The sequence below is a fragment of the Glycomyces tarimensis genome, assembly GCF_054776215.1.
Genome location: NZ_BAAHCB010000005.1, coordinates 523,857 through 581,527, shown reverse-complemented (window position 1 = coordinate 581,527; position 57,671 = coordinate 523,857). Strand labels below are relative to the sequence as shown.

The 57,671-nt window shown below is 68.4% G+C and carries 50 protein-coding genes (1 of these 50 only partly in view); 13 read left to right on the top strand and 37 right to left on the bottom strand.

Annotated features, from left to right (window positions below; all coding sequences use genetic code 11):
• The 13 genes from ACYVK3_RS08140 to pruA all read right to left on the bottom strand — a co-directional run.
• Positions 1 to 976: the 5' portion of an NAD(P)/FAD-dependent oxidoreductase gene (locus ACYVK3_RS08140; protein WP_460496778.1), read on the bottom strand. The gene continues 401 nt to the left of window position 1, outside the view; the window shows 976 of its 1,377 coding nt (coding positions 1-976); its start codon is at positions 974 to 976; its stop codon lies off the left edge, out of view.
• Between the two features lie 14 nt (positions 977 to 990).
• Positions 991 to 1,614 carry a hypothetical protein gene (locus ACYVK3_RS08135; RefSeq protein WP_460496777.1) on the bottom strand — a complete coding sequence of 208 codons (624 nt, stop codon included), beginning with the start codon at positions 1,612 to 1,614 and terminating at the stop codon, positions 991 to 993.
• Positions 1,611 to 2,966, bottom strand: coding sequence for a DUF58 domain-containing protein (locus tag ACYVK3_RS08130; RefSeq protein WP_460496776.1), 1,356 nt, complete (start codon positions 2,964 to 2,966; stop codon positions 1,611 to 1,613). Before ACYVK3_RS08130 ends, ACYVK3_RS08135 begins: the two co-directional genes overlap by 4 nt.
• Positions 2,963 to 3,973 (bottom strand): AAA family ATPase, encoded by a 1,011-nt coding sequence (locus ACYVK3_RS08125; protein WP_460496775.1) that lies wholly within the window; start codon positions 3,971 to 3,973, stop codon positions 2,963 to 2,965. The genes ACYVK3_RS08130 and ACYVK3_RS08125 overlap by 4 nt, the downstream gene beginning before the upstream one ends.
• A complete protein-coding gene (locus ACYVK3_RS08120; protein ID WP_460496774.1) occupies positions 3,973 to 4,482 on the bottom strand; it encodes a hypothetical protein in 510 nt (169 codons plus the stop codon). The genes ACYVK3_RS08125 and ACYVK3_RS08120 overlap by 1 nt, the downstream gene beginning before the upstream one ends.
• Positions 4,479 to 5,174: a DUF4129 domain-containing protein gene (locus tag ACYVK3_RS08115; protein WP_460496773.1), complete on the bottom strand. Its 696-nt coding sequence runs from the start codon at positions 5,172 to 5,174 to the stop codon at positions 4,479 to 4,481. The genes ACYVK3_RS08120 and ACYVK3_RS08115 overlap by 4 nt, the downstream gene beginning before the upstream one ends.
• A gap of 159 nt (positions 5,175 to 5,333) precedes the next feature.
• A complete protein-coding gene (locus ACYVK3_RS08110) occupies positions 5,334 to 6,335 on the bottom strand; it encodes a Fic family protein (protein WP_460496772.1) in 1,002 nt (333 codons plus the stop codon).
• An 87-nt stretch (positions 6,336 to 6,422) separates the two neighbouring features.
• Entirely contained in the window at positions 6,423 to 8,774 is a 2,352-nt protein-coding gene (locus ACYVK3_RS08105; protein WP_460496983.1) for a CHAT domain-containing protein, read from the bottom strand.
• 172 nt (positions 8,775 to 8,946) lie between these two features.
• Positions 8,947 to 9,480 carry a hypothetical protein gene (locus ACYVK3_RS08100; RefSeq protein WP_460496771.1) on the bottom strand — a complete coding sequence of 178 codons (534 nt, stop codon included), beginning with the start codon at positions 9,478 to 9,480 and terminating at the stop codon, positions 8,947 to 8,949.
• On the bottom strand, positions 9,467 to 10,081 hold the full coding sequence (locus ACYVK3_RS08095) for an RNA polymerase sigma factor (RefSeq protein WP_460496770.1): 615 nt from the start codon (positions 10,079 to 10,081) through the stop codon (positions 9,467 to 9,469). Before ACYVK3_RS08095 ends, ACYVK3_RS08100 begins: the two co-directional genes overlap by 14 nt.
• A 9-nt stretch (positions 10,082 to 10,090) precedes the next feature.
• Positions 10,091 to 11,629 (bottom strand): S8 family peptidase, encoded by a 1,539-nt coding sequence (locus tag ACYVK3_RS08090; protein WP_460496769.1) that lies wholly within the window; start codon positions 11,627 to 11,629, stop codon positions 10,091 to 10,093.
• Between the two features lie 399 nt (positions 11,630 to 12,028).
• Complete coding sequence (locus ACYVK3_RS08085) at positions 12,029 to 12,316, bottom strand: DUF397 domain-containing protein (protein WP_460496768.1); 288 nt, start codon at positions 12,314 to 12,316, stop codon at positions 12,029 to 12,031.
• 54 nt (positions 12,317 to 12,370) lie between these two features.
• Positions 12,371 to 13,999 (bottom strand): aldehyde dehydrogenase family protein, encoded by a 1,629-nt coding sequence (gene pruA / locus ACYVK3_RS08080; protein WP_460496767.1) that lies wholly within the window; start codon positions 13,997 to 13,999, stop codon positions 12,371 to 12,373.
• Positions 14,000 to 14,177: 178 nt separating this feature from the next.
• On the opposite strand from pruA, the gene ACYVK3_RS08075 reads away from it, so the two are divergent.
• Complete coding sequence (locus ACYVK3_RS08075; RefSeq protein WP_460496766.1) at positions 14,178 to 15,107, top strand: hypothetical protein; 930 nt, start codon at positions 14,178 to 14,180, stop codon at positions 15,105 to 15,107.
• On the opposite strand, the gene ACYVK3_RS08070 is transcribed toward ACYVK3_RS08075, so the two are convergent.
• A complete protein-coding gene (locus ACYVK3_RS08070; protein WP_460496765.1) occupies positions 15,035 to 15,490 on the bottom strand; it encodes a DUF6912 family protein in 456 nt (151 codons plus the stop codon). The genes ACYVK3_RS08075 and ACYVK3_RS08070 overlap by 73 nt on opposite strands.
• Positions 15,491 to 15,494: 4 nt before the next feature.
• A complete protein-coding gene (secA, locus tag ACYVK3_RS08065) occupies positions 15,495 to 18,416 on the bottom strand; it encodes a preprotein translocase subunit SecA (protein ID WP_460496764.1) in 2,922 nt (973 codons plus the stop codon).
• A 117-nt stretch (positions 18,417 to 18,533) separates the two neighbouring features.
• On the opposite strand from secA, the gene ACYVK3_RS08060 reads away from it, so the two are divergent.
• The 3 genes from ACYVK3_RS08060 to ACYVK3_RS08050 all read left to right on the top strand — a co-directional run bounded on the left by ACYVK3_RS08060 (position 18,534) and on the right by ACYVK3_RS08050 (position 21,844).
• A complete protein-coding gene (locus ACYVK3_RS08060; RefSeq protein WP_460496763.1) occupies positions 18,534 to 19,643 on the top strand; it encodes a GNAT family N-acetyltransferase in 1,110 nt (369 codons plus the stop codon).
• Positions 19,636 to 20,616 carry a GNAT family N-acetyltransferase gene (locus tag ACYVK3_RS08055; protein WP_460496762.1) on the top strand — a complete coding sequence of 327 codons (981 nt, stop codon included), beginning with the start codon at positions 19,636 to 19,638 and terminating at the stop codon, positions 20,614 to 20,616. The genes ACYVK3_RS08060 and ACYVK3_RS08055 overlap by 8 nt, the downstream gene beginning before the upstream one ends.
• A gap of 76 nt (positions 20,617 to 20,692) precedes the next feature.
• A complete protein-coding gene (locus ACYVK3_RS08050; RefSeq protein ID WP_460496761.1) occupies positions 20,693 to 21,844 on the top strand; it encodes a L,D-transpeptidase in 1,152 nt (383 codons plus the stop codon).
• Between the two features lie 127 nt (positions 21,845 to 21,971).
• On the opposite strand, the gene hpf is transcribed toward ACYVK3_RS08050, so the two are convergent.
• The 5 genes from hpf to ACYVK3_RS08025 form a co-directional block, all read right to left on the bottom strand.
• Positions 21,972 to 22,703, bottom strand: a complete 732-nt coding sequence (gene hpf / locus ACYVK3_RS08045) for a ribosome hibernation-promoting factor, HPF/YfiA family (protein ID WP_460496760.1) — start codon at positions 22,701 to 22,703, stop codon at positions 21,972 to 21,974.
• 417 nt (positions 22,704 to 23,120) lie between these two features.
• Positions 23,121 to 23,762: a ComF family protein gene (locus ACYVK3_RS08040; protein ID WP_460496759.1), complete on the bottom strand. Its 642-nt coding sequence runs from the start codon at positions 23,760 to 23,762 to the stop codon at positions 23,121 to 23,123.
• A gap of 17 nt (positions 23,763 to 23,779) precedes the next feature.
• Entirely contained in the window at positions 23,780 to 25,060 is a 1,281-nt protein-coding gene (locus ACYVK3_RS08035) for an ABC transporter permease (RefSeq protein WP_460496758.1), read from the bottom strand.
• On the bottom strand, positions 25,060 to 26,319 hold the full coding sequence (locus ACYVK3_RS08030; RefSeq protein WP_460496757.1) for an efflux RND transporter periplasmic adaptor subunit: 1,260 nt from the start codon (positions 26,317 to 26,319) through the stop codon (positions 25,060 to 25,062). Before ACYVK3_RS08030 ends, ACYVK3_RS08035 begins: the two co-directional genes overlap by 1 nt.
• Positions 26,320 to 26,401: 82 nt before the next feature.
• A complete protein-coding gene (locus ACYVK3_RS08025; RefSeq protein ID WP_460496756.1) occupies positions 26,402 to 27,094 on the bottom strand; it encodes a ferritin family protein in 693 nt (230 codons plus the stop codon).
• A gap of 389 nt (positions 27,095 to 27,483) precedes the next feature.
• Here ACYVK3_RS08025 and ACYVK3_RS08020 point away from each other — a divergent pair, with 389 nt between their 5' ends.
• Together ACYVK3_RS08020 and ACYVK3_RS08015 are read left to right on the top strand one after the other, a co-directional pair.
• On the top strand, positions 27,484 to 29,049 hold the full coding sequence (locus ACYVK3_RS08020; RefSeq protein ID WP_460496755.1) for a DEAD/DEAH box helicase: 1,566 nt from the start codon (positions 27,484 to 27,486) through the stop codon (positions 29,047 to 29,049).
• 9 nt (positions 29,050 to 29,058) lie between these two features.
• On the top strand, positions 29,059 to 29,289 hold the full coding sequence (locus tag ACYVK3_RS08015; protein WP_460496754.1) for a hypothetical protein: 231 nt from the start codon (positions 29,059 to 29,061) through the stop codon (positions 29,287 to 29,289).
• Between the two features lie 46 nt (positions 29,290 to 29,335).
• On the opposite strand, the gene ACYVK3_RS08010 is transcribed toward ACYVK3_RS08015, so the two are convergent.
• From ACYVK3_RS08010 to ACYVK3_RS07960, 11 genes are all read right to left on the bottom strand, one after another.
• Entirely contained in the window at positions 29,336 to 29,890 is a 555-nt protein-coding gene (locus tag ACYVK3_RS08010) for a hypothetical protein (protein ID WP_460496753.1), read from the bottom strand.
• Positions 29,891 to 29,934: 44 nt separating this feature from the next.
• Entirely contained in the window at positions 29,935 to 30,549 is a 615-nt protein-coding gene (locus ACYVK3_RS08005; protein ID WP_460496752.1) for a MarC family protein, read from the bottom strand.
• Between the two features lie 53 nt (positions 30,550 to 30,602).
• Entirely contained in the window at positions 30,603 to 31,769 is a 1,167-nt protein-coding gene (locus ACYVK3_RS08000) for a hypothetical protein (protein WP_460496751.1), read from the bottom strand.
• Positions 31,766 to 32,311 (bottom strand): SigE family RNA polymerase sigma factor, encoded by a 546-nt coding sequence (locus tag ACYVK3_RS07995; protein WP_460496750.1) that lies wholly within the window; start codon positions 32,309 to 32,311, stop codon positions 31,766 to 31,768. Before ACYVK3_RS07995 ends, ACYVK3_RS08000 begins: the two co-directional genes overlap by 4 nt.
• A gap of 156 nt (positions 32,312 to 32,467) precedes the next feature.
• Positions 32,468 to 33,313, bottom strand: a complete 846-nt coding sequence (locus ACYVK3_RS07990; protein ID WP_460496749.1) for a YdbT family protein — start codon at positions 33,311 to 33,313, stop codon at positions 32,468 to 32,470.
• A gap of 13 nt (positions 33,314 to 33,326) precedes the next feature.
• A complete protein-coding gene (locus tag ACYVK3_RS07985) occupies positions 33,327 to 33,485 on the bottom strand; it encodes a hypothetical protein (protein WP_460496748.1) in 159 nt (52 codons plus the stop codon).
• Between the two features lie 342 nt (positions 33,486 to 33,827).
• Positions 33,828 to 34,481 carry a TrmH family RNA methyltransferase gene (locus ACYVK3_RS07980; RefSeq protein ID WP_460496982.1) on the bottom strand — a complete coding sequence of 218 codons (654 nt, stop codon included), beginning with the start codon at positions 34,479 to 34,481 and terminating at the stop codon, positions 33,828 to 33,830.
• Between the two features lie 190 nt (positions 34,482 to 34,671).
• Positions 34,672 to 36,873, bottom strand: coding sequence for a heavy metal translocating P-type ATPase (locus ACYVK3_RS07975; protein ID WP_460496747.1), 2,202 nt, complete (start codon positions 36,871 to 36,873; stop codon positions 34,672 to 34,674).
• A 75-nt stretch (positions 36,874 to 36,948) separates the two neighbouring features.
• The gene (locus ACYVK3_RS07970; RefSeq protein WP_460496746.1) at positions 36,949 to 37,407 is read right to left on the bottom strand and encodes a GNAT family N-acetyltransferase; all 459 of its coding nucleotides are present in this window, start codon (positions 37,405 to 37,407) and stop codon (positions 36,949 to 36,951) included.
• 59 nt (positions 37,408 to 37,466) lie between these two features.
• Complete coding sequence (locus ACYVK3_RS07965; RefSeq protein WP_460496745.1) at positions 37,467 to 39,386, bottom strand: acetoacetate--CoA ligase; 1,920 nt, start codon at positions 39,384 to 39,386, stop codon at positions 37,467 to 37,469.
• Between the two features lie 69 nt (positions 39,387 to 39,455).
• A complete protein-coding gene (locus ACYVK3_RS07960; RefSeq protein ID WP_460496744.1) occupies positions 39,456 to 40,688 on the bottom strand; it encodes an MFS transporter in 1,233 nt (410 codons plus the stop codon).
• Between the two features lie 210 nt (positions 40,689 to 40,898).
• Between ACYVK3_RS07960 and ACYVK3_RS07955 the strand changes: the two genes are divergently transcribed.
• From ACYVK3_RS07955 to ACYVK3_RS07945, 3 genes are all read left to right on the top strand, one after another.
• Entirely contained in the window at positions 40,899 to 41,567 is a 669-nt protein-coding gene (locus ACYVK3_RS07955) for a FadR/GntR family transcriptional regulator (protein WP_460496743.1), read from the top strand.
• A gap of 62 nt (positions 41,568 to 41,629) precedes the next feature.
• Positions 41,630 to 42,091, top strand: coding sequence for an RrF2 family transcriptional regulator (locus ACYVK3_RS07950; RefSeq protein ID WP_460496742.1), 462 nt, complete (start codon positions 41,630 to 41,632; stop codon positions 42,089 to 42,091).
• 36 nt (positions 42,092 to 42,127) lie between these two features.
• On the top strand, positions 42,128 to 43,048 hold the full coding sequence (locus ACYVK3_RS07945) for a YihY/virulence factor BrkB family protein (protein WP_460496741.1): 921 nt from the start codon (positions 42,128 to 42,130) through the stop codon (positions 43,046 to 43,048).
• A gap of 58 nt (positions 43,049 to 43,106) precedes the next feature.
• On the opposite strand, the gene ACYVK3_RS07940 is transcribed toward ACYVK3_RS07945, so the two are convergent.
• Positions 43,107 to 43,883, bottom strand: coding sequence for a VOC family protein (locus tag ACYVK3_RS07940; RefSeq protein WP_460496740.1), 777 nt, complete (start codon positions 43,881 to 43,883; stop codon positions 43,107 to 43,109).
• Positions 43,884 to 44,353: 470 nt separating this feature from the next.
• Between ACYVK3_RS07940 and ACYVK3_RS07935 the strand changes: the two genes are divergently transcribed.
• Positions 44,354 to 46,321, top strand: coding sequence for an HNH endonuclease signature motif containing protein (locus ACYVK3_RS07935; protein ID WP_460496739.1), 1,968 nt, complete (start codon positions 44,354 to 44,356; stop codon positions 46,319 to 46,321).
• 67 nt (positions 46,322 to 46,388) lie between these two features.
• Here ACYVK3_RS07935 and ACYVK3_RS07930 read toward each other — a convergent pair whose 3' ends face one another.
• The 5 genes from ACYVK3_RS07930 to ACYVK3_RS07910 form a co-directional block, all read right to left on the bottom strand.
• On the bottom strand, positions 46,389 to 47,297 hold the full coding sequence (locus ACYVK3_RS07930; protein ID WP_460496738.1) for an NAD(P)-dependent alcohol dehydrogenase: 909 nt from the start codon (positions 47,295 to 47,297) through the stop codon (positions 46,389 to 46,391).
• On the bottom strand, positions 47,294 to 47,623 hold the full coding sequence (locus ACYVK3_RS07925; RefSeq protein WP_460496737.1) for a hypothetical protein: 330 nt from the start codon (positions 47,621 to 47,623) through the stop codon (positions 47,294 to 47,296). Before ACYVK3_RS07925 ends, ACYVK3_RS07930 begins: the two co-directional genes overlap by 4 nt.
• A 123-nt stretch (positions 47,624 to 47,746) precedes the next feature.
• Positions 47,747 to 51,463, bottom strand: coding sequence for a rhamnogalacturonan lyase family protein (locus ACYVK3_RS07920; protein WP_460496736.1), 3,717 nt, complete (start codon positions 51,461 to 51,463; stop codon positions 47,747 to 47,749).
• Positions 51,464 to 51,659: 196 nt separating this feature from the next.
• On the bottom strand, positions 51,660 to 52,730 hold the full coding sequence (locus tag ACYVK3_RS07915; RefSeq protein ID WP_460496735.1) for a PLP-dependent cysteine synthase family protein: 1,071 nt from the start codon (positions 52,728 to 52,730) through the stop codon (positions 51,660 to 51,662).
• Positions 52,717 to 53,190, bottom strand: coding sequence for an Lrp/AsnC family transcriptional regulator (locus ACYVK3_RS07910; protein ID WP_460496734.1), 474 nt, complete (start codon positions 53,188 to 53,190; stop codon positions 52,717 to 52,719). The genes ACYVK3_RS07915 and ACYVK3_RS07910 overlap by 14 nt, the downstream gene beginning before the upstream one ends.
• A gap of 227 nt (positions 53,191 to 53,417) precedes the next feature.
• Between ACYVK3_RS07910 and ACYVK3_RS07905 the strand changes: the two genes are divergently transcribed.
• From ACYVK3_RS07905 to ACYVK3_RS07895, 3 genes are all read left to right on the top strand, one after another.
• Entirely contained in the window at positions 53,418 to 53,633 is a 216-nt protein-coding gene (locus ACYVK3_RS07905) for a BldC family transcriptional regulator (RefSeq protein WP_460496733.1), read from the top strand.
• A 448-nt stretch (positions 53,634 to 54,081) separates the two neighbouring features.
• Positions 54,082 to 55,506 carry a glycoside hydrolase family 6 protein gene (locus ACYVK3_RS07900; protein ID WP_460496732.1) on the top strand — a complete coding sequence of 475 codons (1,425 nt, stop codon included), beginning with the start codon at positions 54,082 to 54,084 and terminating at the stop codon, positions 55,504 to 55,506.
• A 383-nt stretch (positions 55,507 to 55,889) separates the two neighbouring features.
• The gene (locus ACYVK3_RS07895) at positions 55,890 to 57,659 is read left to right on the top strand and encodes a glycoside hydrolase family 6 protein (RefSeq protein WP_460496731.1); all 1,770 of its coding nucleotides are present in this window, start codon (positions 55,890 to 55,892) and stop codon (positions 57,657 to 57,659) included.
• Positions 57,660 to 57,671 lie beyond the last annotated feature (12 nt).

Genomic DNA, 57,671 nt, shown 5'->3' with positions numbered 1-57,671 from the left:
AGGTGTCGGGGACCTGGGCGGAGTCGCCCGCGCCCCAGGCGCAGTCGACGACCTCGCCGACCTGGGCGGTGCCGGCCTCGACGCCGGTGGCGACCTGGAGGCGGGTGTTGCACTCCAGGTGGCCCTTCGGGCCGATCGGCAGGTCGGTCTGCTTGAGCAGCGGGTTGGGCATGACGCCGGCGGTCCAGATGACGGTGTCGGAGTCGAACTCCTCGCCGTCGGTGAGGACGACGTGGCCGCCCTCGCAGGACTTCAGGGTGGTGCCCAGGCGGACGTCGACGCCGCGCTTGGTGAGCTGGCGGGCGGCGTAGGCGCCCATCTGCGGGCCGACCTCGGGGAGGATCTTGTCGGCGTACTCGACGAGGTACCACTTGATCTCGTCGGGGTCGATCTCCGGGTAGTTCTCGACGACCGTGGCCGTGAGGTCCTCGAGCTCGCCGAGGGTCTCGGCGCCGGCGAAGCCGCCGCCGACGGTGACGAACGTGAGCGCTTTGCGGCGGATGTCCGGGTCGGTGGTGCTGGCGGCCACGTCGAAGCGCTGGAGGACGTGGTTGCGCAGCCAGATGGCCTCGCCCATCGACTTGATGCCGATGGCGACGTCGGCCAGGCCGGGGATCGGCAGCGGCCGCGAGACCGAACCGGGGGCGACGACGATCTCGTCGTACTCGATCTCGCGGGTCGGACCCGCGATCGGCTGCACGGTGAGCTTGCGACCGGCGTGGTCGATCTCCGTGACGCCGCCGGTGACGATGGTGCAGCGCTTGAGCGCCTGGCGCAGCGGCACCACGCCGTGGCGTGGAGAGATGTTGCCTGCGGCCGCCTCGGGCAGGAACGGCTGGTAGGTCATGTGCTGGTTGGGGTCGATGACCATCAGTTCAACATGACCGCGCTTGATGTCGCTCTTCAGCTTCTTGCTCAAGCGTTCGGCAACGTAAAAACCGACGTGACCGGCACCTATCACGACTATACGTTTCACGTGTTCAATTCTGACTACCGCGAGCTCGGGTTGTGTAGGGAACGCGCGAGGACGTAGATCACGGTGACTGCCGCCACCATTCCGATACCCACCGCGACCGCCGGGGCGATCGCGGCGAAATAGGCGGTGAACAGGGCCAGAACTCCAGCGAAGCCGAGCGTCGATGCCGAGACGATCCCCAGGTGGCGGGCCCAGGTGAGGATGATCTCACCGTCCACGGCAGTGGTCGTTCGGAATCGCTGGGCGATGGCCGCGGCCGAATGCCCCGCGTACAGCAGCACGGCGGCGGGCGCGGCGATCCACAGGCTCGGCTCGTGCTCCGCGTACAGGCTCGTGGTCAGCAGCCAGGAGCCGATCACGACGCCGGAGGCGGCGAGCGGGGCGGCGCCTGCCGGCGCGAGGGCCGCGGCGAGCGACACCGCGGCGGCGAGGACGGCGAAGACCGCCGACGACGACCAGTGCGGCGGCACGACGAGCTCGGCGGCGATGAAATAGGACAGTCCTACGGTGACGCGCAGCAGCACCGCGGCGGGGGCGAGGCGCCGCAGCCACGAGCCGACGCGCCTGCGTCCGGCCCGCGCCCGCAGTCGCATGCCGTCGCGGAGCGCCTCGAGAAGGCCGCGCTGGACGTCGCTCACCGGTACCGCCTCCTGACCAGTTCGGCGAGCACCGTGTCGAGCGAGGCCGCGCCCTTCCACGGCTCCACCGCGACGCCGAGGTCCCGCAGCTCCATGATGGTGTTCGATCGACTCAGGCGCCACAGCCGCTCCGCATACGGCGTCCAATGTGTGCGCCCGGGAGGGGAGACGTAGTCGGGCAGGGTGTCGACGCACAGCACCGGGCGCCCGGCGCGCGCGAGCGAGGCCACCAGTGCGATGGAGCGCTCGCCGAGGAGCGGCGTGAAGACCACGTGCAGCGAGCGGTGGTTGTCGAGTTGGCGGCGGAGCATCTCGACCGACGGCGGGAGCGGGTCCGGCGGGATATCGACCGAGGCGAGCCAGCGCAGGAGCGCCACGTTGTGGCGCCTGCCGGCCCCGGCGCGCATGCGCCGGCCGCGGGAGCCGAACTCGATGCAGCCGACGCGGTCGCCCTGGATCGCGTAGTGGGCGGCGACGGCCCCGGCGGCGCGGACGGTCAGGTCCGCGACGGAGGCGGTGCCGTCGATGCCGCCGGACTCGCCGGCCTCGAGCTGGAGGTCGAGGATGAGGGTGACGTCGGTGTCGCGTTCGGACAAGGTCGCGTTGACGTACAGCTCCTGTGAGCGCGCGGAGGTGCGCCAGTCGATACGGCGGAGCCGGTCGCCGGGCTGGTAGAGCCGGACCTCGGCGAGCTCGCCGGAGTCGCCGAGGCGGCGGGAGCGGTGGACGCCGGCGACGCCGTCGGCGAACGGCAGGGACTCGTCGGATTCGAACCAGTCGGGGACCGGGAGCACCCACACCTTCGCGCCGGGCAGGCTCTGGACGGTGGTCTCCAGCAGGCCGCCGCAGGAGAAGGACTGGAGGTGGACCGGGCCGAGGTGGTGGCCGCCCCAGCGCCTGGCGCGGCCGGCGACGACCATCTCGCGGGCGGTGGAGGCGGGTATGCGCTCGGCGAAGTCGCCGCGCCCGATCTGGAGGTCGATCCAGGAGTCGGCGGTCGCCGTGACCAGCGTCGTGACGGGGGCGGGCTCGGGATTGACGACGGTGAGCACGGCCGAGGCGGTGCCGCCTTCGGCGCAGGTCTGGTCGCCGGCGTCGAGCGAGGCCTGCGGCGCTTCCGTGGGCCGCTCGCGCAGGAGCAGGGCGGTGCCGACGACGAAGGGGGCGGCGATGAGCGCGAGGTCCACGCGTCCGAACGCGACCGATCCGAGCAGGCAGACCGCGGCGAGCGTGACCGCGCGCGTGAGGGAGGCGGTGCGCCGCCACTCGACCGGTCGCTCGTGTTCGCGCCGCTGGGGCGCCCGCGCGTTGTCGGTGCGCAGGCGCAGCGCGGGGTCGGCTGCCAGGCTCATCGTTCGGCTGTGGTCTGGCTGTAGCTGGGGCTCTGGGCGGTCTGGGGTGCTTCGACGCCGCCGCAGATGTCGGTGATGACGCTTGCGGGGTCGATGCGGCGCATCCACAGTTCGGGGCGCAGGGTGATGCGGTGGGAGAGCGCGGAGGCGGCGACGCCCTTGACATCGTCGGGGGTGACGAAGTCGCGCCCGGCCAGGACGGCCAGGGCCCGGGCGGCGAGCAGAAGCGCGAGGGAGCCGCGCGGGGAGGCGCCGACCTGGAGCTGGGAGTGGTTGCGGGTGGCGGCGACGATGGCGACCATGTAGCGGCCGACGGAGTCCTCCACGGTGACGTGCTCGAGCGCCTCCTGCATCTTGACGAGGGTCGGGGCGTCGATGACGGGCGAGAGCTCGACGTCCTCCTGGCGGCGGCTCAGGCGCCGCTGGAGGACTTCCCACTCCTCGTGCTCGTTCGGGTAGCCGAAGGAGACGCGCAGGAGGAACCGGTCGAGCTGCGCCTCGGGCAGCTGGTAGGTGCCTTCGAACTCGACCGGGTTCGACGTGGCGAGCACGGTGAACGGCCGCGGGAGCCGGTAGGTCTCGCCCTCGACCGAGACCTGGCGTTCCTGCATGGCCTCGAGGAGGGCCGACTGGGTCTTCGGCGGGGTCCGGTTGATCTCGTCGGCCAGCAGCAGGTTGGTGTGGACCGGGCCCTTGCGGTAGACGAACTCGCCGGTCTTCTGGTTGTAGAGGAAGGAACCGGTGACGTCCGCGGGCAGCAGGTCCGGCGTGAACTGGAGGCGCCGGAAGTCCAATCCGAGGCTCTGCGCGAAGCATCGGGCGGTGAGCGTTTTCCCGAGCCCCGGCAGATCCTCCAGGAGGATGTGGCCGCCGGCGAGGATCCCGGCGAGCACGAGCTTGAGCGAGGACTCCTTGCCGACGATGACCGACTGGACGGACTTGAGGACCGCCTGGGAGTGCCGGGCCACCTCGTCCAGGCTGATCGGCGGGGCGTCGTTGTGCTGCATCAGATCTCCTCGATCTTCGTGAGGTACTCGTGGAGCTGCCATTCGGTGGGGCAGTCGCTGACGGGGCTGGTGAGGAACGCGTGGGTGCGCTCGCCGAGGAGCTCGCGGCACCGCTCGGGGTCGGAGCCCAGCGACAGGCCGTGCCGCAGGCGCAGGCGTTCGTCGACGAGCTCGACCAGGCGCTGCTTGGCCTTGCTCTCCTCGAAGCGGCCGGGCTTGGTCTCGGCGAAGATGAGCTGGTCTTCCCAGCGGTTGACCTCGATGAAGGGGCGCCATGTGGGGGCGTTGACGATGCGGGTGGTGAGCTCGGGGCCGGGCTCGGTGTCGGGACGCATCGAGGAGACGATGGTGCTCGCGACCAGTGCGGCGAGGGCCAGCAGGACCAGTTGCCACAGGGAGACGTCGAGGCCGGAGAGCCGGGCGAGGCCCCAGAAGGCGCCGGCGGCGGTGACGACGCCGACGGCGGGCCAGAAGCGGAGCCGCCCGAACGGTGCGAGGAAGTCCTTCATCGCGTCTCCCGGACGCCGAGTTGGCGTTGGAGGTCGACGAGTGCGGCGCGGGCCCGGTCGCGGTCGCTCTCGCCGACGTCGTGGGGCGAGTACCGCGCCACCAGGTACGCCTCCGACAGCTTCCGCAGCGACTCGCCGTCCAGCTCATGGTGCTGCAGCAGCTTGCGAACCAGGTCCGACGGGGTGTCCGAGGCCTCACGGGGGATGCCGACGCGCTCGCTGGCGTTCTCGAAGTGGACCCAGCAGGCGATGATGGCGCTGCGCGGGTCGGTGCCGAGGTCGATCTCGGCGAGTCCGGCGGCGACGGCCTGCTCGACGAGGGCCACGTCGTGGTGCAGGTACTCGGGCTCGGGTTCGGGACGGTGGTCGCCCGCTTGGGTGTCGATGATCCACCACATGATGCGCCGCGCGATGACGATCAGCAGCAACGCCACCGGGATGCCGACCAGGATCGACAGGAGCAGCCACGAGACCCAGGGCGGCAGGGAGGAGCCCTCGTCCTCCGCCATGGTGAAGGTCTCGGTGGGAAGCGGGATCTCGGTGGTCTCCTCCGGTCCGGGAGGCGCGTGGGTGCCCTCGGCCTGGAACGGGATGTCGCCTTCGCGCCACTGGACGCCGGTGCCCTGGGCGGCGAGACCGACCACGACGAGCGCGGCGACGGCGACGGCGACGGGGAGCCAGCGGCGGCGCATCAGGATGCGCCCCGCCGCTGCGCGGCCCGGCCCGGGCCGGCTTCCGGCACGTGGTGGGCGACGGCATGAGTCATGAGGGACCTCAAGGGGATGACTTCAACTGGTGTTGCGGTGACGCCCACCATATCGTCACAAGCGCTCACCGCCCAACGACCCTGCTCACCTCCGGTACCGATTGGCGAGGTACTCCTCGACCGCCGCTCGGCTGCTCAACCATCGACCGGACTCGTTCTTGGCCGCGCGAAGTCTCCCGCGGATCGCGGCGGCCCGCAGCGAGGGCTCATTCACTTCATCGGTCACGAGACTCGCCAATGGCACCAACTGCTCACGAGTCGCGAGCGCCGGCAAGGCGAACCGCTCGATACTGTCCAGCACCTGGCGAACCAGCAACTCGGCGAGACTCGCGAGGTTTCCCGAATCAGCCGCTTGAAGGCAGTCGAGGTAGCGATCTCGCTGCCGCTTTTCGATGACCACCGGCGTGAATCCCCGCCGGACCAGCAGCAGATTGAGAAGCAGACGGCCGGTACGGCCGTTGCCGTCGATGAAGGGATGGATCTGCTCGAACCGATGGTGAAGGTAGGCGAGCCGTTCCATCACATGCCCACCGGGAAGTGAGTCCATTTCACAGGCCTGATCCACCCAGGTTCGCATCTGGGAATCAACCTCTGTCCAGGACGGCGGCTTCATGCCGCCGGGGAACCTCGCGATCTGGTGGCGCCGGAAATCACCGGGGCCTTCTTGCTCGGAGGCATGTGGATGCGGTTCGACCTCCCAAAGCAGCCGCATGGTCTGGTAGTGGACGTTGCGGACTTCCTGCAAGGTCAACAGAGGCTGACCCGCCTGCCTGGTGCTTCCCCGCCTCGCCTGTCCGTACACCCACCTGGCCGCGTCCGCGTAGCCTCTGACCTCTAGGTACTCGACCATCGGCTTCGCATGGGTTGTCCGGCCCCGTTCAAGGAGCTGCTCGACGTCTTCTAGAGCGAGTGTGTTGCCCTCGATGGCCGTGCTGTGGTGTGTGTCGCGATGCCACAGGTCCGACCAGATGTCAGCGGCCTGCTCCTCGCTCGGGAGACCGCCGTAGTCCTCATTGAGCTGGGCGATTGCAGCATCGAGGCGCTCGTACAGCGAGCGCCGTGAGGGTCTTCCACGGGGAGCCATCATTCTCACAAAAGAGTTCGGAAACTAAAAATTAATTGTACCGAACACTTTTGCGTTCACGAGAGAGGAACCGCCGAGGACTTGAACCTTTCAGGCGCCGAAGCAGACGAAGGGGTGCCAAGGGCGGTTCTCCCCCACCGCGGCGAGGGCCTCGGCAGGGGTCGCTCCGGCGGCGCAGCGGCGGTGGTAGTCGATCATCATCTCGGCGGCGAGGTCGTCGGGGACGCGGCCAAGGCTGGAGACGACGGTCGAGGTGCCGGCGTGGAGGAGCGCGGCGGTGAAGCCGAGCGTCTCATTGCCGACGGCGACGGTGGACCGGCCGAGGTCGCACGATGAAAGCACGACGTGGCCGGGCGGCTGGTCGAGGCCCAAGAGTTCGTAGGCGTTGAGCGGGCCTTGCCGGAAATCGAGCCGCGAGAACAGGACATTGTCCGGCTCATGGTGTCCGTGTGCAGCGAGATGGGCAACGGAGGCACCATCGAGAGCTTTGAGGACGAGCTCTGGGTCGGATTCGTCAGCCCTCATGAGGTACGCCGAGGGGTAGAGATCCGCGATCGCCTCGATCTCATTCCCTGCAGTATTCAGCGCGGGGCCGGCAGCGACGAGCGCTGGACCACTAGGGACCCGACGACTGGCGGCTCGCCACCAGGCTTCGGAAGAAGGAGCGACAGTAACGGCACGCCCGCGTAGCGGAGGAAGCAGTGACCAAGGTACCCAAGCGATCTGGCTATGGGGAACGATGACGACTTGGTGGTCGCCGACAAACTCGCTGATGGGCTTCCAAATGCCTTCGGCCAACGTCTCAGCGTTACGCCGAAGCGATCCCTCGACACTGACCCGCAGTCGATCTGGAAGTTTGAAGGCGGATCCGAGCGCATCAAGGTCCGCGCCAAGACGCCGCCCAACCTCCGCGGCGGCCCCCAGTTCCATGAGCTGAACGTGCCGAAGCACGTCACCGCCGGCAAGCACCGCGCGCAGATACCCGCCGACTTCGAACAGGTTGACCACTACGGTCTTCCGCTCTTGAGCGAGCTCATGGATGGCTCGAGGTGAAATGGGGTCAGCCTGCTGCCCAGGGCCTCGTTGACCACGGTCGTAGGCGCGAATTTCCTCCTCAAGCTCGTGAACGCGCTGTAGTGCTTCTGCATCGGCTCGTTCAGCCAACTGCGCGTCCCAAAGTCGCTGCCGGGCTTGCCTGAGACGACCCAGGGCTTCACGAGCATCTGGGTCGGCACTGGTCTTGACGGGAGGAATACGCAGCCCTTGGGCTCGCGAACGCTCGACCCATTCCAGCATCGTCATAGGACTTTCGCTCTTGGCAGCGAGAATCAGGCCCTTACTAGCCAACTGGATCCCCAACGCTGAAACGCCGGCCTGAAACTCAACCGATCCGAACTCGGAGCGATATTCGTTGAGCATGTCCAGCCCTGCAATGAGGTGTGGGAATGGATCGAGACCATCAGCTTCAGCAAGCTCCGCAAGCGCAAGATACCTCGCCAAGCTGGCAGGTAGCACATCATAACCATTGCTCGCAACAGGACTGATAAGCCGACTCGATGCGGCAGCGAAATCCCCCATTCTGATATATGAGCGAGCCGCGAGTATCCTGGCTTGCTCAAGTCTGAACTCCCAACCACGGCTCTCCAATGCCGAGCAGAGCATATCGACCCTTGTCGCGAAATCGGGACCATCTTGGCCTGCATCGAATTGCGCCTGCAACACTAGCAATCGTGCCAGGAACGACCAGGTTTCTATGCCTTGGTCGTACAGAGAGTTCATTGCCTGCCTAGCCCATGCCCCTGCCGCATCTAGATCCCCTGCTTCGTATGCGACGACCGCGCGCCGAAACTCGGCGATAGCAGCGGCGCGCATGTTGCCATGTTGCCGCCAGCTGGCAATCGCTTCAGCCCAATGATCGCCGGACTGTCGGTACATTCCGACCTTCATCATAGCTTCCGCATAGGAGTCGTTCACGAATGCTTGAAGTTCAGGGGCGTGTCGCCGGTACAGCTTCCTGACCTCTTCAAACGCAGTGATTGCACGGGTGACGTCCCCGAGGTCCAACCACATCAGGGCTTCCGCATGAAGGGCCTTAGCCGAATGTACGTGGTGTCCCGCAACCGCGAACAGTTCACGAGCTCGCTGTTCGCTGTGCAGCGCTTTCTGCAGCTCACCGAGCTCCCGCCACACTGCTGCCCGATTATGGAACAACGCTCCGTAGAGCCAATCAGGGCCGTGAGTCTGCAGCAACGGTTCAGCCTCGTCAAACCACCTGAGCGCCTGCGCGAGGCGGCCGTTCTGCCAGAGAATAAAGGCGCGTTGGTGCAGCAGCATCCCGCGGTCGGAGAGGGTGGCGCATGCTTCGGCTTGATCGAGCATTGCCAATCCGGCCGGCGCGTCACCAGAGAAGGCCAGACCCGGTGCTCGAATTGCCAGGATCATCACCGTAAGACGCGCAGTGGCTGTTCCTGGCGGCGGGGGATTCTCCGGGTCCCACCCCAGTAGCGTAAGCGCTTGCTCAAGCGACTCCGTGGCTTCGGCAATCCGACCGCGTCGCTGCAGACGCTGACCGCGAGACAGGAGACGCCAGGCGCGAGGAAGCATTCTTCACATGCTACAGCCGCACAGCGGGTGTCACTACCACCGCTGGCAGCCCTCCTCTCTGCAGTTCCGCGTCCGGGCGAATGACCATTTGGAACATTTCTCCGTGAGGCAGCCCTTCGAGAACGAATCGACCGCTGTCTTCGGTCGAAACCCTTCGGACGCCCTGAGGGCTCCGCAATTCGATCTCGTAGGTGCCTTCTGGACCGATCCATCCGTCGAGTCTCACCTCCCCTGCTGAGCAGGGCCGAGGCGTAACCATGACCGTGACAGTCTCACAGTCGAAGGTGATGGAGGCCGGATCCCCCTGCCCCACCACCAGCTCGGTGTCGCCCCGGACAAGCGTCAATTCGGCTGATCTGGAGATCCCGGCAACTCGAGCGTCAAGCTCGGCCTCAAGCTCGAGCGCGAAAAGCACCCTCTCATTGAGGTCCCGCGGGACTGGATCATCCCTGTCATGAAGCTCGTTTATCACCGTCAGAATTCGCTGATCGCAGGAGTCCAACGGCTCGTTCTCACCCTGCCCGTCGTATTCACGCCGCGTCATCGTCCCGCTCCTCACCTCTGCTCCAGGCCGGATCGGCCAGCAGCGTCTTCCTCAGTTTGTTCAAGCAACGACCCCGTGTAGGGCCGATGCTTCCCCGCTTCATCCCCAGTGCTTCGGCGATGTCGTCATAGTCGGGCCGATCTACCGCCGCCACGTAGGAAAGCAGTCGGCGGCACCTTTCGGGCTGGGCAAGGAATGCACGTCGTACGGCCTCGTGGTCGGAACTTCGGACGAGGCCATCCTCAATACCCGCGATGACCGGTTCCTGGATGTCGATTGGATCGGCAGCAATCTCGCGGCGGGAGCCGCCGATCAATCTCCAGGCTTCGCGTCTGACGGTAGTGAGCAACCACTTCGTCAACGCACGCGGCTGTTCTAGCTTGCTTCCGTTGCACCACAGGCGAAGCCATGCCGTCTGGACCACATCGGAGGCGCTCTCGCGGTCAAGTCCCGCCCGACGCGCCGCTCGCCAAAGCAGCTCGTTCAGATCCTCGACCAGCATCCGTTGTGCTTTCATGTCGCCAGCGCGCGCAGCCAGATAGAGCTCTGCTCGTCGGTCATAGTCGACGGCAGCCGCAGTTTGAGCCGGAATCGCGTTCATTACTTCAGGCTAGCGGTTTCGCAACCGCTCCAGTGCCCCACGGGCGCGAGCCACAGCTTGGTCGGAGTTCTTAACTTCCGAGGGTCCGGCTTCCGACATCGCGTTCAGCCAGAAGGCTGCGGCCAGCGGTGCGGCGAACGACGTCCCGCCCCAGACCGCATAGCCAGCGGAGAAGTCGTCGGGGTCGTGACTTTCGCGGTAGCGGTCGGCGAATGAGGCGCGCGCCCTGCGATCGGGCATGAGCGACCCTTTGGCCTCACATGGAAACGTGCTCACGAGCCCGGCGCCCGTGGCGAAGCAGGCCACCCACGGGCCATCGTTTGAGAACATCGCAACGTTCCGATTCGGGTTCAGAGCACCTACGCTCAGCACTGGGGCCGTATTCTCTGGACGCGGGTGCGCGGCAAATGCGGCCGGGTAGAACGGCCGATCGGAAGACTGGTTCCCTGCTGCGGCGACAACCGCCACGCCGAGTTCGGTCAGCCGTTCGATGGCTTGCCTCATCCAGCCGCCCGGCTGGTCCTCGGGATTTTCATCGACGTAGCCGAAGGCGAGCACCACAACATCGACTCCGATCGCATCGGTGTCTCCGTTGCGCGCTGCCTCAACCTGGTCGGCCACATGGTGAAGTGCACCGACTACCTCATGTTCGTATGCGAGCCCATCATTGTGGACGACGCGCAGTGAGTACACCTGGGCGTCCGGGGCGATTTGGCGGATCAAGCCTGTCATGAAGGTACCGTGTCCGAAGTGAGTCGCCACCTCGCCGAGCAGCGTGTTCTCGTGGACCGGTCCCTCCCACGGCTCGTGGAGAGGAGGAGCGGGACTATCAGAGTCCTTGGCAAAGGCCTCTTGGAATGCCCGGTCGACAAGGACGAAAGCGTCCTCTCCAGACGAGCGATCTGCGACGTCGAATCCGGGGTGTTCCTGCGGTACACCGGTATCAAGGATCGCTACCCGGATACGGCGGTCCAACGATCGGCGCGGTGGCATCGGATTCACCATGTCCACCGGGATACGCCCGAGAGGCTGGAGATTGCCAGAGCCCGGTGGCTCGGCTTCGCTGATTCCTGGAGTGTTGCATGATATGAGGAGGTGTTCCAAGTGGACTTTCTCGGCAAGTTCCGAATTGAGGCGTCCCTCACCTGCGGCGGTGCGCAGCGATTGGAGCAGGCCCCAGGCGTCAACGGCGGCGGGATCACCGTGCCCGGTAAGGGAAACGGGGACCCGCTTCGCGCCATGGCGGGAACCCACATGGCTTGCCGCCTGACATTCGAGCCGCAGGCCTATCGGCCGCACCGCTCCTTCCAAGTGCTGTCGGGCGGATTCGTCATCCAGGATCGATTCGTCGATCAGCAGGCGGTCGTAGCGGTAGATCGTCCCCACTGGCATCGGGGCACCGGGAGCGCGCACGACTTGGCCAGGGCGCAGTACGCGCCCTTGGTGTCGGTCGAGGCTTGTAGCGGGCAGACTCGGCACGCCGCTCATACGGTCGCGTCCTGGGTTCGGCTCCAGGTGGGGTTCTTCGTTGGAGAACACCAAACGCATGGGAGCTCCTCTCGTTTCGGGGGGTGTTATGCGATTGTCGGGCTGAGGAACACTCTCCTCGCGGTTCATTCTCCTCAACTTCTGCCAGGTTGTGGGTCCCGGCGATGTCCGCTTGGTCGGGAGGCGCTCAGGCCCGGAATACGGCTGTCGTCACGGCCTGGACGGTTTTCAACCGCGTTCATCACAAGAAGAGACCGCATTCGTGCGGGAGATACACGGCATCGCGGACTTTTTTCGGACGGTCGGCTCCGAAAAATTGGCACACGACATCACCGCGCCGGTGTTGCCACTGCGGCGCGGAGCCGGGTGTCTACTGATGGATACGGAAAGGCAGCGGCTGGGGTGGTAACGAGCAGCGCGCTCGGCTCGCAGCCGAGGAAAGTCGGGCCTGCTTCCGAGCTAGCCGCGTTTCGGCTCCTCTTCGAGGACTTCGACGACCGGCTCGTCGTCCCAGGTCTCGATGTCGAACTCGCCGTCCTTCACGCCCTCGACGAAGGCCTCCCACTCCGACGGCGTGTAGATGAGGACGTCCCCTTCGGGGTCGTCGGCCATGCGCAGTGCGACGAGCCCGTTGTCGGCGTAGCCGATCTCCAGGGCCGCCGGGGTCCCGTCCTCACGCTTCGTGCGTTCCCACCGGGCCGCCGCCGTGTCGAACTCACCCTTGAGCGGGTGCTCACGCTTCGTCATCGCCCAAGCATAAGGGGCCCGGACCATGCGGCCCGAGCCCCATATCGCTGATCGCTAACCCTGGTGCGGGTAGCGCCAATCGGTCGGCGGGACGAAGTTCTCCTTGATCGAGCGCGGGCTCACCCAGCGGACCAGGTTCTGCCACGAGCCGGCCTTGTCGTTGGTGCCCGAGCCCTTCGAGCCGCCGAACGGCTGCTGGTTCACGACCGCGCCGGTCGGCTTGTCGTTGACGTAGTAGTTCCCGGCCGCGTAGCGCAGTTCCTCACTGGCCCAGGCGATCGCCCGGCGGTCGTTGGCGAACAGCGCGCCGGTCAGCGCGTACGGGGCGATGTCGCTCGCCTCCTTGACGACCGACTCGAAGTCCGCGTCGTCGTAGACGTAGACGGCGTGGATCGGCCCGAAGTACTCCTCGGTGAACAGCTCGTGCGTCGGATCGGTCGCCTCGATGAGCGTCGGCTGGACGAAGTAGCCCTCGGAGTCGTCGGCCGAGCCGCCGGTGAGCACGGTGGCCTTGTCGTCGTCCGCGATCCGGTCGAACAGCGCCGTGTGCTTCGCGAAGGCCCGGTCGTCGATGACGGCCCCGCCGAAGTTCGAGAAGTCGGTGACGTCGCCGTAGGTGATCTCTTCGGTCATTCCCAGGACGATGTCCCTCAGGCCCTTGTTCCACAGCGACGCCGGCATGTAGGTCCGCGAGAGCGCCGAGCACTTCTGGCCCTGGTACTCGTAGGCGCCGCGCACCATCGCCACCGCCAGCTGCTGCGGGTTGGCGCTCGGGTGCGCGATGATGAAGTCCTTGCCGCCGGTCTCGCCGACGATCCGCGGGTAGGCGTGGTAGCCGGTGAGGTTCTCCCCCACCGTCCTCCACAGGTGCTGGAAGGTCTTCGTCGAACCGGTGAAGTGGATGCCCGCCAGGTCCGCATCGGCGAGTGCCACATTCGACGCGGACTGCCCGTAGCCGGTCACCATGTTGATGACGCCCGGCGGCAGCCCGGCCTCGAGGAGGACGCGCATAAGGAAATGCGCGGCGAACTGCTGGGTCGGCGACGGCTTCCACACGACCGTGTTGCCCATGATCGCCGGGGCCGTCGGCAGGTTCCCGGCGATGGCGGTGAAGTTGAACGGCGTGATCGCCAGGACGAAGCCGTCGAGCGGCCGGTGGTCCATGCGGTTCCACACGCCCGGGGAGGACTTCGGCTGCATCCGGTAGATGCCCTCGGCGAAGCTGACGTTGAATCGCAGGAAGTCGATGAGCTCGCAGGCGGAGTCGATTTCGGCCTGCGCGACGGTCTTGGACTGGCCGAGCATCGTCGCGCCGTTGAGGACGTCGCGGTACGGCCCGGCGATGAGGTCGGCGGCGCGCAGGAAGACGGCGGCGCGGTCGGCGAACGGGGTGCGCTGCCAGTCGCGGCGGGCGGCCTTCGCGGCGGCGACGGCGTCGGCGACCTCACTGTCGGTGGCCTCGCGGGCGACGCCGAGGACGTGCGAGTGCTTGTGGGGCTGGACGACCTTGATCTCGGCCCCGGTGCCTTGGCGCCACTCGCCGGAGATGTTCATGTCCAGTTCGAGCTGGGTGCCCGCGAGCTCCGAGAGCTTCTTTTGGAGACTCTCGCGCTCGATGCTGCCCGGAGCGTAGGTTTTGACCGGCTCATTCTCCGGAGTTGGGACGTTAAACAAGGCATCCATCGCACTCTCCCGTTGATTCGATGGCTATTGCAGGCATGTCTCTGCGATCCAGAGGTTACCTTACGAGCTCCCCTAACGCCATCTTCGCACAGTCGCGACGCGGCGACACAGCGCGAGATGAACAAATACGACCCCGGTGTGATGTAGCAGTCGACAAGCGGAAACGTACCCTGGGCTAGTGACCGATACACAGGATTCGCGCCTCGAGACCGACGTCGACGCCGACGTTCCCCGGAAGCGGCCGCGCCGCGGCCGCGCCGCCCTGTGGGCGCTCGGTGTCGGCGCGCTCGCCTCGCTGCTCGGCGTGCTCGTCTCGCTGTACAACCTGACCGGCATGGCCGACGGGCTCGACGAGACGGGCGCGATGATCTTGGCGCTGAGCCTGTTCAGCCCCATCATCATCGCGATGTTCGCCGGCGCCGTCGGCGGAACCGTCGCCGGGCGGCTCCCGGGCCCGCGTCTGCCGCTGACCGCCGCCGGATTCAGCGCCGTCGGCCTCACCGCCGCGGGCGTCGCCTACGCGATGTTCGGCGTCGACGCCTCGATCGCGCTGGCGCTCGGCCTGCTCCTGCTCGGCTCCTCGCTCATCGGCGGCCTGTTCGCACTGCCGCGCCACAGCGCGCCGGTCATCGCCGGGCTTCTGGCAACGCTCGTGCTGCTCACGCTCATGTTCCTGCGCGGCCTGCTCGAATCGTCCTCGGTCAGCCTGTTCAGCGACCCGCTCGACCAGTACGGCGCGCTCGGCACCATCGCCCCGTTCATCGCGGGACTGGTGTGCGGGTTCTGCGCCTTCCTCTTCCTGCGCAAGGCCGGCGCGAGCAAGCGCCTGTACGGCTACCTGTTCGCCGGGGCCGTCCCGGGCGCCATCTGGCTGCTGTCGACGATCATCGCCCAGGTCGGCGTCGAGATCGTCCTCGCGCTCGGCGTCGAGGAGGTCTCCACGCTCGACAGCGCGTTCCTGACGCTCACCTTCCAGTGGCAGTACAACGGCGCGATGACCGTCCTGTTCGCCGGCGCCCTGTGCGCGGTGCTCGCCTACGGACTGCTGCTGCCCAAGGCCGAGAGGACGTCGTCGAGCTCCGACGGCGCGTACCAGTCGAGCATGTGAGCCTCAAGGGCCTCCAGGTCCGGTTCCGGTGAGGCGAGGAGCTCGGCGGCGTCCGCGTCGTCGATGTGGATCGCCGCGACCTTCCCCCGTTTGACCGTGCCGTTCAGCTCCGCGGCGGTGCCGCTGCGGTGCTCGGTGAGGACCGCCTCGGGCACGTCCGCCGAGACGACGGCCCGCCTCGGGGCCTGAGCTGCCAACAGCGCCGCCGACGCCATCGCGGCGTCGGTGAAGGCCGTGTACTCCAGGTCCTCGACGTCGGCCTCCGGGTGCGCCTGGCGCAGCACGCCGGTGACCGTGTGGACCGGCTCGTCGGATTCGAGCTCTCCCGTTTCGGCCAGCGTGCGCAGCATCGCCGCGTTCGCCGGTACGTAGATCCGCCTCATGCCGCTATTGTGCGGCCCCGCCGGGCGCTCCGTGGCAGCGCTTGTACTTCTTGCCCGAACCGCACGGGCACGGCGCGTTCCGGCTCGGCTCGTTCGAGGCCTGGCGCTGGTTCGGGTTCGCCTGCTTGGCCGGCGGCGCGGTGGTCGCGGCGCGCGGCCCCGAGGAGCGCACGCTCTTCGGGGCGACCTTGGCGCTGCCCTTGGAGCCGACGCCCGGGGTGCGCTTGACGGCGCGCTTGCCCTGGAGGGCCTTCGGCGGGCGGACGGGGGTCTCGCCCTTGTCGTCGGTCTCGCGGACGACGGTGGCGCCGGTGCCGGCCGCACCGTCGATCGAAGGCGAGGACAGGCGCAGCTGTTCGGGCCGCTTGAGCGGCTCCAGGCCGCGGATCTCGGCCTCCGGCTCGCCGGCCTGGCCGGCCTCGCCCTCCTTCGGGCGCGACTTGAGCTCGGCGTTCATGAGGAACCTGACGGTGTCCTCCTTGATGCCGTCGAGCATCGTCTGGAACATGTCGTAGGCCTCGCGCTGGTACTCGATGACCGGGTCGCGCTGGGCGTAGGCGCGCAGGCTGATGCCCTGCTTGAGGTAGTCGACCTCGTACAGGTGCTCGCGCCACTTGCGGTCGATGGTCTGGAGCATGACGCGCCGCTCCAGCTTGCGCAGCGTGTCGGCCCCGAACTCCTCTTCACGCGTGGCGTAGTAGGCGTGGGCGTCCTCGCGGATGGCCTCCAGGAGCACGTCCGGTTCGAGGCTGTCGATGCCGCCGACGCGTTCGACGAGCTCCTTGTGGGTGATCTGGATCGGGTAGAGCTGCTTGAAGGCGCTCCAGAGCTCGTCGAGGTCCCAGTCGTCGGGGTAGCCGTCGGCGGTGGCGCCGGCGACGTAGGCCTCGACGACGTCGTCGATCATGTGCTCGACCTGGTCGTGGACGTCGTCGCCGCGCAGCACCTTGAGCCGCTCGTCGTAGATGACGGTCCGCTGGTTGTTCATGACCTCGTCGTATTTGAGGACGTTGCGGCGGATCTCGGCGTTGTGACCCTCGATCTGCGACTGCGCCGACTCGATCTGGCGGGTCACGAGCTTGGACTCGATCGGGACGTCGTCGGGGACGCGCAGGCGGTTCATCATCGCGCGCACGGCGTCGGCGTTGAACCGCTTCATCAGGTCGTCCGACAGCGACAGGTAGAAGCGGGACTCGCCCGGGTCGCCCTGGCGGCCGGCGCGGCCTCGCAGCTGGTTGTCGATGCGGCGCGATTCGTGCCGCTCGGTGCCCAGGACGTACAGCCCGCCGACGTCTTTGACCTCCTCGGCCTCGGCCGCGCAGATCTCCTCGAACTTCTTGAGGTTCTCTTCCCAGGCCTCGGCGTAGACCTCCTCGTCGGCCTCGTCGACGCCGCGGGCGCGCAGCTCGGCGGCGGCGAGGTACTCGGGGTTGCCGCCGAGCATGATGTCGGTGCCTCGACCGGCCATGTTGGTCGCGACGGTGACCGCGCCCTTCTGGCCGGCCTGGGCGATGATGTCGGCCTCTCGGGCGTGGTTCTTGGCGTTGAGGACGTTGTGCGGGACGCCCTTCTTCCGGAGCGACTGCGACAGCAGCTCGGACTTCTCGACCGAGACGGTGCCGACCAGGACCGGCTGGCCCATCTCGTGGCGTTCGACGATGTCCTCCACGACCGCGGCGTACTTGGCCTCTTCGGTCTTGTAGATGACGTCGGGCCGGTCGTTGCGGATCATCGGCTTGTTCGTGGGCACCGGGATGACGCCGACGCCGTAGACGCGGTGGAACTCGGCGGCCTCGGTCTGGGCCGTACCGGTGATGCCGGCGAGCTTGTCGTACATCCGGAAGTAGTTCTGGAGGGTGGTGGTGGCGAACGTCTGGTTCTCCTGCTTGATCTCCACCCCTTCCTTCGCCTCGATGGCTTGGTGGATGCCCTCGTTGAAGCGGCGTCCTGGCAGCACTCGGCCGGTGAACTCGTCGACGATGAGCACCTCGCCGCCCTCGGAGACGATGTACTCGCGGTTGCGCTCGAACAGCTCGCGGGCCTTGATGGCGTTGTTGAGGTAGCCGACCAGGGGCGTGTTGACCGAGTCGTAGAGGTTCTCGATGCCGAGGCGGTCCTCGACGCGGGCGACGCCGGACTCGGTGATGGCGATGGTGCGCTTGGAGTCGTCGACCTCGTAGTGCTCGTCGCGCTTCATCGAGTCGACGATCCGGGCGAACTCGGTGTACCAGCGCTTGTTGTGCTCGGCGGGGCCGGAGATGATGATCGGGGTGCGGGCCTCGTCGACCAGGATCGAGTCGACCTCGTCGACGAGCGCGAAGTGGTGGCCGCGCTGCACGAGATTGTCGATCGAGTTGGTCATGTTGTCGCGCAGGTAGTCGAAGGCGAGCTCGTTGTTGGTCGAGTACGTGATGTCGCAGGCGTAGGCCTCGCGGTGCTTCTCCGAGCCCTCGCCGGGGAGCACTACGCCGACGCTCAGGCCCAGGAAGCGGTGGATCTCGCCCATCCATTCGGCGTCGCGCCTGACCAGGTAGTCGTTGACGGTGACCTGGTGGACGCCCTTGCCGGTGAGCGCGTTGAGGTAGACCGGGAGCGTCGAGACGAGCGTCTTGCCCTCACCGGTCTTCATCTCGGCGATGTTGCCCTGGTGGAGGGCGGCGCCGCCCATGACCTGCACGTGGTAGTGCCGCATGCCGCGGACGCGCTTGGCGGCCTCGCGGACCGTGGCGAACGCCTCGACCATGAGGTCGTCGAGGGTCTCTCCGTCGGCGAGGCGCTCCTTGTACTCGTCGGTCAGGGCGCGCAGCTCGGCGTCGGTCAGCGATTCGTACTCGTCCTCAATCGAATCGACGGCGTCGGCAATGACTTTGAGCCGCTTGAGCGCTCGGCCCTCGCCTGCTCGCAGTACCCTTTCGAACAACGACACGGAAAGTCAGCTCCCAGCAACGTCTCGGCCATAGAATCACGGGTGGATATCGCGTCCAATAGTACGCGTCCAAACCTGCTGGCCCCGTGCGCGCCGCCTGGGGCAGAATCGGTGCCTATGGAACCCGTCACCCTCGAAGCCGAAGGCCTGCGGCTGGTCGAATGGGAGGAGCGCCATCTCCCTGATCTGCAGCGAATCTACGACGACCCGCTGATCGAGCGGTACATGGTGATGCCGCTTCCTTGGTCTCGCCACTACCGCGAACGGTTCCTCGACCTGTGCGTCCGGCACTGGCGCGCCGACAACCCGCGGTGGGCCGTGGTCGACGAGGCGGAGGCGCTCGTGGGGTCGGTGGCGCTGACGCACGCGTTCACCCGCGAGGTCTCGATCACCTACCTGACCGCGCCGTGGGCGCGCGGCACGGGCGTCGCCCAGCGAGCGATCCGCGCCGCCTGCCGCTTCGCGTTCGACGAGATGGAGATGCAGCGGGTCGCCTGGGACGCGATCGTCGGCAACCACGCCTCGCGGCTGGCCGCGATCCGGGCGGGCTTCACCATCGAGGGCGTCTCCCGCAACGGCGTCAACCAGCGCGGCGTCTCCCGGGACTGTTGGGTGGGCGGGATCATCCCCGGCGAGATCCGCAGCGCGGACGACCCGCCGCCGGACTACGAGGTCTTCAAACGCCAGGCGGCGTTCTTCCTCGCCGAGCAGCCGGTCCTGGACACCGATGTGGCGGGTCTGCGGCTGCGGCGGCTCGATGAGCGTGACCTCGACGACCTCACCGCGGCCTGCGCCGATGCGGAGACGCAGCGGTTCACCACCGTGCCGCGCGGCTATACGAGGGAGCTCGCCGACTCCTGGCTCCGCACCTGCCGCGGGCGGTGGGACCGCGGCGAGTCGGTCCTGTACGTCCTCGCCGATGCCGAGGACCGCTACTGCGGCTCGGTCGAGCTCAAGCTGGGCGCGCCCGGCGAGGCCGAGATCGGCTACTTCAGCGCGCCGTGGGCCAGGGGCCGCGGCTGGATGACCGCCGCAGCGAAGCGCCTGTGCCGCTTGGGCTTCGAGGAGTTGTCGCTGGAGCGCATCGAGTGGCGTGCGGTGGTCGGCAACGAGGCGTCGCGGCGCGTGGCCGAAAAGGTCGGCTTCGTCATCGAGGGCGTGAGGCGACAAATCCGGCATCGTCCGGACGAAAGGGTTGACTCGTGGACAGGGTCCCTGCTTGGCTGATCTCGTGTATCTCATCGAGCCCGTCTCCACGTCCGCTTTCACGCTGCGGGCGGCGCCCGACCTGAAGCTCGACTGCGGCTTCGAGGCCGATCTGGTGGCGTTCGGGCCCGGGGAGGACGAGCCGTGGGGAGCGATCGCCTTGAGCGAGACCGACGCGGTGGTGTCGGTCCGGTTCTGGGTCGCGCCCGAGCGCCGCGGCGCGAAGCTGGCCGCGGCGATGCTCAGGGCCGTCGCGGGCCCGCTGTTCGACATCGGCGCCAGGCGCCTGGAGGTACGGGTGCCGGTGCGGGCGCTCGCGGGGATCCGCTCGGCGATGCGGGCCGGCTTCAGGCCGGACGGCGGCCTCCTGCGCTGTGGCGCGGCCGACGGCACCGACGCCTTGTGCCTCGGGCGGCTGCCGATCGACGGGCACGGGCCGGCCCCGCGGGCCCTGCCGGACCTGCCGGGCGGGGAGCTCACCGACGGGACGGTGTCGCTGCGTCCCTTGAACGGCGACGACTTCGAGGACCACCTGCGCCACCGCACCAGCCCGGACGTGTATTCGGGCGCGTCCCTCCAGTTGCCGCCGAGCGCCGGCGAGGTCGCCGACATGTGCGAATGGCGGGCGGCGACCGACTGGCTGCGTGGCCGCTCGGCGCTCATGGTCATCGACGACGGAAGCGGCTATCGTGGGACCATCGGCCTGTACGACGTCACCCGCGTCGTGGGGACTGCGATGATCGGTTACGACCTGAGCCTGGACGCCCGAGGCAAGGGTTACGCGACGCGAGCGGTGCGCCTGGTGCGCCAATGGGCGTTCGACGAGATCGGCATCGATAGGATCTGGGCGGGCACCGACGTGCACAACGCGGCCTCCCAGGCGGTGTTGCGGCGCGCCGGATTCAGACTCGAAGGCATCGAACGGGGCGGACTGCCCGCACTGGACGGCTCCAGGCGGGACACCTTGTTGTGGGCCGCTCTTTCCCGCGACTAGGAGTGCAACCTTCGCGTCAGTGCTGAGCGTCGAATATATAGTGAACCATTCGCTTCGCAATGTGGAGGAACCCCCTTTGAAGCTCTTGCCCATCCGCGTGCTCGCAGCAGCGTCGCTGCTGCTCGTCGGGGCCTGCGGCGCTCCCCAGCAGGGGGCGTTCACACCGGCTCCGATCGTGCCCGAAGTCTCGCTCGAAGTCGCCGAAGCACACGACCCGACCGAGCCGTTCACGGTGACGGCCGTCGACGGCATCCTCGAAGCGGTCACCGTCACCTCCGACCGCGCCGAAACCGTCGAAGGCAGCTTCAGCGAGGACCTCACCTCCTGGACGTCCGAAGGCGTGCTCGACGCCGGCTCGACCCACACCGTGACCGCGATGGCCGTCAGCTCGGACGGCACCGTCACCGAGTTCGAGAGCCAGTTCACCACCGAGGGCCGCGAGGGCTCGGGATTCGCCGTGGCCGACGTGACACCGGTGCTCGAGGGCGAGACCGTCGGCGTCGGCGCGCCGATCATCGTCACGTTCACCGAGGCCGCTCCCGACCGGGCCAAGGTCGAGTCGAACCTCGAGGTCGAGTCAGAGAAGGACCATGAGGGCGCCTGGCGCTGGATCAGCGACACGCAGGTCATCTACCGCACGAAGGAATACTGGGAGCCGTACCAGACGGTGACCTTCACCGCGTCGTTCGACGGCGAGCTGCTCGGCGAGGACGTGTGGGGCGACGAGGACTACACCGCCGAGATGGTCATCGGCGCCGCGAACATCTCCTACGCCGACGTCAACACCCACTACATGACCGTGGAGATCGACGGCGAGGTCGCCCGGGAGATCCCGATCAGCGCCGGCAGCGGCTCGGAATGGGAGTACCACACCGCCACGGGTGTCCACCTGGTGATGGAGAAGTTCGAGCACAAGGTGATGGTCGCCCCCGGCAAGGACAAGGACGACCCGGACTACTACGAGACGCCGGTCAACTGGGCAACGCGCATCAACGCCTCCGGCGAGTTCGTGCACGGCGCGCCGTGGTCGGTGCACGCCCAGGGCAACTCGAACGTCTCCCACGGGTGCCTGAACGCCAGCGAGGAGAACGCCAAGTGGTTCTACGAGATCGCCCAGCGCGGCGACCCCGTCGAGGTCGTCGGCTCCCCGCGCGAGATGCCGTGGGACAACGGCTGGGGCTACTGGATCATGTCGTGGGAGGAATGGCAGGAAGGCTCGGCCCTGTAGGGGCCCGACGCTCATAGACCCATAGACCGGCGGCCCCGAGCGATGCTCGGGGCCGCCGGCTCGTTCGGATGCCACCCCTCAAAGCATCCGAACGGGGAGGTAGGTCCCCCTCGGTAGCCGCGCGCGGCTACATGTCCAGGCGCAGCAGGCCGTAGTCGTAGGCCCGGCGGCGGTACACGACCGACGGCTTGCCGCTCTCCTTGTCGTGGAACAGGTAGAAGTCGTGGCCGACGAGCTCCATGTTCTGGAGGGCGTCGTCGACGGTCATCGGCTCGCCCGGGTGGAGCTTCTCGCGGACGATCCGCCCCGGCAGGCGCTCTTCGACCAGGCCGTCGAAGTGGTCGACGTCCTCGGAGATGAAGTGGGCGGCCGCGTAGTCCTCGCGGTCCGGCCCGGCTCCGACGCCCCTCGGTTCGGTGAGCGTCGATCCCGAGCTCATCGGCGCGGCTCGTCCGGCGCGGCCCCGCTCGTAACCGCCGTGCTCCATCTGCGCGGCCGCGGTGGCCTCGGCCACCGAGAGGGGCCGCGACTTCCCGCCGCGGTGGACCCGCTTGCGGTCGGAGCACTTCCGCAGCTGATGGCCGAGCTTGGTCACGGCGATCTCGAACGCCGAACGGAAGTCGCCAGCGCTCGCCTCGGCTCTCATGACCGTCCCCTTCGGGCGGCAGGTGATCTCGACGCGCTGGGCGTGGCCGTTCTGTCGGGGATTGGGCTCGTGATACAGCTCGACGTCGATGTCGATCGTATCGCCGTCGTACCGTGCCAGGTACTTGGCGATCTTCGATTCGATCTTCTCCTCGACGAGCTCGCGGTAATGGTCGGGGACCTCCACGTTACGGCCCTTGACGACGATTTCCACCTCGGAACCTCCCAGGTGCATCCCGCTTTCCCGCGGGGATGCGGACGAAGTTGCTCATGCTGGGTCCGGAGCCGGTAGCCCGGTACGGCGGATCGAGGGACCTCCTCTCACGGGGGAACGACAGGCGGTCGGCGCGCTCTCGTATTGCGAGCGTTCACCTCCGGTCAAGTGGCTGGCCACCTGTTCCTGGTCGTCTCGTTACCGATCTGAGATTTTGAGACTATCCCTTGGGGGACCGAAAGTCGACCCCTTGGATACTGGAATTCTCCCTCCTGCGGGGTGGTGCGCGCACGGATTCACCCGGACGTCTCCTCACAGTTCGCAATAGCACGCGAACTGGGAGCGACGGCGCTGTCAATTCGGCGACACTTTCGGTGTAACCACTCGGGTCCTTCGGATAAACGTGCGCCTCTGGGGTCATTCGACGGCGGCGATCGCGACCACCGCCGGGACCGCGACCCCGGCCCGCCGCAGCGCCGACGCGGCGGCGCTCAGCGTGGCGCCTGTGGTGACGATGTCGTCGACGAGGATCGCGGGCCGGCCCGTGGCGGCCAGGGCCGCCGCGCGCCGCGGGAGCACCGCGAGGCTGGCGCGGGCCGCTCGCCGGCGCTGGAGCGGCGTCAGCCCCACCGAGTCCGGCCGTGGAGCGGCCCGCAGGCACCGGCGCGTCGGTCCGTTCGGCGCGCACAGCGCGGCGACGTGGTCGAAACCGCGGTCGCGCAGGGCGGCGCGGGTCGGGGGGACCGGCACGAGCACCGCACCGGGCGCTTCCTCGGCGACGACGGCGAGGGCCCGGCCGAGCAGGGCCGCGAGGACGGGAGCGAGCTCGCGGCGCCCCCGCTCCTTGTACGAGTTGAGCGCCTCCGCGAGCGGGCCGTCGTAGGCGCCCGCGGCGACCACCGGCGGCGTGCCGGGCGCTCTCGGCACCGCCAGGCGCGGCGAGGCCCTCAGGCCCGGGACGCAGGCCTCGCACAGGCCGCTGCCCGCCGCCGGCGCGCTCCGGCAGGAGGCGCAGGCGGCGGGCAGGAACAGTTCGCACAGGGCCTCGATGAGTCTCACGTCGGGCCTAACGAGCCTCAGACGCGCAAGGTGACTGCCGGCGGGATTCGGCTGGCGCGCCAGGCGGGGTAGACGCCGGCGACGACGCCGACGACCGCGCCGATGACGGGCCCGGCGGCGAACAGGGCCGGTTCGAACACGATCTGCCAGTCGCGCATGAGCGAGACCAGTGCGGTGACGTTGACGCCGAGCACGGTGCCGACCAGGCCGCCGATGAGCCCGATGAGCGTGGACTCCCACACGAACTGCATGGCCACGGCCCGCCGGGCCGCGCCGACGGCGCGACGCAGGCCGATCTCGCTTCGGCGCTCCATGACCGAGACCAGGGCGGTGTTGGACACCGAGACCGCGCCGATCACCAGCGAGACCGCGGCCAGGCCGAGCAGGAGGGCCTGCATCTCGTTCTCGACGCCCTTGCGGAAGCTGCGCAGGTCGGAGGGCTTGGAGACCGAGAGGTTGCTCGGGCCGTCCGGGAAGAGGGCGCTCGGGGCGGTCTGGGCGACCTTGTCGGCCGCGCCCAGGTCGGTGCGGATGAACACCTCCGCCGGCGCGAAGTCCTCGTCGGCCTCGATGCACGGGATCGGCGGGATGACCACGGCCGAGGTGAGCTTCGCTTCGCCGTCGGGCGCCTCGAAGATGCCGACCAGCGAGTACTCCTCGCCGTCGACGTAGACCATCGGCCCGCCTTCGAGCGAGGTGTAGCCCAGGTCTCGCGCCGCCGCCGAGTCGATGACGGCGACGCGGTCGCCGCGCATCGCGTGCCCGGCGTCGAAGGACCGCCCCTCGGTGAAGGTGAAGCCGTAGGCGTCCATCGCACCGGGCTCCATGCCGAAGACGGCGACATTGCGGCTGTAGTAGTGCTCCTCGGTGCGTGAGGCGGCGAGCTCCTCGCCGGCGGCGCACAGGATGCCGGAGTCGACCACGCCGTTGATGTCGCGCACGCGCTGGGAGTCCTCCAAGGTCGGCGCGTAGCCGGCGTTGCGCATGCTGTTGGAGAACGCGACGGTGACCTGCGTGGCCTCGGTGGCGTCGAAGCGGTCGGCGATCGCCGCGGCCGAGGTCGACGACAGCCCGACCGTGGCCACGGTGGCGGCGATGCCCAGCGCGATGCCGATGGCGGTCATCCACGTGCGCATCGACCTGCCTCGCAGGGACTGGAGCGACTCGTAGGCGATGCCCAGGCTCGTGACCCCGAAGCGCCCCTTGGGCTTCGACTCCGTGCCGACGAGGTCGAGCACGGCGGTGTCGGACTCGACCGGTTCGCCCGGCTCGGGCTCGGGCCGCTGCTTGCGGGCCATCAGCCGTTGCCCCGGTCGCGCCAGGCGACCACGACCTCGTCGCCCTCGGCGAGTTCCCCGTCGACCACTTCCACCACGCCGCGGCCCTCGTGCCGCAGCGTGACGGTCACCTTGAGGTGCCGCTCGGTCTCCTCCTCGCCGTCGAGGACGGTGAGCATGGTCTTCCCGCCCGAATCCGTCCACAGTGACGAGAGCGGCACGATGAGCGCGTCCTCGGCGCTGCGGGCGCGCACGAGCGTCACGGTCTGCTCGGTGCCGGGCACGAGCTCGTCGGCGTGCTCGACCTGCCCCTCGTCGAACGCGAAGACCGCGTAAGTCCTCTCGACCGTGCCGCCGCCTTCGCCGGTCCACTCGTCGGCCTCTTGTTCGACTTCGCGGGTCTCGAGCTCGGCGGCACCGACCTCGACGCCCTCCAAGGGGCCCGGGCCGTATTCGAGCTCGGCGTCCTCGCCGAACTTCGACAGCTCGGCGGCCTCCTCGTCGCTCAGTTCGGCCTCGAGCCTCCAGTCGCCGGAGACCAGGGTCATGACCGTGCCCTCCACGGGCGCGGACTGCTTGGCGTCGATCTTTCCGACCTGCATCGGCAGCTCGGGCAGGAACACGACCTCCGAGGCCGGCAGGACGACCCGCTCGACGGTGTCGGCCTGGCCGTGGGCATCGCCCTCGGTGTCGCCCTCGGTGTCCTCCTCGCTTTCGGTCCCTGCGCCGCCCTCGACGACGGTTTCGGTCGTCGGCACCTCGTAGCCGAGGTTGTCGTAGAGCTTTTCAAGGTCCGAGGCCGTGCGCGAGTCGAACGTGCCGGTGTCCGGGGTCCCGTAGATCCACGAGAGCGCCCGCTGGAGCTGCTCGACGTCGGGTCCGGTGTCGCCCTCGGTGAGGTCGCGGTACGCCGGCACGTCACCGGGCAGGGCGATCATCGGGCGGCCGGAGACCTCCAGTAGCACCGTGCCGGCGTTCACCTCGTCGCCGGTCTCGAGCGGGAGCTTCGACGCCAGTGCGACCGCGATGCCCTCCGGCGCGGACGGGGCCGGCACCGGGAAGTCGCCGGTGCGGTCGAGGGTCGCCGCGAAGTCCATCGTGTCGACCAGCTGTCCGGCCTCGACACGGACGGTGATCACGCTGTCCTCGGGTTCGGCCGTCTCCTCCGCGCGCTGGGCCGGCGTTCGGGCCTGCGCCGCGAAGTACCAAGCGGTCCCGGTCGCGCCCAACAGCGCGACGGCGAGCACACCGCTGATCACATGGCTTTTCGTGAGCCGCATTATTAGCTCCACCTCCGCTCCCAAGACGCGCACGGGAGAAGGCGAAGTTGCGACCGAATCGTCTCGATTCGGTAACGTCGGCTCAGTTGTTCAGACCGACGGCCTTCATGCGCTCTTGATGGGCCCGGGTGAGACGGCGCAGCATCTCGTCGACCGAGCCTCCGCCGCCGCCGATGAGCTCGGTGAGCCGCTCGTGCGAGGCGGCCACGCCCTGGGCGCGGTTGAGGCCCTCGCCCACCAATCGCCTGGCCCACAGCGACAGCCGGCCGGCCACCGAGGGGTCGGCCTCGACGGCGGCGCGGATCTCGGTCGCGGCGAACTCAGCGGCCGATCCGGCCTCGAGGACGCGTTCGATGAGCGCGCGGTCGTCGTCGGCGAGCTTCTCGGCGACGGCGCGGAAGAAGTCGTCGGCGATCGCGTCGCCGACGTAGACCTTGACGAGCGCCTCGGGCCAGTCGCGCGGCGCCGTGGAGGCGTCGTAGGCCCGGAAGACCTCTTTGAACGGGGCCATCGCCTCGGCGGGATCGACGCCCAGCGCATCAAGGCGGTCGGCCAGGAGCCGGTAGTTGCGGATCTCACCCACCGCGGCCTCGGACATGAGGGCCCGGCGGCCCAGATCGGGGGCGAGTCGCGCGTCGACGGCCATCCGCTCGAACGCCAGGAGCTCGCCGAGCGCAAGCAGCCCAAGGAGATCGATGACGGCCTCGGGGCTCGGGCGCCAGTCGCCGCCGCCGTGATCGGCCGCATCGGCCGCGGGATCAATTGCTTCGGACACGACGGCAGGTTACCACCAGACCGGGCCGTCCCGGTCCGGCGAATCTCGCCGACTGTGAGCGCGATTCGCTTTCGCCCGACCCGAACCGGGCCCCGGCGGATGATCGAGCGGCATTCGTGGTGAATCAGCCCACTTCGGGCGCCCCACCCGAACGGCGCTCCGAGACGATCGTGTTCGGAGCGCGTACGATAGAGAGGAGCGACTGCAGCCCGCATGTGGCAATCCCTAACTGAGCAGTCCTCGAGCGCCAGCGGCCACCGTGTCGCGGCGCGATTGCGAAGCGGCGACTCACCGGATCCGGCGGTCGTCGCCGCTCTGTAAACGAGAAAGAATGTGGCGCCGAGTTCCCCGGATCTCTTGCGAAGTCCTCCGCCACGAGGTGAAACAGAGTGAACGAAGTGAACAACGACCGGGCCGTCAACAATGGGCCCACATTCGCCGAACTCGGAGTTCGCGAAGAAACCGTAGAAGCGCTTGCGGCGCTTGGCATCGAGCGGGCCTTCGCCATCCAGGAATACGCGATCCCGATCGGCCTGCGCGGCTCCGACATCGTCGGGCGCGCCCCCACCGGGACCGGTAAGACCTTCGGGTTCGGCCTGCCGATCATCGACCGCATCAAGTCCGTCGACGAAGGCGCCGACGGACGACCCCAGGCCCTCATCCTGGTGCCCACTCGCGAACTGGGTCTCCAGGTCGCGCGGGACCTCGAGGACGCCGGGAAGACCCGGGGAATCCGAGTCCTGCCGATCTACGGCGGTCGCGCCTACGAACCCCAGATCGAGTCCCTGCGCTCCGGCGTCGACATCATCGTCGGCACCCCGGGCCGCCTGCTCGACCTGTACAAGTCCAAGCACATCAAGCTCGACCAGATCGAGCACTGCGTGCTGGACGAGGCCGACCGCATGCTCGACCTCGGTTTCTCCGAGGACGTGGAGCGCATCCTCAAGCTGCTCCCCGAGGACCGCCAGACGATGCTGTTCAGCGCCACGATGCCCGACACGATCATGTCGCTGTCGCGCAGGCACATGTACCGGCCCGTCACGGTCCACGCCGACGTCACCGGCCCCGACGACGAGGCCGTGTCCAACACCAGGCAGCTGGTGTACCTGACGCACGCGCTCAACAAGATCGAGGTCACCGCCAGGATCCTCCAGGCCCGTGGACGCGGCCTGACCATCCTGTTCTGCCGCACCAAGCGGGCCGCCCAGAAGCTGGCCGACGAGCTCGACTTCCGCGGCTTCGCGGTGGGCTCCGTCCACGGCGACCTGGGCCAGAACGCCCGCGAGCGGGCCTTGCGGGCCTTCCGCTCCGGCAAGATCGACGTGCTCGTCGCCACCGATGTCGCCGCCCGCGGCATCGACGTCCCCGACATCACGCACGTCATCAACTACGACTCCCCCGAGGACGCCGAGTCGTACACGCACCGGATCGGCCGCACCGGCCGCGCCGGCGCCAACGGCATCGCGGTCACCTTCCTCACGTGGGAGGACCTGCCCCGCTGGAAGATCATCGTCAAGGCCAACAGCCTCGACCTCGGCGAACCGGTGGAGACCTACCACACCTCCGACCACCTCTACACCGACCTCGACATCCCCACCGACGCCCCGCCGGCCCTGCCGAGCGAGCAGCGCAGCCGGGACGGCCTGAGCGCCGAGCGCGAGGAGAACGTCGAGGGCGGGCGCCGCTCCAAGAGCGGCGGCGGCCGAGGCCGGGGCCGCGGGGACGGCGGCCAGCGCCGCCAGTCCGACGGCCGCAGCCGCGACGGCGAGAGCGGTCGCGGCCGCCAGCGCCGCCGCACCCGCGGCGGATCGGACCGGGACGGCGCCGCCGAGCGCGCCCCGAAGGTCGAGAGTGCCCCGAAGGCGAGCGCCGAGGGCGGCGAGGCTCCGGCCCGCCGCAGGCGCCGTCGCCGCCGTCCCACCGGCTCGGAAGGCTCGGACCGCAAGAGCGACTAAGCTGCCCGTATGAGCAGCGGGACTGACGGGGCCTATGACGGCCCGCCGGCGAACGTCCCGCCGCCCCCTGGGTGGCGGGTCGAGTCGGTCGCGATTCCCAGTGAGCCGCGGCGGATGCCGCAGCAGGATCACGCCGCGATCGACGCCGCGGAGCAGCGCGCGAAGCTGGTCACCCAGTGGACCGCGCTGATCGCGGTGGCGCTCATGTTCACCGTGGTCATCATCGGCATAGCGCGTTGAAACGGCGATCGCCCTCACGGGCGATCGCCGTTTCGTCGTATGCCGGTCAGGTGGTGACGCTGCCTTCCCAGACCATCCTCGCCCCGCTGTCGCCGGAGCTGTAGATCATGTAGGCGGCCAGGCACAGCAGCGCGAAGGCGATCACCCCGAGCACGAGCATGACGATCCTGCGGCCTCCGGCCGCCGGGTCGGCGCCGCCGCTCGGGACGGTGTCGCCCTCGCTGTCACCCGCGGGGGCGGCGGTGCCGGCGTCTCGGGCGATGGCGGCGCGTCGGCCGCGTTCGAGGGCGGCGAAGAGCCACCACACGGGGACGAGGCCGACGAGCACCCACAGCAGGCGCCAGCCGAAGTCGTGGTGCTCGTCGACCGCTTCGGGCCAGCCGTCGGGGTAGAGGAAGTCGGCGAACTGCTCGCCGCTCCAGATGGAGCCGTAGGCGGCGGCGGGGGCGATGAGCGTCAGCGCGGCGACGACCCAGCCGACGCGGCGCCGCAGCGGCGGCACGAGGAGATACACCAGCCCGAACAGGACCAGGAGCGGGACCAGCACGACGGGCGCGTGCACGGCCAGCGGGTGTATGGGCATATCCATGAACGTGGTCATGGAGTTAATTGAACCTTATAGTGAATCGGCGGCGGGTCCTCGGTTCACGAGTTCTGGAAGATCTCGACGTAGCCCATGACCGCGTCGGCGATGAGCTGCACCGCGATCGCGGCCAGCAGGACGCCCGCGATGCGGGTGAGCACTTCGATGCCGCCGCGCCGCAGCGTCCTCACGAGCAGCCCCGAGTACCGCATGACCAGGTAGATGACGATGTGGATGATGACGATCGCGAGGGCGATCCACAGGTAGTCGACGGTGCTGGTCGCCTGCTCCACGTACAGGATGACGGCGACGATCGCTCCGGGTCCGGCGAGCAGCGGGGTGCCGAGCGGGACCAGGGCGATGTTCGAGGTGGCCTGGTTCGTCGGATCGTCGGCCTGCCCGGTGAGCAGTTGGAGGCTGACGAGCAGCAGCAGGAGCCCGCCCGCGCCCTGGAGCGCCGCCAGGTCGATGTCGAGGTAGTTGATGATCTGCTGGCCGAGCAGCGCGAACAGGGTGATGACCGCGAGCGACAGGGCGGTCGCCTGGAGCGCCGCGCGGTTGCGCTCGCGCCGGTCCATCGCGCCGGTCAAGGCGAGGTAGATCGGCACGATCCCGGGCGGGTCCATGATGACGAACAGCGTCACCCCGACCGTCAGCAGATACTCGAGTTCACCCACGCAGCGAGTATGTCAAGGCACCGGCCGAAGCCCGGCGCTTCGCGACGCGGGTGTTAGCTGTGGCTCATGACCGGGAACAGCGCCCCTTCGGGCGGTGTCAGATTCGAGATGAGGGGCTCCTCACCGCTCGCGTCGAGCAGGGTCCACGTCTCGTCCATGGCGCTGAAGCCCAGTTGCCAGCGCCCCTGCGGATCGTCGAAGAGGAACTCCCCGGCCTCCAGCCGCTCTGTGAACTCCGGCGACTCGTACACGTCCTCCTCCTGGGCGAACATCGAGGCGCTGACCTCGGCGGCCACCTCGGTCGCCGCCTCGTCGCGGCTGGCCGTGGTGATCAGCTCGTCGGTGCCGCCGTCTTCGAGGTAGCCGCACTGCTCCGAGCCGACGTCCGAGGAACCGGGTTGGAGGTCGGAGACGCACACGTGGTTCGGCTCGGTCATGTCGGTGATGATCGCGGCTTCGTAGCCGGCGTCGGCGACGGTCTCCAGGCCCCATCCGAACTGGTCGTTGAACCAGTACGGGCCTCCGGTGGCCCCGCCGGTGGTGCTGTAGAGGTCGGCCGAGAGGACCACGTACTCGTCGTCCCAGTCTTCGAGGTTGACTTCGTACCCCAGTTCCATGGTGAGCGCGCCTTCGGGCTCACGTGGGATCTCGCCGGGATAGATGTCGAACTGCTGGCTGTTGGATTCCGGATGCTGGGCGCTGACGGCGAAGCCTTCGCCGTCGCTGCGGACGAGCGTGTAGAAATAGTCGGCGTCGGGCGCCTCGAAACCGATCGATTCGGTGCCGTCAAGGGAGACCACCTCCACCGTCCGGGACTCTTGCGAGGTCACCGCGTAGGCGCCGTCGAGGCGGTCCACGGAGTACGGCTCGCCGTCGCCCGGCAGCGGGACGAACTCGTCGTCGGTGTTCACGATGCCGTAGCCGTCGCCGCGCTGGACGACGAATTCGATGGCCAGTTCGCTCTGGGCCTCGTCGGCCGAGGTCGCCGCGACCGGGCCGTCGGTCTGCTCACCGCCGGCCCAGGGCGTCCACATCACGGTGAAGGCGCCGAGCACGACCAGCCCGAGCCCCCCGGCGGCGGCGCCGACGCGCCTGCGTCGGCGCAGGCGCAGTGCCCCGCCGATGGCGGCGTCGGCGAGCGAGTCGTCGAGCGAGGGCGGCACGGCCTCGGCGCGTCCGGCCAGCTCAGCGCGCAGGAGACCCTCAAGGTCTTCGCTCACGCCGCCTCCCCCGGGCGCACGGACAATCCGAGGGCGGAGGCGGGGGTGCCCAGGCGCTTGCGCAAGCCCGCGAGGGCGCGCGAGGCCTGGCTCTTGACGGTGCCGGTGGAAATGCCCAGGATCTCGGCGATCTGCGCGTCGGTGCGGTTCTCGTAGTAGCGGAGGACGAGGACGGCGCGCTGGCGCTTCGGCAGGCTGGTGATGTGCTTCCACATCGCGTCGCGCATGGCGGCGTGCTCGGCGAAGTCGCTGGAGGTGTCGGGGCGGTCGTCGACGATGTCGGCGGGGCGCTCGCGGTTGGACCGCTTGCGCCACCATGAGGCGTTGGTGTTGTAGAGGATTCGCCGGGCGTAGGCGTCCACCGAGTCGGTCGCCCGGATCCTTCCCCACGCCAGGTACGTCTTCGTCAAGGTCGTTTGCACCAAGTCCTCCGCTGTCGCCCAGTTCCCCGTCAGGAGGTACGCCGCACGGTGCAGCGAGGCCGATCGCGCCGCCACGTACTCGCGGAACTCCTCGTCCTGGGACGATTTGGTCTCGCTCACGCGTCTCCCTGGGGGGTCGAACTACAGACGACATACCCCCGGTGGAAGGTTGCTTCGTGGTGCAGCATTCTGCCAAACATTGGGTGTTCGGAGCAACCGAGGGCTATTGAGGAGGAGTATACCTAGTAGGTGCCAGCCTCGCTTGCCTGCGTCCGCTCAGGCGTCCCCGCCCAGGCGGGAGTCCTTGTCGTAGGCGGTCTCCTCGGGGAGGAGGTCCTCTTCTTCCTCCGCCTCGCGCTCGTCGACGGCCTCGGGCTCGTACATCTCCTCGCACATCTGGAGGTAGAGCTCATTGGGGTTGGGCAGGTGCGGCACGTTCCGCAGCGCCTGGTCCTGGCCGGCGGACTCGATGATGAACTCGCCGTAGTTGAGCATGCGGCCCATCGGGGTCTGCGCGTACTTCATGTCGGTGACGCGTCCGAGCGGCATCATCGCGACCGAGCGCGTGATGACGCCCTGGATGAGCATGATGCGCTTGTTGGTGAGGATGAAGCGGTCCATGTACCAGTCGAGGATCTTCCACCCGACGAGGCCGAGGATCACCAGCCAGACGATGACGGTGACGGCCAGGCCGGTGTCACGCGACTCGGATTCCCACTTCATGAGCAGCCCGGAGGCGAAGCCCATGATGAACGTCGCGAGCGTGCCGACGATGTACCAGGGCATGAGGTGGACCCAGTGGCGGCGCCACTCGCCGCGGTACTTCTCGGTGGGGAAGAGATAGCGGGCCGAGATCGGCGAGGGGACGTCCGGCACGCTCGGGGCGCGCACGCCGGAGAGCAGGCCTCCGGCGGGACTGTCGTCGAATCGGACGCCGTCGATGTCGCTCGCCGCGGCGGCGGGGGCCGCGCCCATCGAGGCGGTGGCGGTGGCGGCGGCGAATTCGCGCGTGGGTTCCTCGGCTCCGGGGGCGGGGCTGTCGGCGGGGGCGCGCGGGGCGGGCGGTTCCAGCGGCTCGGTGTCCTTCTTGTCCCCCGAGCCGCCCGCACCGGTGTCGGTCATCGTGTGGTCGTCCTTAGGTCACCAGATTGGTGATGAACGAGGCGAAGCCGTTGCCGACGTCGCCGACCGCACCGAAGATCGTGCTGACAACGCCTCCGGCCTCGTCCGGCCTGTAGGCGATAAAGAACACTAGGAACGCCAGTCCGCCCCAGGTTAGAATCTTCTTCAACATCCTCACCCTCCCATCAAGGGACCTGGCCAAACGTTCGTCCCGCGCAGGCTCGTCCAGTTTATCGTACGAATATGTCTCGGCCTTTGCTTCGCCTCCGGGTCTTCGGTACGAACCGGGCCGGCATGGCCTCGCGCATTCAGCGTAACGTCTTCGTCCCGCTTCCGCCGCACTCCGCTGTGTGCCTGCGGAGCAACATATTCGCTTGTCCCACCGGGGAGACTACCTCAAGTCACCTGTACTTGGCTCAATGTAGTCACTTAGGCGAGGGACCACCAGGGAAGCGTCAGGTATCTGACACTCCGCCTACCTCCAGTCTGGCATCGAATTGGGGCGATCCGCCACCTATGTCCGGGGGTGATCTTCGAAGACGTGCTCGCGCACCCAGGCGTGCATGGCGATGCCGCTGGCCACGCCCGCGTTGATCGAGCGTGTCGAGCCGAACTGGCTGATGGAGCACACCGTCGAGCACACGCGCCGCACCGGCTCGGACAGGCCGGGTCCCTCCTGGCCGAAGACGAGGACGGCGTTGCGCGGCAGGGAGGTCGTCTCGATGGCCACCGAGCCGGGCAGGTTGTCGATGCCGACCACGGCCAGGCCCTGGGCCCCGGCCCAGATGACGAAGTCCTCCACGGTGGAGTGGTGTTCGACGTGCTGGTAGCGGTCGGTGACCATCGCGCCGCGGCGGTTCCAGCGGCGTTTGCCGATGATGTGGACGGCCTTGGCGGCGAAGGCGTTGGCGTTGCGCACGACGGTGCCGATGTTGAAGTCGTGCTGCCAGTTCTCGATGGCGACGTGGAAGTCGTGTCGGCGCAGGTCGAGGTCGGCGACGATCGCCTCGCGCCTCCAGTATCGGTAGGCGTCGACGACGTTGCGGCGGTCGCCGTGCTCGAGCAGCTCGGGATCGAGCCGGGGGTCGTCGGGCCACGGGCCCTGCCAGGGCCCGACGCCCACCGCGTGCGCCTCCGGCTCGATGTCCTCATCAGTCACACCGACTATTGGAGCACAGGGCGCGCCTTCGCCTCGTGGCCTCGTCGCGGGAGTGCGGGCCGCCCCGGCGGCTACGGGGGAAACCGACCGGGGCGACACGAAACATACTAACTACCGCTCACCTGCGAGCAGGCACACACCTAATTGAATCCCCTTGCCCCATAAGGAAACTCATCTCATCCGAACCTCCCGGCCACCGCTAGGTCCCAGTATTCACACGAGCATCTTTCGCATCGGTGGTGGCGAACGAGCGCAGGCGCTGGGAGTTGGCGGCGACCGAGACGCTCGAGAAGGCCATCGCCAGGCCCGCGATCATGGGGTTGAGCAATCCGAAGGCGGCCAGCGGGATAGCGGCGGTGTTGTAGCCGAACGCCCAGACGAGGTTCTGCCTGATGATCCGCAGGGTCCGCCGTGCCAGGCGGATCGCGTCCACGGCGACCAGCAGGTCGCCGCGCACCAGCGTCATGTCGCTGGCGGCGATCGCCACATCGGTGCCGGTGCCCATCGCGATGCCCAGGTCGGCCGCGGCGAGCGCGGCGGCGTCGTTGACGCCGTCGCCGACCATCGCGACGACCTTGCCCTCGGCTTGGAGCCGGCCGATCTCGGCGAGCTTGTCCTCGGGCATGACCTCGGCGATGACGTGGTCGATGCCGACCTCGGCGGCGACGGCCTCGGCCACGGCCCGCGAGTCGCCGGTGAGCAGGATCGGCGTCAGTCCGAGCCGCTTGAGCTCGGCGACGGCCCGCGCGCTGGTGGGCTTGACGGTGTCGGCGACCGAGACGGTGCCGACGTGCTCGCCGTCGACGGTCACGGCGACGACGGTCGCCGGATCGGCCCCGGCGACGCCGTCGGCCGAGCGGCCGATCTCGACGACCCCGCCTTCGACCTTGCCGCTCACCCCGAGGCCGGGGCGGTTCACGAAGTCGGCGACCTCGGGAAGCTCGCCGAACCGCTCACGAGCCGCCGCGGCGATGGCGCGGGCGATCGGGTGCTCCGAGGCGTCCTCGACGGCTCCGGCGAGGCGCAGGGCCTCGTCTCCGGAGTGGCCGACGACGCTCATCTGGCCGCTGGTGACGGTGCCGGTCTTGTCGAGGACGATCGTGTCGATCTTCTTGGTCGACTCGAGGACCTCGGGTCCGGAGATGAGGATGCCGTCCTTGGCGGCGCGGCCGGTCCCGATCATGAGCGCCATGGGCGTGGCCAGGCCGAGAGCACACGGGCAGGCGATGACCAGGACCGCGACGGCGGCGGTGACGGCGACGGCGAGGCTGCCCACGGCGATCCAGGCAAGGAGCACGATGAGCGCGAGAGCGACGACGATCGGCACGAAGACCGAGGAGATGCGGTCGGCGAGGCGCTGCACGGCGGCCTTGGACGCCTGGGCGTCCTCGACCATGCGCGCCATCTGGGCGAGCTGGGTGTCGCCGCCGACGCGTGTGGCGCGCACGACCAGCCGCCCGGAGGTGTTGACGGTCGCTCCGGTGACGCCGTCGCCGGCGGTGACCTCGACGGGCACCGATTCGCCGGTGAGCATCGACTCGTCCACGGCCGAGGCCCCGGAGGTCACCGTCCCGTCGGTGGCGATCTTCTCGCCGGGGCGGACGACGAACTCGTCGCCCACGGCCAGCTCCCGGACCGGGACGCGGACCTCGCGGCCGTCGCGCAGGACCGCGACGTCCTTGGCGCCGAGCTCCATCAGGGCCCGCAGCGCGGCGCCGGCGTGGCGCTTGGAGCGGTGCTCGAGGTAGCGCCCGAGCAGGACGAACGCGGTGACGCCCGAGGCGGCCTCCAGGTAGATGTTCGAGGCGGCGTCGCCGGGCTCGGCGGTGAGCGAGAACCCTTCGGACATGCCGGCGGCGCCGGCGTCGCCGAAGAACAGCGCCCACAGCGACCAGCCGAAGGCCGCGAGGGTGCCCATCGAGACGAGGGTGTCCATGTTCGCGGCCCGGTGACGCAGGTTGATCGCGGCGGCGCGGTGGAACGGCCAGCCGCCCCAGACGACCACGGGCGCGGCGAGGGTGAGCGAGAGCCACTGCCAGTTGTCGAACTGGAGCGCCGGGATCATCGCCAAGGCGATGACCGGGGCCGACAGGAGGAGTGAGCCGAAGGCCCGCTGGCGCAGGCTGCGCAGCTCGGCGTCGCCCGCGTCGGCCTCGGGCTCGGGCTCGGGCTCGTCCTCGGACGGTGCGGGGGCGACCGGGGCGGCGCCGTAGCCGGTCTTCTCCACGACGGCGACGAGGTCGTCGACGCCGACGCCGTCGGAGACGCTGACGCGGGCGCGCTCGGTCGCGAAGTTGACGCTCGCCTGCGCGCCCTCGACCCGGTTGAGCTTCTTCTCGATCCGGGCCGCGCACGAGGAGCACGTCATCCCGGTGATGTCGAGGTCGATGATGTTCGCCATGACCCGAACAATACCCCCTAGGGGTATCGATCGTCAAGGCCGGCGGCGGGAGCCGACGCGGTCGGGCGTGTCCGCTCAGGCGAGCGTGACCGCCCCGACGACCTGCCCGGCGAGTTCCTGACCCGTCGGTTCGAACCCGAGCCTGCGGTAGAAGCCTTCCGGTCCGCCCTCGCCGGGCGCCCACAGCACCGTGACGCGCCGCTGCCCGCGACGCCGCGCCTCGTCGAAGACCGCTTCGACGGCGAAGCGCCCGTACCCGGCACCCTGGTGTTCGGCACCGACGTTGAGCCGCCAGATGCCGCATCTGAAGCAGTCGAGTTCGGCGTCCGGGTCGAAGCCGCCCATCACGAACGCCACCACCTCGTCGCCCGCGTAGACCAGTCGCGGCCAGGCGGCGGCTCGATTGACGTACGCCTCGGCCAGCGAGTGGGCGACCGGCGCGACGAACCGATCCTGTTCCGGCGTCACCTTGAGCCGGCAGGCCTCGGCGACGTTGTCGCGCGTGACCGCCGCGATAGTGGGTGTCTCATGCATCAGGCCACCGTAACCGCCGGCTCTGACACTCACGGGCCCGAAGGCGGTCGGCCAGGCTCCTACAGGAAGGCGCGGAGCGCCTCCGGGTTCGCCAGCGCGTCGGTCGAGATCGCCTCCTCGGGCTTGGCGCCCTTGAGGATCTTCTTCACCGGGATCTCGACCTTTTTGCCGCTCAGCGTCCTCGGCACCGCCGGCACCTGCTTGATCAGGTCCGGCACGTGCCTCGGTGAGAGCTGCTCGCGCAGCGCCCGCTTGATGCGCTGGCGCAGCTCGTCGTCGAGCACCGTGTCTTCGAGGCAGGACACGAACAGCAGCAGCCGGTCCTCGTTCTCGTCGTCGAGGTGGACCACGAGCGAGTCGGCGACGCCGTCGATGGACTCCACGACGGCGTAGAACTCGGCGGTGCCCATGCGCACGCCGCCGCGGTTGAGCGTCGCGTCGCTGCGCCCGGAGATGACCGCCGAGCCGTGCTCGGAGATGGTGATCCAGTCGCCGTGGCGCCACACGCCCGGGAAGTCCATCAGATAGGTGTCGCGGTAGCGCTGGCGCAGCGGGTCGCCCCACAGGCCGACCGGCATCGACGGCATCGGCGAGACGATCACGAGCTCGCCCTCGCGCCCGATCGCGTGGTGCCCGTCGGGGTCGAACGACTGCACGTTCGCCCCGAGGCAGCGGCAGGAGAGCTCGCCGCGCCAGACGGGGACGGTCGGCGCGCCGCCGAGGAAGCCGGTGCACACGTCGGTGCCGCCCGAGAGGGACTGGAGCTGCGCGCTCGGAGCGACGTGCTCGTAGACGTAGTCGAAGCCGGCGTCGGGCAGGGGCGCTCCGGTGGAGCCGATGCCGCGCAGCTTCGACAGGTCGGCCTCTCTGGAGGGCTTGACGCTGCGCGAGCGGCAGGCCATGAGGAACGGCGCGGAGGTGCCGAAGAAGGTCGTGCCGGACTCCTCGGCGAGCCGCCACATGCCGACGGGGTCGGGCGCGCCGTCGAACAGGACGATCCCGGCGCCGACGATCGGTGCCGAGACGAGGTAGTTCCACATCATCCAGCCGGTCGTGGAGTACCAGAAGAAGCGGTCGCCGACGCCGAGGTCGTGGTGGAGCGAGTGCATCTTGGCGTGCTCGATCGCGATGCCGCCGTGGGAGTGGACGATGGCCTTCGGCAGTCCGGTGGTGCCCGAGGAGTAGAGGATGTACAGCGGGTGGTCGAAGGTGACCCGGTCGAATTCGATGCCGTCGTCGTAGGCGCAGAACCGGTCCCAGGTCTCGCCTTCGGGGTCGGAGCGGCCGAGGTACTGGAGCGTGACGACCTTCTCCAGGCCGGGCAGCGCGGCGGCGACCTGCCTGACCTCGGCGGTGCGGTCGATCTCCTTGGAGCCGTAGCGGTAGCCGTCGACGGCGACCAGCACCTTCGGCTCGATCTGGGCGAAGCGGTCGATGACGGCGCGGGAGCCGAACTCGGGGGCGCAGCTGGAGAAGACCGCGCCGAGGCTCGCGGTGGCGAGCATGAGCGCGAAGGTCTCGGGGATGTTCGGCATCCAGGCCGCGACGCGGTCGCCGCGCTGCACGCCGTGGCTGATCAGGCCGGAGCGGGCGCGGGCGACGGCCTCGCGCAGGTCGGCCAGGGTCCACTCGACGGGGGCGCGGGTGTCGGAGTAGGCGTGCACGAGGACGTCGTCGTCGCCGACGCCGGGCGCGGTGAGCACCGCGCGGGCGTAGTTGAAGGTCTCGTCGGGGAACCAGACGGTCTCGGGCATGGCCTCGTCGGCGAGCACGCGGTGTTCGGGGACGGTCGCCCCGAGACCGAAGTACTCCCACACCGAGCCCCAGAAGGGGCGCAGGTGGTCGACCGAGTACTGCCATAGCGCCGGATAAGAGGTGAGATCCCGCTCCTCGCGGCGCGACAGCCATTGGCTGAACCGACCGATGTTCGTCGTCTCCACCGCGTCTTGGCGCGGCAGCCACAGCACCTCGTTCGTCACGGTCGCCTCCCAACCTCCACACCAGTGTGGTCCACAGCACTATCGTGGCACGCGTGGGCAAGTGAGGCGCTATCGGGGGTTGGTTTGCGGCAATTCATCCTCGATGTACCGATCCCCGGTGATGTACAGGCCCACGGCGACATGGACTCCCATGAGGACGAAGATGAGCGCGAAGGGGAGCGTCCACGCGCCGGTGAGCCCGTGGAGCCAGCCGACGGCGAACGGGCCGATCCCGGCGAGCAGGTAGCCGCCCGACTGCCCGAAGGCCGACAGCGCCGAGGTCCCGGCCGAGGTGCGCGCGCGCAGCCCGAACAGGGTCAAAATGAGCGGGAAGACCGACATCGCGACACCCAGCACCGCCGTCCACACCCACGTGGAGGCGCCGCCGCCGAACAGCCAGAGGCCGCCTACGCCCACCGGATAGCAGGACGCGAGCGCCAAGAACACGCCCCGCTGGCGGACGGTGCGGGCGGCGATGGTCGGGACGACCATGAAGACCGGGATCTGGACGAGGGTGAACAGCCCGAGCATGGCACCGGCCGCGGCCGCGTCCATGCCCTCGGAGCGCAGGAAGGCGGTGAGCCAGCCGAGGAAGATGTAGGCCATCGCCGACTGGGTGCCGAAGGCGAGCAGCATCGCCCAGGCCAGCTTCGAGCGCCACACGCCCGCCAGTCGGGCCCCGTTGCGAGCCTCGGCGTGCCCGGCCGGCGGGCGCCACAGCAGCCAGGGGACGACGGCCAGGAGCGAGGGGACGGCCCAGACGGCGAGCGCGAGGCGCCAGTCGCCCCACCAGTGCGCGATCGGGACGGTCGCGAACGCGCCGATGCTGGTGCCGATCGCGAGGCTCGCCGAGTACGCGGTGGTCATCCGGCCGATCGAGCGCGGGAAGAACTCCTTGACGATGACCGGGACGGCGACGTTGCCGATCGCGCCCGCGGCGAGCGCGAGCAGGCTGAACAGCAGGAATGTGGCCCAGTGCCCGGCGTAGGCGCGGGCGATGAGGCCCACGCTCATCCCCACGAGGGCGCAGGTCATGACCGCGCGGGGACCGAAGCGGCGGGTCAGGCGCGGGGCGAGCGCGCCGAGGGCCGCGAAGGCGATCACCGGGAGCGTCGTCAGGACGCCGGCGACGGTCTCCGACATGCCGAGGCCGTCCTGGACTTCCGACAGGAGCGCGCCGACGCTGGTGACCGCGGTGCGGAAGTTGAATGCCGCGAGGACGACGCCGGCGACGAGCATCCAGGCGCCGAGCAGGGGCGCGCGAGTCGCGTTCGGACGGTCGATGTCGGCTGCGGCCCTCACGCGGACGTCCCCATTCTTCCGATTCCGTTACGAGCGTGCGTTCTCTTCCCTGGCGAAATGAGTCGAGGGGCGGCATGACCAGGCGGGATGCCGTCACCCTAATACATAGGATGAATTAACGGCCTGTCAACGATATCGCGATTACCGTCTGCTTTAATCCTTCTAGTGTTGGGAAACACGCAACCCCTTACTGAGAGGTCAGGTCAGCCGGTGGCATTGCAGTCGACACGCAAGTCCGCGCTCGTCGATCAAGTGATCGACCAACTGCGGCGGCAGATCAGCGACGGCGAGTGGGGCCTCGGCTCGCGCATCCCCACCGAGAGCGAACTGGCCGAACTCCTCGGCGTCGGGCGCAACACCATCCGCGAGGGCGTCAGGGCCCTCGCCCACGCCGGCCTCCTCGAGATCCGCCAGGGCGCCGGCACCTTCGTCGTCGGCCGCTCCGAGGTCACCGCCGCCGTGCGCCGCCGCATCGCCGCCAGCCCCTACTCCGACGCCATGGAGGTCCGGCGCGGCCTCGAGGTCGAGGCCGCGCGCCTCGCCGCCCGCCGGCGGAGCGAATCGGACATCGCCCGCCTGCGGATCCTCCTGGCCGAACGCGAGGCCACCCACGAGGTGAGCGACGTCGAAGCGTTCGTCGTCGCCGACATCGCCCTCCACCAGGCCGTCGCCGAGGCCAGCCACAACAAGCTCCTCGCCGAGCTGTACGCCGAGCTCGCCGACTCCCTGCGCGAGACCGTCCGCGCCGGCGCCGGCGACAACCTCGCCGAAGAGCCACACATCGACCACACCCGCGCCATCGAGGCCATCATCGCCGGCGACCCGGAGCTCGCCGCGGCCGAGACCGCCGCCTACCTGCGCGAGCTCATCGAGGACTGAGCGGCCGGCGGCCGGCGGGGATACAGTCATAACGCAGCATTCGCCGAACACGAGGAGCACCCATGCGCTTGTCCGCCCGCGTCGACTACGCCCTGAGGGCGGCCGTGTCGCTCGCCGGTTACGGCGACCGGTGGGTGTCGGCCGAGCAGATCGCAGAGGACCAGGGCATCCCCCGCAAGTTCCTCGAATCGATCCTGCTCCAACTGCGGCGCGGCGGCATCGCCTCCTCCAAGCGCGGCCCCGAGGGCGGCCACCGGCTCGCCAAGCCCGGTGACCAGATCAGCCTCGCCGACGTCATCCGCGCCGTGGACGGCCCCCTCGTCGGTGTCAGGGGCGAACGGCCCGAAGAGGTCCGCTACACCGGCACCGCCAGGGCCCTGATCAACGTGTGGGTGGCGCTGCGCGTCAACGAGCGCAACATCCTCGAATCGGTCTCGCTCACCGACGTCGCCACCGACCGGCTCCCCAACTCCGTCACCGAACTCCTCGAGGATCCCGATGCCTGGGCCATCCGCGGCTCATAGCGCGCCCGAGCGCTCCGAGTTTGACAGAATCGGCACGTGAAGTTCCCAGACCTGGGGGCATGGTGGGACGGCGTCCTCGACTCCGCCCGCACGCGCTGGCGGTTCGTCGACCACGCCCTGCGCGCCTCCGAGCGCTTCGGTGACGTCCACGGCGGCCAACTGGCCGCCGCGATGTCCTACTACGCCTTCTTCGCGGCCTTCTCCATGTCACTGCTGGCCCTGGCGATCTTCGGCTACCTGCTCAACTCCCCCAACATCTACACCACGGTGGAAGGCTGGCTCGAGACGAATCTGCCCGTGATCGACATCGGCGTCCTCGAGGACTCGCGGCAGTCGGTCACCATCTTCGCGGGGGCCGTGCTCATCGTCGCCGGGGTCGCGTGGGTGCAGTCGGTGCGCGCCTCGATCCGGCTCGCATGGGGCCTGGAGGCCCAACCCGGCAATCCCATCCTGCGCTGGCTCATCGACCTCATCGTCCTCATCGGCGTCTCGCTGCTGCTGCTCATCACGATCGGCGCGACGGCCGGCACCGAGTGGGTCCTGGCGCTGCTCGACCTCGACCGGGCCGAGGGCGCGCTGGCGCTGGTGATCCGGGCCGCGTCCGTCCTCGTGGGACTGCTGGCCAACGCGGTGCTCGCCGCGGTCCTGCTCCAGGCCCTGCCCCGCCTGGCGATGCCGCCAAGGCGCGTCTTCGCGGCATCGATGTTCGTCGCGGTCGGTCTGGAACTGCTCAAGACCGCTGGCCGGATCTACATCCTCCACGTCTCCGACCGCCCCGCCTACCAGGCCGTCACCACCGCCGTGGGCCTGCTCATCTTCCTGTACATCTTCAACCTGCTGCTGATGCTCGCGGCCGCCTGGACCGCGACCTCGCAGCGGGGCACCGCGATCGACCTCTACGAGCGCACCAGGATTGCCAACGACGGCCGCTTCAAGACGGACGAGCCGATGCCGTGAGGGCGCGGCACGGCCGAACCAGCGGACGGAGCATAGGGCCACTCGCGTTCGGTCGCCGTCATTCCTCCGGGGCGCCGGCGATCCAGGACTCCAGGTTGTCGGCGAGGTGCAGCTCCTCGGTCACCCGACGACGCTCGTCGTCGTCCAGTGGCGCCAAGGCACTGTCCAGCTCGGCCCTCAGTCCGGCGATGCGCTCGCGCTCGCCCAGGGCGACGGCCAGTTCGATGAGCGTGGCGTACGCGACGGCCCGATCCACCGGCGACGCGGCGTCGCCGTGCCGCCGCAGCGCGGAGGTGACGACCCGGAAGGCGGCCTTGTCGTCGTTCTTGAACTCCCGGTAGATGCGGGCGTTGTCCAATGCCCGCCGCAGCGGCGGCAGGTCCTTGTTGCCTCCGTACTCCAACTCCTCGGGCTCATCGCGCTGGACGAAGATGATGGAGTTGCCGGTCGGGTCCATGAGCGTGAAGCGGGTCGCGCCGCTCCGGTACCGGGTGATACGCGGCAGGCCCTTGGCGAGGACCTTGCCGTACGACTCGCGCATGGCCGCGGTGAACGCGGCGTGGTAGGCCGCGACGTCGTCGACCATGACCAGGCAGCCGCCCGCGTTCTCGTCGGCCGGGTCGGTCCCGCCGGGCGCATCGCCGTAGTGCAGCTCGAAGCCGCTCATGGCGAACGCCAGGTAGAGGTAGGGCTTGTGCATCTCATAGGTGACCGCGAAGCCCAGTGACCGGTAGAACGCCGCGGTCTCCTCACCGGAGACGCAGGGCAGCAGGGGGATAGTCGTCTCGTTCGGGCGAACACCGTTGGTGGACAACGCAGTCGGTGTGGAAGTCATGCTGGTTCCTTCGTCGGTCTCGTGGTACCGGGAAGGCTAGACCAAATCGCGGCGAACCGCCTATGGAAGTTTCGCCGGCGGCGGTGACCCGGTCCCGGCCTGCTCGAAATCAGCGCTCAGGACGCCTGGGGAGACCGGCAATGGAACTTGTCGGGGTGGCGGGAACAGTGTGGGTGAGTGGTGGCTCTGCGCTAAAGGCGTCAGCGACGAAGAGGTTGGTGGTTTGTGGAGGTTGAGCGGCGGACGTGCCGGTGGGTGTGGGCGCGGGCCGCTGCGCGGGCGGGCCGGGTGGTGTCCGGTTTGTCTTGCGGGGCAAGGCTTCTCGTGGTTCCGGGCGGCGGAAACGTGAGTGTTTTCCCACCCTAATGGGTGATGACAGAAGCCTTGTGACCTGGGAGAATAGAGGTATAGCACGAACTGGCGGAAACAGCAGGTTCGTACGAGACCTCAATGATCGAGGGAGGTGTGACATGGCCACAGCGAGCATGAAGCCCAGCAGGACCGAGCGGACCGAGCGGGCAGCGGCCATCCACACCCACCTTGACGAAGCTGCGGCCATGATCAACCAGGCCCACGCCAAAGTGCTCGCTGATGTCATCGAGGCGAAAGCGTGGAACATCCACCGCGACTGCGACGGCTTCTCCGCCCTGCGCGAGTGGCTGGTCGCCACGTTCGACTTCCACCTCCGCGTCGCCGCCGACCTCGCCGCCATCGCCCGCACCGCCGGGAAGTTCACCATCCTCGCCCAAACCGCCACCTCCGCTGCCGCGCGGATCGACCGGGTCGCCGCAGCCGTGCGCCGCCTGGACGCCACCAAGGCCCTCCGCGTCTACGCCCGGACTCCCTACCGCGAGCCGGTCCCCTCCCCGTTCGACGCGGACACCCGCTGCCCCACCCCGGAGCATCTGATCGCGCAGTACTGCATCCACGCGACGGTGAAGGACGTGCACGCCCAGCTGGACGAACTTCAGGCCGCGCTCGACTCCGGTGAGGAGTTGTTGGACGGGCTGGGGCAGCAGTCGTTGCAACGCCTGGATCTGGTGGAGACCGAGAACGGCATGTTCGTCCTCTCCGGGCTCCTGTCGGCCGACACCGGGAAGCTGTTCGCCAAACTCCTGACCACCGCCGTGCCCCCGCCGCGTCAAGACGAAGTCGACCAGGACGGGTGCCTGCCGCCTGCGGCGAACCGGCGGGCCGAGGCGTTCCACCAGGTGCTCGCGGCCCACGGGGCCGACCCGAACGCGGCCAAGCGGCACGGGCACACCGCCACCCTGCACCTGTCAGTCGACATCGAAACGTTGGCCGGGGAAGACACCGGACGCGTCCCGACCCTCGAAGGCGACCCCATCTCCCTGGGCAAGGCCCGCCTGCTCGCCTGCGAAGGCCTGGTCATCCCCAACGTGTTCAACTACCGCACCGGCGAAGCGATCGAACTCGGCCGCGCACTCCGGCTCCCCAACAGCGCACTGCGCAGGAAGTTGGAGTTGGAGCAGCCCGGCGGGTGCGCCTGGTCCGGCTGTCTCGCTCCGGTGCAGTGGACCGAGGCCCACCACATCCGCCACTGGGCGAATGGTGGGCCGACCGTGGCCGAGAACCTGATCCTGCTGTGCCGGTTCCACCACGGCCGCATCCACACCCCCGGCTGGACCATCACCAAAACCGGACCCGGTAAGGCGTTGATCGTCCACCACGAGGGGCACGAGGACACCGACCCCGACCTCACATGCGGCTGCGCCGACTGGCGCACCGACACCGACCTGGATCAGGGATTCGCCGAGGACATCGCGAACGCCTTCCCCACCGGCCTATATCCCGAAGAATGGTCGGAGACACTGAAACCCGACCTCGAAGCCGCCGCCGAACAGGCCGAGACCGAGCAGGTCATGGCCGCCGCGAAAGCCGCCCGCGCGAAAGCACGAGCACGCTTCACCACCCCGACACCCCAACCCGAGACCGCACCCGAACCGGCTTCAGCACCGGAACCGGGACAGGGACAGGGACAGGGATACGAGACTTCCACCCCGCTGACCGAGGCGAAGCAGATTCGCGAACCGGTCGGGGCCGCACCGGCACCCGACTACGGACCACCGCCGGTCTTAACCCGCCCGCTGCGGGATGCCGTGGCGGGGAAGGCACCTCATACACGGCCAGCTCGAAACCGACAACGGCTTCGAGTCCATTCCCATGCCCGCACCCCGAACCGGACCACCAGCAACGCGAATACCCGCCGCGCAGCCAGCCCCAATCCGACCCGGCACGGCACCACCGACCACCTCCGCAACGAACAACCCGACACCAGCCCACCCGCCACCGCTTTTATCGCCGCTCCAGCGCAGCCGAGCCCTCCACGACACCGATCCCGCCAGCGCACTGGCGGCCATTGCCGGCCTCCACTCGCCATCCCCGGGGCGCACCGGAGCCGCCACTCCGGGTACTGAGGCTGGCCGCCCCACCACCTCGTCATCGCTGCCTCAGCGTAGGGCCGACCACCAAGACTGGACTCGCTCAACCAAGATCCGCCACCGAGGGATCGCTCTCCTCGCCGGAGTCGCGCTCGACCATCACGACCACGTTCCCCCGCTTGCGCCCAGTCTGGACGTAGCGGTGAGCCTCTTCGATCTCCGAGAGGTCGTATTGCCGGTCCATGACTATCGCGAGCTGGCCCGACTCGATGAGGTCCCTGATGAACGGCAGCGACGTCCGCTTGTCGGACGACATCCCGGTGACCACTCTCTTTCGACTGGACGGACCGGTCCACAGCGCCAAGAAGTAGTTTCTCAGGCCGATGGTGGAGAGGTAGCGCCCATTCTCGGACAGCGATGACTTGCAGGCATTGAAGGAGCTCTTGCCGACGGTGTCGAAGATGACGTCATAGGTCTCGTCGTTTTCGGTGAAGTCCTCGCTGGTGTAGTCGAGGGCCTGGTCCGCGCCGAGCGTTTCGACCAGCTCCGCGTTCCTACCGCTGCACACCGCCGTCACTCTCGCTCCGAAGAGCTTGGCAAGCTGCACCGCATAGGTCCCGATGCTGCCGGAGGCGCCGATGACGAGGACGTTCTCCCCAGCGACGAGCTTCGCCCGCTCCCGCAGGAAGAACAAGGCGGTCGTGGCGCCGTCGACCGCCGCGGCGGCCTCCCTGTGCGTCGCGTTGCGGGGCTTGTGCGCCAGCGAACTGGTAGCGGACATGCGCTTGTACTCGGCGCACGCGCCCATGCCGAACCCCGAGAAGCCGAACACTTCGTCACCGACGTCGAACTGCTGCACGTCCGCGCCGGTCTCCACGATCTCCCCGGAGTACTCGAGGTGGGGCACCTTGAAGTTCCGGCGCGGCCGCCAGAAACCGATGACGGCCCTGCCCCACAGCGGCCGACCGCGCCGCACCAGTGTCTCGGCGGTGGTCACGGTCGTCGCGCTCATAGTGCCGCACCCCCGGTCACCGGGTGCTGGGCGTCGAAGTGCCGTTCCCACGCGGTGACGTAGGGCGGGCCGGTTCGCGGGTGCGGGACAGGTCGGTTGTGCGGGACATGCCGCAGCCTTGCCGGATCGTCGCGCTCCTCCGCCCGTGGTGCGGGCTCGGCGGCCGTGCATACGGCGATGATCCAGCGAATGAGGCGGATCAGGGTCGCGATGGTGCGGCCGTATTCGTGCTCGGGCGCGCTGTTGGTGGTCTGATGGGCGCGGGCGAGGGGTTCCGAGTCGATCAGCCAGCGGTCCCAGGCGGCCACTGAATGGTGTGTGATCACCGAGCCGATGTCAACCGCGACACGCGAACGAGCGCCGGAGGAACAAAAAGGTCGGACCGGCTTCGCCGATCCGACCTTTGGCAATGAATCGATCATTGCCTATTCATTTGTCAATCTCATCCTTCAGGCGGCCGCGCAGATCCGACCGTTCATCAGGAACATGCCCGGGCCGTCCGGGTCGCCGGTGCCCAGAAAACCGATGTGCTTGGTCTTTCCCGGCTTGAGCGGGGAGTTCCAGAACGCCGGGTCGGCGACGACCGTGTCGCTCTCGAGAGCGAACTGACCGCCCCATGAGACCTTCACGCTCTCGACACCGGCGGCCTTCCACTGGAGGTCCCAGGCGTCGATGTTGTCTTCGCCGGTGTTGGTGACCTTGATCTGGACGACGAAGCGATCGCCCGTATCCGCCACCACCCTGTAGTCGACCTCGCAGGACGCGGCGGTGTACGGCGCCTCGGCGGCGTCACCGGTGCCCTCGTACGAGATCGCCTGCCACTCCGGCTCCTCCATGTCGTAGCCGACGAAGAAGCTCGGCCACGGCGGCTGGTTGTACGACTCGTTCTGCCAGGCGATCGCCAGGCGGTACTGCGGGTCGTGCATGAGCGTCGGAATCGTGTGCTCGGTCTCGATCGTCGTCGTGTACAGCCGCACTCCGTCGTCGGATTCCTTGCGCAGGATCAGCTCCTCGCGCCAGTCGCCCATCAGGTCCGCGGTGAGCACCGGGTTGCCCTTGGTGCCGTTGTTGGTGTGCACTCCTTCGGGAGTGAAGACCTCCTCCTGCACGCCGTTCTCGTAGTCCCATTCGGCGATGAACGGATAGATCGGGACGTAATCCGGCTCGTTGAACTCGTGGTCGAAGATCTCGCGGCCCAGATCGCCGTCCCACCAGATCATGTGGTTCGCCGACGGGATCGAGGTGGAGATGAGCGTGCCGTCCGCGGCCCGCAGTTCGCCCTCGCGGGAGTTCCACGCGCCGTCGGCGCTCACCGCCCAGCATTCGGTGCCCGCGTGGTTCGGGTCGATGTCGCCGCAGGTGGCCCGGCCGATGTCGCTGTCGCCCGCGATCGACCAGATGACCTCGCCGGTCTCGCCGTCGCGCAGCGCGGCGCCGATCCCGCCCGAGCAGCTCATGCACTCGAACGGGGAGAAGATCTCCTGGCCGTCGTTCGACGGGTCCAGATCGGACACGTGCAGCGCGTCGCCGTGGCCCAGCTCGGAGCTGTACAGCGGCGTGCCGTCATCGTTGATGGTCATGGCGCCGTAAACGATCTCGTCGCGGCCGTCGAGATCGACGTCGGCGATGGACATCTGGTGGTTGCCCTGGCCGTTGTACTGCGGACCGTAGTCGGTCGACAGGAAGTGCCAGCGCCGGGTCAGGTTCTCGCCGTCCCAGTCCCAGGCGGCGATCTCCGACTTGGTGTAGATGCCGCGGCTGGTGATGAGCGACGGACTCACACCGTCGAGGTACGCCACCGCCGCCATCATGCGGTCGCCGCGGTTGCCGTAGCAGTCGCCCCAGTCGCAGATGTCGCCGCGCTCGGGCTGGTAGTCGACCGTGTCCAGCGCCGCGCCGGTCTCGCCGTCGAAGACGGTGAGGAACTCCGGACCGGTGAGGATGTAGCCGCCGTCGTTGCGGTGGTCGGCCTCGGCGTCGCCGATGACGGCGCCGACGCCGTCCACGGTGCCGTCGGCGGTCTTGAGCGCGACCTCGGACTTGCCGTCGCCGTCGAAGTCGTAGGCGCTCAGGGACGTGTAGTGCGCGCCCGCCCGGATGTTCACACCGAGGTCGATGCGCCAGAGCAGCTCGCCGCTCAGGGTGTAGGCGTCGACGTAGACGTTGCCGGTGTGGCCGGAGCGGGAGTTGTCCTTGGCGTTGGACGGGTCCCACTTCTGGATCAGCTCGTAGGTGCCGTCGCCGTCGAGGTCGGCCGCCGTGGCGTCGTTGGGCGAGTAGGTGTACTCGACGCCGTCGGGCGTGGTGCCGCCGGCGGGCCGCTCCATGTCGATGTCGATGTACTGCTCGTCCCAGACCTCGACCGCGTCGGTGTAGCCGGTCTCGACGCCGTCGACCACCGTGGCGATCCAGTACGTCGAGTTGGCCGTGCCTCCGGCGTCGGTGAGGTTCGTGCCGCTCGTCGGCTCGTCGGTGATGCGCACGCCGTCGCGGTAGACGTTGAAGGCGATGCCCTCGGGGTCGAGGCCGAGTTTGCGCCAGCCGAGGTAGACGCCGTCGTCGACGCCGACCGCCACGGGGGCGCGGTCGATGGGCTCCACCTGCTCGGCGCAGTCGGCGCACGGCTCGTCGGGTCCGTCGTCGGAGCCGGGCACGTCGCCGACGCGGGTGAGCTCGAGGCCGTTGAAGTGGCCGGTCTGGCCCGAGACGGTGACGTTGATCTGGCCGTCCTCGACGAAGATGCCCTCGAAGTCCTTGGTGGAGACGGTGCGGCTGCCCGAGTTGGCCGAACCGAAGTCGTAGCCTTCGAACGCGAAGTTCGAGCGCGCCGAGCCGAGGTAGTCGCCGACCCACACGCGGGCGGTGTAGTTGCCGTCGGGGACGTCGACGGCGAAGGTGTACTCGCCGCCGAACCAGGCGACGAAGTCGCGGCCGACCGGGTCGTCGTCGCCGCCCCTGTCGCGGTCGATGGCGGTGGCCATGTCGGTGGTGAAGCCGTAGCCGCTCTCGGCGGAGTAGGCCGTGCCGCGGTTGACCTCGGTGTAGCCGTCGGCGACGACCTGGGAAGCGGGTCCGAGGTCGAACTTCCATCCGGCGGTGGCGGTGGTGACGCTCAGCGTCGCCGAGCGCGCCGATTCGCCCTTGGCGTTGACCGCGGCGACGGCGAACTCGTACTCGGTGTCCTCGGTGAGGCCGCTGACGCGTCCCTTGCCGACGGTCGAGGTGGTGCCGAGGCGCCACTCGCCGCCGCTCTCACGGACGTAGACGCGGTAGACGTCGGCCTCGACCTCGTCCCACAGCAGCGTGACGCTGGCGTTCGCGACCGTGTCGGTCCGCAGATTCGCCGGCGCGGCGGGCACGTCGGCCGGCGGCGCGACGTCGACCACGTGCTCGGCCAGAGGCTCGTCGAGCGTGGCGACCTCCTCGGCGACCAGGCGGGCCATCTGGATGGCGCCGTACTCCTGGAAGTGGGTGTCGTCGACCGTCCCGTCGGGCCGGTTCGGATAGACCCCCGCGGGGACGTGCAGGAACACCGACTTGGCCTCTTCGGGCCCGATCTGGTCGAGGTAGGCGCGCGAGGAGGCCGACAGGTCGACCATCGCCACGCCGGTCTCCTGGTGGAGCTGGTGGACCTTCTCCACGTATTCGGGGAAGGACACGTTGAATTCGCCGGTCGCGGGGTCGAAGTCGCGTCGCGAGACCGGGGAGACGAGGACGGGGACGGCGCCGGCCTCGATCGCGCCGGCGATGTAGTGGTCGCGCAGGTACGTCTTGTAGTCGTCGGGCGGCGTGTAGCGCTCGGGACGGCTCTGCGTGGCGTCATTGTGTCCGAACTGGACGAACAGATAGTCGCCCGGCTGGATCTCGTCGAGGATGGCGTCGAGGCGGCCCTCCTCGATGAAGGAGCGCGAGGATCGGCCGCCGATCGCGTGGTTCGCGATCGTGACCTCTTCGTCGAAGTACCGGTCGAACACCTGGCCCCAGCCGGCCTGAGGCTCCCAGTACGGGTCATAAGTCTGGACGGTGGAGTCGGAGGCGAGGTAGACGGTGATCCCGTCGTCTTGGGCCTGCGCCGGCGCGGCCGTGGCGAGGAGCCCGCCTGCCGTCACCGCCGCCGCCGCGCCCGCGAGGGCCCGGCGCCACCGGGGAGGAGTTGTCGATCTCATATTCACTTCCGTAGCGAGAGAGGAGCGTCTGACCTGAATCGTTTCAAGTAACTGAGCGCATTCGGGCAAACGTTTTCTATCAAGGGGACCGTACCGGCGCTCCTCAGAAAAGTCAACACATGTCGATGTCTCTTGGGGTCCACAGTATCTGGAGCGCTCCCAAGTCGGGACGAAAGTGCTCGAGGCGCTCGATTCCCTAGTCGGGCAACAGATCCGCGAGGCGTTCGCGAGCGTCGGCGAGGTCGATGCCCTGGGAGGCGATCCACTCGTCGTCGAAGTAGGTGGACACGTAGCGCTGCCCCGAGTCGCACAGCAGCGTCACGATGCTGCCGCGCTCGCCCGCCTGGCGCATCTCGGCGATGAGGCCGAGCGCGGCGACCAGGTTCGTGCCGGTCGAGCCGCCCAGGCGCCGCCCGATCCGCTCCGAGGCCCACCGCAGGCAGGCGATGGACTCGGCGTCATCGATCTTGACCATGCGGTCGACCAGTTCGGGGATGAACGAGGGCTCGACGCGGGGACGGCCGATGCCCTCGATGCGCGAGCCGCACTCGGCCACGGCCTCGGGATCGGCGTCGCGCCATCCGGCGAAGAACGCCGAATGCTCCGGATCGGCCACGCACAGCCGCGTGTCGTGGCACCGGAAGCGCACGTACCGGCCGATGGTGGCCGAGGTGCCGCCGGTGCCGGCGCCGATCACGATCCACGCCGGGACGGGGTGGGGCTCGAGCCGCATCTGCTCGAAGATCGACTCGGCGATGTTGTTGTTGCCGCGCCAATCGGTGGCGCGCTCGGCGTAGGTGAACTGGTCCATGAAGTGGCCGCCGGACTCCGCGGCCAGGCGCTTCGCCTCGGCGACGACGGCGGTGGCGTCGTCGACCAGGTGGGCCTTGCCGCCGTAGAATTCGATCTGGGCGATCTTGGAGCGGCTGGTGGTGGCGGGCATGACGGCGGTGAACGGCAGGCGGAGCATCCGGGCGAAGTAGGCCTCGCTGACGGCCGTGGACCCACTGGACGCCTCGATGACCTCGGTCCCCTCGTCGATCCATCCGTTGCACACGGCGTAGAGGAACAGCGAGCGGGCGAGGCGGTGCTTGAGCGATCCGGTGGGGTGGGCCGACTCGTCCTTGAGGTAGAGGTCGACACCCCAGCTCTCCGGCAGCGGGAACGGCAGCAGGTGGGTGTCGGCGCTGCGGTTGGCGTCGGCCTCGACGGCGGTGATCGCCCAGTGCGCCCAGGCGCGGTCGCGGGTGCGGTCAAGCGACTCCATGCTCGTCCTCGCCGACGGGGATCGGCTGCGGCCGGTCCTCCCATTTCGTCGAGAGGGTGATGGTGGTCCGCGTCTGCGCGACGCCCGCGATGCCGCCGATGCGGTGGATGAGCTGCTCGAGGTCGGCCATCTTGGGGACGCGGACCTTGACCTGGTAGCACTCGACGCCGGCGAGGAAGTAGCACGACTCGATCTGCCCGATGGCGCGCAGCCGGTCGCAGATCTCGAGGTGGTCGGCGCTGGAATCGGGGATGATGCCGATGAGGGCCGTGATGCCCAGCCCGATGGCCTCGGGGTCGATGACCGCCTGGTAGCCGGTGATGACGCCGCTCTTCTCGAGCTTGGTCACCCGGTCCTGCACGGAGGGCGCTGTGAGACCGACTCGACGCGCCAGTTCGGCGTAGGAGGTGCGCCCGTCGGTGCGCAGCAGGTTCACGATTGTCCGGTCGATCTCATCCACCTGTCGAGGATAGCCAAAGTCATTTCTCGCCACCGGTGCCCAGCTGATGCCCGACTACTCCTAGAGGGCCTTAATCGGCTCCGAGTGCCCTGGTCATACGCCTGGTACTTTCAGGCAAAACCTACCGACCGAAAGTATGTCCAAGAACTCATGGCAGGTTTGACTGAATAGTGATGTAATGGGTTTAACCGCACGAAGTGAGTATTCATCACGGGGAGGATGGAATCATGGAGACCGAGGACCGCCTACTCACGCCTGGCGAAGTGGCCTCGCTGTTCCGCGTCGATCCGAAGACTGTGACGCGCTGGGCCGCGGCCGGTCGGATCGGCAGCATCCGCACACCCGGCGGTCACCGGCGGTTCCGCGAGTCGGAGGTCCGCGCGCTGCTCGAAGGCGACCCCGGCGCTGCGTCGAACTTCGAATCCGGCCCGAACTCGCAGTAGGCCACCACCGGGCCGCACACCGGCCCACCAGCCTCGCCGAGATGAGTGAAGGCCATAGCCTTCCGCTCGAAACCGATTGACGTACAACCGAAGCCTGGCACCGCGACGCCGGTGCCGCGCAGCTCTCCCGACGCCCGCCGCAGGGACCGATCCGGGACGAAGCGCGCGGCGGCCGGCGTTTCCGCGTGCCCTCCCTTTTGCGAAATATCCCTTTTAGAGTTATTTAGTTCTCTTGTACCCAAATGTCCACGCTTCGAAGTCGGATCAATACCCTGAGTGCACACAGATGCCGCCAACCGGATTTTTGTTGTAAATACCTCAGCCAGCCCCTTGACAGGACAGCCTCATATCGGCAAACTTCGATATGACACTGGGAGCGCTTCCGCAGGATCCCGGCACGTGCCGGACGCTCCCGGCCACTGACCACCCGACGGAATCAGGGAATGACATGGAAGTACGTCGAAGCAAGAAGAGGCGGATGGCGATCGGCGCCTTCGCCGCAGGGGCGCTCGTCGCCGGATCGATCGGTGTCGTCGCGGCGAACACCGCCGGCGCGCAGGAGGGGCCCGACGAGGCCGAGGCCGCGCAGGCGCGGGTCGACAATCCGTACGAGGGCGCGCAGGTCTACGTCAACCCGATCTGGTCGGCCAACGCGGCCGCCGAACCGGGCGGCGACGCGATCGCGAACGAGCCCACCGGCGTGTGGATGGACCGGATCGGCGCGATCGAGGGCAACGACTCCCCCACCACCGGCTCGATGGGCCTGAAGGACCACCTCGACGAGGCGGTGTCCCAGGGCGCCGACCTCATCCAGGTCGTCATCTACAACCTCCCCGGTCGCGACTGCGCCGCGCTCGCCTCGAACGGCGAACTCGGCCCCGACGAGATCGACCGCTACAAGAACGAGTACATCGACCCGATCGTCGAGATCCAGAGCGACCCGGCCTACGCCGACCTCCGGATCGTCAACGTCATCGAGATCGACTCGCTGCCGAACCTGGTCACCAACGTCTCCCCGCGCGAGACCTCGACGCCCGAGTGCGACGAGATGCTCGCGAACGAGAACTACCAGAACGGCGTCGCCTACGCGGTGTCCGAGCTCGGCTCGCTGCCGAACACCTACAACTACATCGACGCCGCCCACCACGGCTGGATCGGCTGGGAGGACTCCAACCCGGAGTACGACAACTTCAACGCCTCCGCCGAGATGATCGCCTCGATCATCGGCCGCGAGGGCGCCACCGCCGACGACGTGCACGGCTTCATCACCAACACCGCGAACTACTCGGCACTGGAGGAGCCCTACTGGGACGTCGACCAGAACGTCGGCGGCCAGGCGCTGAACCAGAACCCGGACGTCAAGTGGGTCGACTGGAACGACTTCAACAACGAGAAGGACTTCTCCGAAGCGTTCCGCGAGGCGCTGATCTCCGCGGGCTTCAATTCCGATATCGGCATGCTGATCGACACCTCGCGCAACGGCTGGGGCGGCGACTACCGGCCCACCGGCCCCTCGAGCTCCGACGACCCGATCACGTTCGTGGACGAGTCGCGCATCGACCAGCGCATCCAGAAGGGCAACTGGTGCAACCAGGCCGGAGCCGGCCTCGGCGAGCGCCCGCAGGCCTCCCCCGAGTCCTGGATCGACGCCTACGTGTGGATCAAGCCCCCCGGCGAGTCGGACGGCTCCTCTGAGCTGATCGACAACGACGAGGGCAAGGGCTTCGACGAGATGTGCGACCCCGACTACGGCGGCAACCCCCGCAACGGCAACAACCCGTCCGGCGCCAGGGACAACATGCCGATCTCGGGCCACTGGTCCTCCGAGCAGTTCCAGGAGCTCCTCGAGAACGCCTACCCGCCGGTGAATTAACCGGCCCGGCCTGGGCATACCGGCAGTGCCAGGCACCGACGGCGGGGACCGCATCCGCGGCCCCGCCGTCTTTCGCTGCGCCCGAAGGCACTCGCGGTGGCGGCGTTGCGGCCGGTGCGCCGGAGCCTCGTGGGGCGAAATGAGATGCCTTGCGCGGGAGCGGTTTCACAACATAAAGCGCTTGCCTCTCAAAGGCTTCTTGAAATATCTATACGAAAACCTTGACAGTGCATCCAAACATCGGCGATTATCAATACATCGCTTGGGAGCGCTTCCCTTGCCGCAACCGAACCCTCGAGAGATTTCGCAGCAACCTAACCCAGCGGGACCCCCATCCAGCGCCGCACGGCGGCCGGGACCTCGAACACGAAGGATATCGAATTATGCAAGTACATCGAAGGCGCAGAAGACTGGCGGTCACCGGTATGGCCGTCGCCGCGCTCGGTGCCGGTGCCCTCACCATCGCCACAGCGAACCAGGCGTCGGCCGAAGAAGGCTGCGAGGTCGACTACAACGTCATCTCGACCTGGGGCGGCGGTTTCCAGGCCAACGTCTCCATCACGGCCGACGAGCCCATCAACGGCTGGGACCTCAGCTGGGACTTCCCCAGCGGCACCAGCGTCAGCAGCGCATGGAACGTCGACTGGAGCCAGAGCGGCACCACCTTCAACGGTTCGGACGTCGGCTGGAACGGCTCGATCAGCTCGGGCCAGACCCGCGAGGTATTCGGATTCATCGGCAACGGCAGCTCGACGACGCCGGGCCAGTTCACCGTCAACGGCGACGTCTGCGACGGCCAGACCGACCCCGACCCGGACCCCACGGACCCCGATCCGACGGACCCGGACCCGACCGACCCGCCGGCGGGCGACAAGGTCGACAACCCCTATGACGGCGCGCAGGTCTACGTCAACCCGCAGTGGTCGGCCAATGCCGCCGCCGAGCCGGGCGGCGACGCGGTCGCCGACGAGCCGACCGGTGTCTGGCTCGACCAGACCAGCGCCATCTACGGCAACGACTCGCCCACGACCGGCTCCATGGGGCTGGCCGACCACCTGGACGAGGCCGTCTCACAGGGCGCCGACCTCATTCAGATCGTCATCTACAACCTCCCCGGCCGCGACTGCGCCGCGCTCGCCTCGAACGGCCAGCTCGGACCGGACGAGATCGACGAGTACAAGACCGAGTACATCGACGTCATCGTCGACATCATGAGCGACCCCGCTTACGCGGACCTCCGGATCGTCAACGTCATCGAGATCGACTCGCTGCCGAACCTGGTCACGAACGTCTCGCCGCGTGCGACGGCGACGCCCGAGTGCGATGAGATGCTCGCGAACGGCAACTACGTGAACGGCGTCTCGTACGCCGCCGCCGAACTGGGCTCGCTGCCGAACACCTACAACTACATCGACGCCGGCCACCACGGCTGGATCGGCTGGGAGGACGCCAACGCGGAGTACGACAACTTCAACGCCTCGGCGGCGCTGTTCGGCTCCCTCATCGGCGAGAACGGCATGACGGCCGACGACGTGCACGGCTTCATCTCCAACACCGCGAACTACTCGGCGCTGGAGGAGCCCTACTGGGACGTCGACCAGAACGTCGGCGGCCAGGCGCTGAACCAGAACCCCGACCTGCCGTGGGTCGACTGGAACGACTTCAACAACGAGAAGGACTTCACGCAGGCCCTGCGTGAGGAGCTGATCGCCAACGGCTTCAACGAGAACATCGGCATGCTGATCGACACCTCGCGCAACGGCTGGGGCGGCGACTACCGGCCCACCGGCCCCTCGAGCTCCGACGACCCGGTGACCTTCGTGGACGAGTCGCGCATCGACCAGCGCATCCAGAAGGGCAACTGGTGCAACCAGGCCGGAGCCGGCCTCGGCGAGCGTCCCCAGGCCTCGCCTGAGCCCTGGATCGACGCCTACGTGTGGATCAAGCCCCCCGGCGAGTCGGACGGCTCCTCTGAGCTGATCGACAACGACGAGGGCAAGGGCTTCGACCGCATGTGCGACCCGACGTACGGCGGTAACGAGCGCAACGGGAACAACCCGTCCGGCGCTAGGGACAACATGCCGATCTCGGGCCACTGGTCCTCGGAGCAGTTCCAGGAGCTGCTCGAGAACGCGTACCCGCCGATCAACTAACAGGGCGAGCGG

Bases quoted from the DNA above. Each gene is read 5' to 3' on its own strand.
- ACYVK3_RS07990 (WP_460496749.1), bottom strand. From the start codon at position 33,313: ATGACCGACACCGGTGCGGGCGGCTCGGGGGACAAGAAGGACACCGAG.
- ACYVK3_RS07950 (WP_460496742.1), top strand. From the start codon at position 41,630: ATGCGCTTGTCCGCCCGCGTCGACTACGCCCTGAGGGCGGCCGTGTCG.
- ACYVK3_RS08120 (WP_460496774.1), bottom strand. From the start codon at position 4,482: ATGAAGGACTTCCTCGCACCGTTCGGGCGGCTCCGCTTCTGGCCCGCC.
- ACYVK3_RS08070 (WP_460496765.1), bottom strand. From the start codon at position 15,490: ATGAGGCGGATCTACGTACCGGCGAACGCGGCGATGCTGCGCACGCTG.
- ACYVK3_RS08035 (WP_460496758.1), bottom strand. From the start codon at position 25,060: ATGGCCCGCAAGCAGCGGCCCGAGCCCGAGCCGGGCGAACCGGTCGAG.
- ACYVK3_RS08060 (WP_460496763.1), top strand. From the start codon at position 18,534: ATGGAACCCGTCACCCTCGAAGCCGAAGGCCTGCGGCTGGTCGAATGG.
- ACYVK3_RS08110 (WP_460496772.1), bottom strand. From the start codon at position 6,335: ATGATGGCTCCCCGTGGAAGACCCTCACGGCGCTCGCTGTACGAGCGC.
- ACYVK3_RS08105 (WP_460496983.1), bottom strand. From the start codon at position 8,774: ATGATCCTGGCAATTCGAGCACCGGGTCTGGCCTTCTCTGGTGACGCG.
- ACYVK3_RS07975 (WP_460496747.1), bottom strand. From the start codon at position 36,873: ATGGCGAACATCATCGACCTCGACATCACCGGGATGACGTGCTCCTCG.
- ACYVK3_RS08090 (WP_460496769.1), bottom strand. From the start codon at position 11,629: ATGCGTTTGGTGTTCTCCAACGAAGAACCCCACCTGGAGCCGAACCCA.
- ACYVK3_RS08125 (WP_460496775.1), bottom strand. From the start codon at position 3,973: ATGCAGCACAACGACGCCCCGCCGATCAGCCTGGACGAGGTGGCCCGG.
- ACYVK3_RS07940 (WP_460496740.1), bottom strand. From the start codon at position 43,883: ATGACTTCCACACCGACTGCGTTGTCCACCAACGGTGTTCGCCCGAAC.
- ACYVK3_RS08095 (WP_460496770.1), bottom strand. From the start codon at position 10,081: ATGAACGCGATTCCGGCTCAAACTGCGGCTGCCGTCGACTATGACCGA.
- ACYVK3_RS08115 (WP_460496773.1), bottom strand. From the start codon at position 5,174: ATGCGCCGCCGCTGGCTCCCCGTCGCCGTCGCCGTCGCCGCGCTCGTC.
- ACYVK3_RS07900 (WP_460496732.1), top strand. From the start codon at position 54,082: ATGGAAGTACGTCGAAGCAAGAAGAGGCGGATGGCGATCGGCGCCTTC.
- ACYVK3_RS07985 (WP_460496748.1), bottom strand. From the start codon at position 33,485: ATGTTGAAGAAGATTCTAACCTGGGGCGGACTGGCGTTCCTAGTGTTC.
- pruA (WP_460496767.1), bottom strand. From the start codon at position 13,999: ATGGATGCCTTGTTTAACGTCCCAACTCCGGAGAATGAGCCGGTCAAA.
- ACYVK3_RS08010 (WP_460496753.1), bottom strand. From the start codon at position 29,890: ATGACCACGTTCATGGATATGCCCATACACCCGCTGGCCGTGCACGCG.
- ACYVK3_RS07920 (WP_460496736.1), bottom strand. From the start codon at position 51,463: ATGAGATCGACAACTCCTCCCCGGTGGCGCCGGGCCCTCGCGGGCGCG.
- ACYVK3_RS08130 (WP_460496776.1), bottom strand. From the start codon at position 2,966: ATGAGCCTGGCAGCCGACCCCGCGCTGCGCCTGCGCACCGACAACGCG.
- ACYVK3_RS07930 (WP_460496738.1), bottom strand. From the start codon at position 47,297: ATGAGCGCGACGACCGTGACCACCGCCGAGACACTGGTGCGGCGCGGT.
- ACYVK3_RS07905 (WP_460496733.1), top strand. From the start codon at position 53,418: ATGGAGACCGAGGACCGCCTACTCACGCCTGGCGAAGTGGCCTCGCTG.
- ACYVK3_RS08100 (WP_460496771.1), bottom strand. From the start codon at position 9,480: ATGACGCGGCGTGAATACGACGGGCAGGGTGAGAACGAGCCGTTGGAC.
- ACYVK3_RS07895 (WP_460496731.1), top strand. From the start codon at position 55,890: ATGCAAGTACATCGAAGGCGCAGAAGACTGGCGGTCACCGGTATGGCC.
- ACYVK3_RS08030 (WP_460496757.1), bottom strand. From the start codon at position 26,319: ATGCGGCTCACGAAAAGCCATGTGATCAGCGGTGTGCTCGCCGTCGCG.
- ACYVK3_RS08015 (WP_460496754.1), top strand. From the start codon at position 29,059: ATGAGCAGCGGGACTGACGGGGCCTATGACGGCCCGCCGGCGAACGTC.
- ACYVK3_RS07915 (WP_460496735.1), bottom strand. From the start codon at position 52,730: ATGGAGTCGCTTGACCGCACCCGCGACCGCGCCTGGGCGCACTGGGCG.
- ACYVK3_RS07935 (WP_460496739.1), top strand. From the start codon at position 44,354: ATGGCCACAGCGAGCATGAAGCCCAGCAGGACCGAGCGGACCGAGCGG.
- ACYVK3_RS07970 (WP_460496746.1), bottom strand. From the start codon at position 37,407: ATGCATGAGACACCCACTATCGCGGCGGTCACGCGCGACAACGTCGCC.
- ACYVK3_RS08085 (WP_460496768.1), bottom strand. From the start codon at position 12,316: ATGACGAAGCGTGAGCACCCGCTCAAGGGTGAGTTCGACACGGCGGCG.